Origin of the sequence: Duganella callida (assembly GCF_004614165.1) — a bacterium.
GTDB lineage: Bacteria > Pseudomonadota > Gammaproteobacteria > Burkholderiales > Burkholderiaceae_D > Rugamonas > Rugamonas callida.
Genome location: NZ_SPVG01000030.1, coordinates 1 through 57,671, shown reverse-complemented (window position 1 = coordinate 57,671; position 57,671 = coordinate 1). Strand labels below are relative to the sequence as shown.

The following is a 57,671-nucleotide window of genomic DNA, read 5'->3' as shown; positions in this document are numbered from 1 at the left end:
ACATGGTGCGGGAACAGCTCAAGCGCGAACCACTGCCGCTGCCGCAGCTGATCATTTCCGACCGTGTGCCGGCCTACACCCCGACCGGCAAATACGAGCCTGAATGGCTGGAGAAAATCGAACCGTCCGACTTCATGCTGGAAGGCTACCAGCACCATGCGCCCATCACCGCGCCGATGGCCGTATGACCACGCGTCTGGACTTTGTGCCAGGCACGCTGTGCGACGAACGCATGTGGAGCCGTCTGCTGCCCTTGCTGGACGGGAGCTTCGAATTCAACCACGTTCCGCTGTACAAGGCGCACACGCGCGAACAGATGCTGGAACTGATCGGCGCCCACAGCGCGCCGCGGGCCAACCTGGTCGGCTTCTCGCTCGGCGCCTACCTGTCGGTGGAATATGCGCTGGCCTATCCGGAACGCGTGAAGTCGCTGACCATCATCGGCAGCGCCGGCAAAAAGCTGGGCGACAAGGAAAAGGCCACGCGCGAGCGCATCATTCCGCAACTGGAAAAAAACCACTACACCGGCATGACGCAGATGCGCCTGCGCGAAATCGTCGCGCCCGAACATCTGGACGATGCCGGTATCATCGACGTGATCCAGCGGATGGCCGTGGACCTGGGCAAGGAAGTGCTGCTGGCGCAGTTCCGCAGCACCATCGAGCGCCCCGACCTGATGGCGCGCGTGCACGCCTTGCGCTGCCCGGTACTGATCATCGGCGCGGAACAGGACAAGCTGGTCCCGGCGGACGACGTCCGTGAACTGGCCGCCAACTGCCCGGACGCCGAACTGCACCTGCTCGAAACGGGCACCGGTCACATGATGCCGCTGGAAGCGCCGCAGGCGCTGGCAACTCATCTGCGGGGATTCTTCCACCACGCCGGGCGTTGAGCGTCAGGCTGTCACGTTCATCGTCTCGGCCATTTCCTCGTGGCCGCTGCCGCAGAAGTTATCGCACAGGAAGCCGAATCTGCCTTCGGCCTCCGGCTTCTGCCTGACCTGCACCGGCTTGTCCATGACCAGATCGGCAAGCAGGTTCAGTTCCGGCACGCTGAACCCATGCGGGAAATCCACCGCCGTCAGCTCTCAGCTCGATCACGTTGGGCGAAAACCGGAATTTGCGTGCCTCGATCCTGATCACGCGTTCTTTGCCCCTGGCGTAGATACGCCGCCCGACATCAATCCCCAGGGCCTGCTGGACTTTTCGCGGCGCCTGCACGCCGCCGACAGCGATTTTCAACGATAATACCGGCTCAATCCAGTTTCAGTATCACCATGAGCCATCTGACCATCATCGTTGCCACCGACGCCAACCGCGGCATCGGCATCCACAACACCCTGCCGTGGAAACTGCCGGAGGACATGGCGCACTTCAAGCGCCTGACCACCGGCCATCCCATCATCATGGGCCGCAAGACCTTCGATTCCATCGGCCGCCCGCTGCCCAACCGCCGCAACATCGTCATCACCCGCAACGCCGGCTGGCGCCACGACGGCGTCGAAGCCGTCAACTCCATCGAGGCCGCGCTGGCGCTGGTCGAAGACGCTGACGCCTTCGTCATCGGCGGCGCCGAGATCTACCGGCAGGCGATGCCGCTGGCGAGCCGGTTGATCATCACGCAAATCGCCCATACATTCGACTGTGATGCGTTCTTCCCCGAACCCGATGCCGGCGTCTGGCAGGAAACCGCGCGCGAAGCGCACGTCTCGCCCTCCGGTTTGCACTACGCTTTTGTCACCCTGCGCCGCAAGGCCTGAGTTTTATTAAGGATACCCATGTCTGGTCAAGGCTTTCACGTACACGGACCGCACGATCACGCGGTCGAACACGCTGCACACGGCAGCGACGGCTTCTCCAACAACATCGCCGTGATGACGGCCATCCTGGCCACCGTCGGCGCGGCGTTCGGCTACCTCGGCGGCGCCACGCAGAACGATGCCGCGCTGTTCAAGAACAACGCCGCCATCGACAAGACCGAGGCGGCCAACCGTTGGAACTATTACCAGGCCAAGTCCGCCAAGCAGAACCTGGCCGAGCTGGCAATCACCCTGCCCGGCGTCGATCCCAAGCGCTACGAGACCGAGGTCGCCCGCTACAAGCAGGAGAAGGAAGACATCAAGAAAGATGCCGAGAAGTGGGAAGAGTCCTCCAAAGAATGGAACCACAAATCGGATGAGGCCATGCACAAGCACCACCAATGGGCGCTGGCCACCACCGCCGAGCAGATCGCCATCTCGCTGGCCGCGATCACCCTGCTGACGCGCAAGAAATGGATGATGGGCCTGGCCTACGGCGTGGCCGGTGTCGGCATCGCCCTGGGTGTCATGGCCTGGCTGGGCGGCCACTGAGCGGCCATTGCGCAACATTGACCGGAAAACATGATGCCGGCTGTCACGCTGGCGTCATGCCGGCAGTGCATTCTGTTACGATAATTTTTTCCCGCAGCGGCCCTATTTCTGCGAGAATCCCGCTTTATTTTTTTGGCGGCCGCAGGGTCGCGCCCTAGCCCGCCCCTCCATATCCGGTCAGGGGCGGCTGCTTTTTTGGAGACATGCATGAAATTTCGTTTCCCCATCGTCATCATTGACGAGGATTTCCGTTCCGAGAACACGTCCGGCCTGGGTATTCGCGCCCTGGCCGATGCGATGGAAAAAGAAGGCATGGAAGTGGTGGGCGTGACCAGCTACGGCGATCTGGCCCAGTTCGCCCAGCAGCAATCACGCGCGTCGGCCTTCGTGCTGTCGATCGACGACGAGGAATTCGGCACCGGCTCGGTGGAAGACACCGACACCGCGCTGAAATCGCTGCGCGCCTTTGTCGAGGAAATCCGCTACAAGAACGCCGACATCCCGATCTACCTGTATGGCGAAACACGCACTTCGCGCCACATTCCCAACGACATCCTGCGCGAGCTGCACGGCTTCATCCACATGTTCGAGGACACCCCGGAATTTGTCGCGCGCCACATCATCCGTGAAGCCAAGTCCTATCTGGACGGCCTGGCGCCGCCGTTCTTCCGCGCGCTGGTCGAGTACGCCAATGACGGTTCCTATTCCTGGCACTGCCCAGGTCACTCGGGCGGCGTGGCGTTTCTGAAATCGCCGATCGGCCAGATGTTCCACCAATTCTTTGGCGAGAACATGCTGCGCGCCGACGTCTGCAATGCGGTGGAAGAACTGGGCCAGTTGCTGGACCACACCGGCCCGGTCGCCAAGTCCGAGCGCAATGCCGCGCGCATCTTCAACGCCGACCATTGCTACTTCGTCACCAACGGCACCTCGACTTCGAACAAGATGGTCTGGCACTCGACCGTGGCACCGGGCGACATCGTGGTGGTCGACCGCAACTGCCACAAGTCGATCCTGCACTCGATCATCATGTGCGGCGCCATCCCCGTGTTCCTGATGCCGACCCGCAATCACCTGGGCATCATCGGGCCGATCCCGCTGGAAGAGTTCTCGCCAGAAAGCATCATGCGCAAGATCGAGGCCAACCCGTTCGCCCGCGACGCGGTGAACAAGAAGCCGCGTATCCTGACCATCACCCAGTCGACCTATGACGGCGTGGTGTACAACGTGGAAACCCTGCGCGAACTGCTTGACGGCAAGATCGACACCCTGCACTTCGACGAAGCCTGGCTGCCCCACGCCACCTTCCACGATTTCTACAAGAACATGCACGCGATCGGCAAGGACCGGCCGCGCGCCAAGGAATCGATGATCTTCTCGACCCAGTCGACCCACAAGCTGCTGGCCGGCCTGTCGCAGGCCTCGCAGGTGCTGGTGCGCGAGTCGGAAACCGTCAAGCTGGACCAGGACGCCTTCAACGAGGCGTACCTGATGCACACCTCGACCTCGCCGCAATACTCGATCATCGCCTCCTGCGACGTCGCCGCCGCCATGATGGAAGCGCCGGGCGGCGCCGCGCTGGTGGAGGAATCGATCCTGGAAGCGCTGGACTTCCGCCGCGCCATGAAGAAGATCGACCAGGAATGGGGCAAGGACTGGTGGTTCAAGGTCTGGGGTCCGGAAGAGTTCGCCGAAGAAGGCATCGGCTCGCGCGAAGACTGGATCATCAAGGCGGAAGACGACTGGCACGGCTTCGGCAAGCTGGCGCCGGGCTTCAACATGTTGGACCCGATCAAGGCCACCATCGTCAATCCGGGCCTGTCGCTGGACGGCCAGTTCGACGAGACCGGCATTCCGGCCTCGATCGTGACCAAGTACCTGGCCGAGCACGGCGTCATCATTGAAAAGTGCGGCCTGTACTCGTTCTTCATCATGTTTACCATCGGCATCACCAAGGGCCGCTGGAACACGCTGCTGACCGCTCTGCAGCAATTCAAGGACGATTACGACAAGAACCAGCCGATGTGGCGCATCCTGCCGGAATTCGCGGCCGCCAACCCGGTCTACGAAAAAGTCGGCCTGCGCGACCTGTGTCAGCAGATCCACGACTTCTACAAGGCCTACGATGTGGCGCGCCTGACCACCGAAATGTATCTGTCGGACATGGTGCCGGCCATGAAGCCGTCGGAAGCGTTCGCCAAGATGGCGCACCGCGAAATCGAACGCGTCGCCATCGACGAGCTGGAAGGCCGCATCACCTCGATCCTGCTGACGCCGTATCCGCCCGGCATTCCGCTGCTGATCCCCGGCGAGCGCTTCAACCGGACCATCGTCGATTACCTGCGCTTCGCGCGCGACTTCAACGAGCGCTTCCCCGGCTTCGAGACCGACGTGCACGGGCTGGTCAAGCGCGAAGTCGATGGCAAGCGCGGCTATTTCGTCGATTGCGTCAAGCAATAAACTCGCCGTTCAAGCGCACCAGGGCAGCGCAAGCTGCCCTTTTTTTGTCATAAACATTGTGAATAACTCAAGGAAGACACAAGCTGAGCAACACAATGTCGCAATTTTAATTTGCGGCGACACAATTTCAACATGAACGCAACACCTTGTCAAAAATTAATATCCGTTTTCACCCTAATAAGTTCCCGTATTTTGTGGCGAACTCCGCCGATCTCCGTCAAAAAAAATTCCCCAAAGTTAACATTGCAGCGCGGAATTGAAATCGCCTTTTTATTTCCCAAAAAAATTATTTTACAATCGGCTCGTGTCAAATAATTCCGTTGGGAAACTAAATGAAACTAGGAAATCTCCGGTACGCCCTGCCGCTGACCTCGCTGCTTATATTGTCCGCCTGCGGCGGTGGCGATGGCCAAAACCTGTCTTCATCGAACGATGCCAATACTTTCGTCGCCACCGCTGGCCTGGTGGTGCAAGGCGGCGCGGGCGCCAGTTCCAGCCGCGTTGTCCAGGGTGGCGCCGCGGCCGCCCCCACGGCCGCTGTGGCCGCCAGCCCGATCTCTCCGGCCGAGGCATCCCGCTTCCTGGCCCAGGCAACGTTCGGCCCTACCGAGAAATCCATCAATGACGTCGCCGCCAGCGGCCAGGCGGCCTGGATTGAGGCGCAATTCGCGCTGCCACGTACCAGCCACCTGGCGACCATGAATGCGCTGGCCCCCAGCTTGGGCGGCGTCGCCAACCTGACCACCAATAATTTTCTGGAAAGCTGGTGGAAGCAGGCCGTCACTGGCGACGATCAGTTGCGTCAGCGTGTGGCCTACGCGCTGTCGCAAATTTTCGTGATCTCGACCCAGCAGGTTGCCATCTATAATTTCCCGCGCGGCGTCGCAAATTACTACGACCTGCTGGAGAAAAACGCCTTCGGCAACTTCCGCGATCTGCTGCAGGACGTGGCCACCAGCCCGATGATGGGCCTGTACCTGTCGCACCTGCGCAACCAGAAGGAATCGGCGACCCGCATGCCGGACGAAAACTTCGCGCGCGAAATCATGCAGCTGATGACCATCGGCTTGTATGAACAAAAACAGGACGGCACGCTGCTGCTGCAAAATGGCAAACCGGTGGAAACCTACAGCCACGCCGACGTCATGGGCCTGGCGAAAGTCTTTACCGGCTGGTGCTGGGGTGGTCCGGACGCGTCCGAAGCGCGTTTTTATGGCACGCTCAAAGACGCCAACCGTGAAACCATGCCGATGCAAGTGTACTCGGCTTTCCACTCGACCTCGGAAAAGCGCTTCCTCGGCAAAACCATCGGCAGCGGCACCACGGCCGAAGCCGATATGAAAGTGGCACTGGACACGCTGTTCAATAACCGCAACACCGGCCCCTTCATTGCCCGCCGCCTGATCGAACGCCTGGTCACCAGCAATCCTTCGCCGGCCTACGTGTCGCGCGTGGCGCTGACCTTTGCCGACAACGGCCAGGGCGTGCGCGGCGACATGAAGGCGGTGATCCGCGCCATCTTCCTGGCGCCGGAAGCCCGCTACGCCAACGCGCCGGGCGTGACCGCCTCGCCCAAGGTACGTGAACCGGTGATCCGCCTGACCAACTGGATGCGCGCCTTCAACGTCACCTCGAAGTCGGGCCGTTTCCTGATGTTCAACACCGATAATCCGGTCCAGCAGCTGGCGCAGACGCCGATGAACTCGCCGTCGGTGTTCAATTTCTACCGTCCGGGCTACGTACCGCCGAACTCCGATCTGGCCGCCAAGAACCTGAGCGCGCCGGAACTGCAGATCGCCACCGAGCCCTCGGTGATCGGCTACGTCAACTTCATGCGCTACGCCATCAACTCGGGCACCGGCGGCGCCAGCGGCGTACCGGACCTCGTGCCCAACTACACGGCCGAGCGGGCGCTGGTCTCCCAGCCGGAGGCGCTGGTCGACCGCGTCAAGCTGCTGCTGCTGAACGGCAATATGTCCAGCTCGCTGCGCAACCAGATCCTCAGTGCCGTCAAGTCGGTGCAAGACCCGGCGGTGGCGACCAACGCCGCCGACGCGACCGTGTCGCGCGATTCGCGGGTTTCCCTGGCCATTTTCCTGGCGATGGCTTCGCCTGAATACGTCGTACAGAAATAAGGAGTTAAAAATGAGCAAAGAGCAATTCTCCCGCCGCCGTTTCCTCAGTTCCATGCTGGCCGCCGCCGGCGCCAGCGCCGCGCCGTTTGCGCTGAACCTGGCCGCCATGGGTACGGCCGCGGCACAGACCGCCGGCGACTATAAAGCCATCGTCTGCTTGTTCATGGTCGGCGGTAACGACCCGTTTAACACCGTGGTGGCCACCGACCCGGCGTCGTGGTCGGAATATACCCGTCTGCGTGGCGGCAACGACAACGGCAACCTGGCGCTGCCGGCGCCGGGCCAGAGCCGCGGCCTGCTGTCGATCACGCCGAATACCGCCCAGACGGGCCGCAGCTTTGCACTGCACCCGTCGCTGGCGCCGCTGAAAACCCTGTTCGACGGCGGCCGCGCCGCCATCGTCGCCAACGTCGGCACGCTGGTGCAGCCGACCACGCTGGCGCAGTACAACGCGGGCTCGGTGGCGCTGCCGCCCAAGCTGTTCTCGCACAATGACCAGCAATCGGTCTGGCAGTCGGGCGGTCCCGAAGGCACGGCGTCGGGCTGGGGCGGTCGCATGGGCGACCTGGTGGCATCCGGCAACGGCAATGCGACCTTTACCAGCATTTCCACCGCCGGCAATACGGTATTCCTGTCGGGCCGCAGCGTGCGCCAGTTCCAGGTTCATCCCAACGGCAATCCGCCGGTGGAGGTGCTGACCGGCTCGCTGTTTCACACCACCCCGGCCGGCAACTCCTTGCAATCCATCATCACGGCGTCCAGCAACGACCCGATGGAAAAAGAGTACGCGGCCATCATGCAGCGCGCGATTGCCAGCCAGTCGGTGCTGGCCAGTTCGCTGCCGGCGGCCGGCGCGAACGGCGTGCCCGACCCCAGCGCCTTCGTCAGCCCGGTGACTGGCCAATCCAGCGTCAACCCGCTGGCGAAACAGTTGCAAATGGTGGCGCGGTTGATCGCCGGTCGCGGTGGCATGGGCGCGAAACGCCAGGTATTTTATGTCAACATGGCCGGTTTCGATACGCACAGCACCCAGCTGGACGACCACGCCGAACTGCTGGCCAAGGTGGCGCACGCCATCGCCTACTTTGACAACATGATGGCCAGCCTGCAGGGCACCGACATGCGCAAACAAGTCACCCTGTTCACCGCTTCCGACTTCGGCCGCACCTTCGCCAGCAATGGCGACGGCACCGATCACGGCTGGGGCTCGCACCACTTCGTGGTCGGCGGCGCGGTCAAGGGCAAAGATATTTACGGCGTCTTCCCTCCCAGCGGTGAGGGCCACGCGCTGGACGTCGGCTCGGGCGCCCTGCTGCCGACCGTCTCGGTGGACCAGTATGGCGCCACGCTGGCCAGCTGGTTCGGCCTGTCCGCAGCCCAGATCGCCGATGTGTTTCCGAACATCGGCAACTTCAGCACCCGCAACCTGGGCTTCATGAACGCCGCCTGAGCCTAAGCGGACACCGCCACCACCAGCGTCGCCACATAGCCGTCCGTGGTGTTGCCGCTGATGGTGGCCATCTGCAGCGCGTAGCCGTCGCTGAACACGTTATCCGTCGCAAAGCTGATCGACGCCAGGTTGCGCACGCTGGCGCTGTAGCCGGTGGTGGCGTAGACCTCGGTACTGGTCGCCACCGGGAAAGTGAACTGCGACGTCTTGATGCGGCTCGATGCGGTGGTCGCCTTGGCCAGCGACGGGTACACCTCGAAGTGCACGTGCGGCACGCGGCCCGAGTAGCAGCCCGGATAGATCGAGGTGAAGGTGATGTTGCCGCCGCTGTCGGTTTCCTGCACCCCGCGCAGGTAGTTCTGGCCAGTCACGCCGCTCGAATACAGCGAATAATTGCCGTCGCGGTCGCAGTGCCACAGGTAGACCGCGGCGTTGGCCAGCGGCGCGCAGTTGTTGTTGGCGTTGACGATCTGCAGCTTGATGGTCAGCGGTACGCCGGCCGCCGCAGCGCTGGCGCTGCCGAAGCTGCTGCGGATGTCGCTGCGCACCACGCCCGACTGGGTCAGCACATTGACCACGCCACTGTTGTTGCTGTTGGTGGCGTCGGCCGGATAAGGGCCGCCGGTCTCCTCCGGAATCACCGAACAGGAACCGGTGGTGGTGGTGCCCGTGCCGGAGCTGCCGGTGGTGCTGGTGCCCGTGCTGCCGGTCGTGGTCGTGGTGGTGGTGGTCGAGGTCTGCGTGGTGGCGGCGCTGCCGCCCGCGTCCGAGCCGCCGCCACATCCCAGCATCGGCAACGCCGAGGCGCCGGCCAGCAGCCAGCGCAGGGTCTGGCGGCGGTCGTGGTTCAGATTGAGCATCGCGGCCAGATCGTCGGCCAGGCTGTGATGGTGATCGTCGTGCATATCCATATCTTTTCCGGTGAGTGAAGCCGCCGCGCAGGACGCGCGGCGACGGGTACTGCGCTTAAACCGTGGTGTCGACCAGGTTGCCGCTGGCGCCGTGGTGGCCGACCTTGCTGGACAGCGCCTGCAGGAAAGCCTCCAGCCTGGAGGCGATGGCTGTGCCGCCGCTGTTGTCGGTGCTGTCGGCGGCATCGGTGCTGCCGGCGGCATCGGTGCTGACGCCCAGCTTGTCCAGCAGATTTGCAAAGCTGCTTTCCAGCTGGCTGACTGCGTCATCGCTGTCATTGGAGCCGCTGGCGCTGCTCGTGCTGTCCGAACTCAGCTTGGAAATCAGGCTTTGCAGGTCGGCATCCAGACGGCCCTGGCCGCCTTGACCGCCGGCCTGCTGCTCGCTGTACGGTGGCGGCGGTTCGCTACTGCTGTTTTGTGCATGCAGCGCTCCCATCAGACTCTGCAGAAAGCTGCCCAGCGCGGCGGCGGCATCGGCGCCGTCGGCGCTGTCGCTGGCGTCGGTGCTGGCGGTCGTGCTGGCCGAGCTGTCCGAGGTGCTGGCTGTGCTGCCGCTGTCGCTGACGCCGATCGCCTTCAATGCCGCGGCGATGGCGTCGGCGAAACCGCCGCCTGCCCCGTCCGGCGGCGGTGGCGGCGGACGCACGCCGTCGGTACTGTTGCTGCTGCTGGCGTTGACGCTGCTCAGGCGGCTCAGGAAGCTGAGCTGGCTGCTGGAACTCAAGGCACTAATCGACATACATTTCTCCGCTGGTGGGTTGAAGGAATCACGGACGCGGCGGGTGATGCGGCTGCTCCGCCGTCAACTGCGTGCGCTGCTCCGGCGTCAGCACGGCCAGCAGTTTCTGCTGAGTCCGTACGTGGTGTAGCGCGAGGTTGGCCTCGGCGGTGGCGGCCTCCTTGGCCAACGCGGCGGCCTTGGCGTCGTCGTACTTGTCGGCGCCGGCCATCTCGCGCAGTGCCTGGCGCGCCTTGGCGGCCGCCTTGCCCTGCTCGCGCAGATATGGTTGCTCCGCATGCAAGATCGCGAAGATCTTGTCATCCTGCGCTTCGGTCAGTGCGATGCCGTGGAGGAATGGCGGACGGCCGGGACCGACGCCGGGCATGGGACCGGGGCCGAACCCGGGGCCGTGCTCCGGGCCACCGGCCCCGGCACCTGCGCGCTCGCCGGGGCCGTGTCCAGGGCCGCCGGATGGTGGACCGGCGTCAGCGCCATCGTCGGCGAATCGGCCGGGGCCGCGCGGACCGTGCTGGTCCTGGGCGGCAGGCATGGGTCCGGCCATCTCTTCATCGGCACGGGCGGCGCCGCCCACCGTACACAGTGGCAGCGCCATGACGGCGGCCAGCACGATGTTGCGTACGCTAGCTGTTGGTGTCTTCATGCAAATAATCCTTGTTCTTGGTGGAGAGCCACCATTCTCGATGTCGCCCCTGTTAAGCGCGGTAAGCGCAACGTAAATCGGCGTAAAAATGTCAGTCTGACATTCAATTACCTTCAGGAAAATCTTTGTAAATCGGGGTAAAACCGGGCATGGCCACGGTTTCGGGCTGGTATCATGGACGACCTCCATCCAACCAAGCGCGCTGCAATGAAGAGCAAAGTACTGCTGATAGACGACGACATCGAACTCGTCGGCATGTTCAAGGAATATCTGGAACAGGAAGGATTCGACGTCAAAGCCGTGCACGACGGCGAGGCCGGCACCGCCGAGGCCAACACCGGCCTGTACGCCATCGCCATCCTCGACGTGATGATGCCGCGCATGAACGGCCTGGAAACCCTGCGCCGCATCCGCACCCACAGCCAGTTGCCGATCCTGATGCTGACCGGGCGCGGCGACGATACCGACCGCATCGTCGGCCTGGAGCTGGGCGCCGACGATTACGTGGCCAAGCCGTGCACGCCGCGCGAGCTGACCGCGCGTATCCGCGCCATCCTGCGCCGCGCGCAGAGCGCCCCGGCCGACAGCGGCACCTCGAGCGCGATCACGGTCGGCCAGCTGACCATGTATCCGGAACAGCGCCGCGCCACCTGGGCCGGCGACAAGCTGGAACTGACCAGCACCGAGTTCAACCTGCTGGAAGTATTGGCCCGCAACGCCGGCAAGCCAGTCAGCAAGAACACGCTGTCCGAGCAAGGGCTGGGCCGGCCGCTTGCCCGCTTCGACCGCAACATCGACGTCCACCTCAGCAGCCTGCGCCACAAGCTCGGCACCATCGCCGACGGCCGCTCCTGCCTGCAGACCGTCTACCGGCTGGGATATCAGCTGATCAAGGAGTAAGGTCTTGGGTCGTCTGTTCTGGAAGTTTTTCCTGTCCATCCTGCTGGCGCAGTTCGCGGCCACGGTGGGGATCGGCGGCGCTATCTGGCTGAAGAACCGCAATCAGCAGGTGTCGCCGCTGGACAATCTGGACACCAGCCCGCCGGCCGAAATGGCCATCAACGCCGCCGCCGCGACGCTCGAATTCGGCGGCGTCAAGGCGCTGCAGCGCATGCTGGAGAACATGGAGCGGCACCGCGTGTACGCGGTCGACGAGCAGGAACACGAGTTGCTGGGCCGGGTGGTGAGCACGCGCACGCTGCAGGAATCGCGCATCCGTCTGAAGGAAGACGGCAAGCGCCGCGTGGTGCGCCAGGTGCGCGGCGACGACGGCAAACGCTACCTGTTGTTCCTGCCTTCGGGCGAGCGCCTGCGCGGCATGGACGGCGACAACCGCCCGCTGCTGGCCAACCTGGGCGGCGGCGCGCAGATCGCCATCAAGGCCGCGTCCGAAATCGAGGAGCGCGTCGAACGGCGCGAACGCGAACGCAACCGTCCGCCCGGCTTCCATGGCCCCGGCCAAGAGCCTGCGGCGGCGCCGGGCATGCCGTCGGACCAGTCAGGCCAGCCGGGCCAACCATTCGGCACCGGCACGCGCGGCGGTCCGCCAACTTTCCAACCCAACGGTTTCGGCGGCCCCGGCCCCGAGGGCATGCCGGGCGACGGCCGCGGCATGGGCGGTGGGCCGTGGGGGCCGCGCTTCCAGCCACTCGGCCCATGGGTGCCGATCGCGGCCGCCACCGTCGCCAGCCTGTTGTTCTCGGTGCTGCTGGCCTGGTATTTCTCGCGTCCGATCCGCGCGCTGCGCCAGGCATTCGACGCCGCCGCCGACGGCGACCTGTCGCCGCGCTTCGCCAACGCCAGCATCCTCAGCGGCAATGAACTCAACGACCTGGGGCGCGATTTCGACCGCATGACCGCGCGCCTGCGCAGCCTGATCGACGGCCAGACGCGGCTGCTGCACGATGTTTCGCACGAACTGCGCTCGCCGCTGGCGCGGTTGCAGGCGGCAATCGGCCTGGCGCACCAGCAGCCGGACAAATGGGCCGCGTCGATGGAACGCATCGAGCGCGAAAGCGTGCGCATGGACAAGCTGGTGGGTGAACTGCTGACGCTGGCCCGGCTGGAGGCCGGCGCCATCACCGCCACGCAGGAAGAGATCAGCATGGCCGACCTGCTCGACCAGATCGCCGACGACGCCGCCTACGAAGCCGCCAGCCAGAACCGCAGCGTGCTGCTGGACGGCGAAGCGGACGTGAAAGTGATCGGCCAGCCGGATTTGCTGGGCCGGGCCATCGAAAACGTGGTGCGCAACGCCATCAAGCACAGCCCCGAGGGCGGCACGGTGCAATTGCAGGCGCGCAGCCTGCCGGACACCGGGCAGCTGAGCATTCGCGTGCTGGACCACGGTCCCGGCGTGGCGCCGGCCGATCTGGAAACCATCTTCCAGCCCTTCTTCCGTTCGATCAACGCCAGCGCCGAAGGTCACGGCCTGGGTTTGGCCATCGCCCGCCACGTGGTGGAGGCGCATGGCGGCAGCATCAAGGCCAGCAACCGTCCCGGTGGTGGCCTGTGCGTGGACATGGTGTTGCCGGTCAAGGCCTGACCGGCGCCGCGATTACGCTTTCGGCAGGGTCACGCCGTGCTGGCCCTGGTATTTGCCGTTGCGGTCCTTGTAGGACACGTCGCAGACTTCGTCGCTCTCGAAGAACAGCACCTGGGCGCAGCCCTCGCCGGCGTAGATCTTGGCCGGCAGCGGCGTGGTGTTGGAAAACTCCAGCGTCACATAACCTTCCCATTCCGGCTCGAACGGCGTGACATTGACAATGATGCCGCAGCGCGCGTAGGTCGACTTGCCCAGGCAAACCGTCAGCACGCTGCGCGGAATGCGGAAATATTCCATGGTGCGCGCCAGCGCGAACGAATTCGGCGGGATGATGCAGACATCGCTCTTCACGTCGACGAAGGAATTGGAATCGAAATTCTTCGGGTCGACGATGGTGCTGTTGATGTTGGTGAAGACCTTGAACTCGTCGGCGCAGCGGATATCGTAACCGTACGACGAGGTACCGTAGGAAATCACCTTGCGGCCATCTTCCTGGCGTATCTGGTCGGGGAAGAACGGCTCGATCATTCCGTGTTCTTCCGCCATACGGCGTATCCATTTGTCGCTTTTTATCGTCATCGCAAGGCCATCCTCAAGGTTTACAATGCCCGCGATTTTACGCTAAAGCCTCGTTTTTAAGAACCTTTTTACCGGCTTGACCGTCGAGCAGGTCGGCGATCATCCGCGTGGTCGCCTGGGCGGCGGCGGCCGGATTCTCCATCGGGAACAGATGGCCGCCGGGGATGATGCGGAAATGCGGCCCGACCAGCGCCTTGGTGTGTGCATGGCCGGACTGGCTGGTTTCCCACGAATTGTCGCCGCCGATGAAGCCGATCGGCCGCGGATAGCCATTGCGCAGCAGCTTGGGCAGGTGATGCGGCAACGTCGCGTAGACCGCCGTTTCGATTTCACGCGTGTAGCGCAGCTGAACGCCCTCGGCATGCGGTTTCAGGCCGCAATCGATGTAATCGGCCAGCACGCCCGGCGCCCAGGCCGCGAACAAATCCTTGGCGGCGAAATGCGTGTACGCCGCGTGGGCGCTGGGCCAGACGTTACGACGGCGGATGGAGAACTTGGCGGGCGGCACCTTGTAGGCGCGGCCGAAGCGCTTGATCAGATGCCAGGCCAGCGCGCGCCAGCCGCCCACCACGGGCGCATCCAGCATCACCACGCAGCGCACCAGGTCGGGACGCTGCTGCGCCACCATCAGGCTCAGCATGCCGCCCAGCGAGTGGCCGACCAGGATCACCGGCTCGGTATAGCGCGCGCTCAGCTCGGCAATATATTCGTCGACCAGCGCAGGCCAGCAGTCGGTGACCGGATAACGCGGATTGTGGGCGTGCATGTCGAGCGCCTGGATCTCGAAATTCTCGCCCAGCAGCGCGAAAAACTGCCGGTAGACCCCGGCCGGATAGCTGTTGGCGTGGGCGAAATGCAGCTTGGGCTTGCTCACTGGCAGTCTCCCCTGTGATTATTTTCGCCCCATTGTAATGGCAGTAGCCGCGCACGGCTGGTGGAAACGCTCTAATTTCGCCAATAGCGTGCCTGGGCGCGACGGTAGCTGGTGATGCGGACCGTGTCGGCGAACTCGACTGTGATGGCGCCGTCCTGGTCGGTGCGGTAGCGCTGGATGTGCAGCGCGCCGTAGCGCGCATACACTTCCGGCTTGGGATGATGATAGCGGTTGCGGTGGCCGACCTGAAACAGCGCCGCCCGCGGTCCGACCGCCTGCAGAAACGCCGGCGTGGAACTGGTGCCGCTGCCGTGATGGGGCGCCAGCAGCACGTCCGCGCGCAACCGCGCCGGATCGCGCGCCAGCAGCGCCGCCTCCTGCCCGGCCTCGATATCGCCGGGCAGCAGCATGGCCCGGCCGCCGGCGCTGATCTTCAGCGTGCAGCCGCGCGCGTTGGGCTTGAGGGTGGCGTCGGCATAGCTGGCGGCGGCCGGATGCAGGATCTCGAACGTCACGCCGTCCCAGTCCCAGCGCTGACCGGCGGCGCAGGCGACATGCTGGCGCGCGGCCCGCACGATGGCGTGGCCGGCCGGCAGCGAGGACAGCACCCAGCCGGCGGGCACGCTGTCCAGCACCGCCAGCGCGCCGCCCGCATGATCGGTATCGCTGTGCGAAACGATCATGCCATCCAGCGCACGGATGCCGCGGCCGCGCAGATACGGCACGATCACGCGGTTGCCTGCATTCGACTCGGCGCTGTAGGCAGGGCCGGTGTCGTACAGCAGGCGGTGGTTGCTGGTCTCGATCAGCAGCGCCATGCCCTGCCCCACATCGAAAGCGGTGACGGTCATGCGACCCGGCGGCGGGTGGGACGGTTCGGCGGCCAGCAGCGGTATCCACGCCGCCAGGCCCAGCCAGCGCACCGGCCAACCGCGCGGCGCCAGCAGCCAGAGCGTGCCGGCCATCGCCCAGCAGAACAGCCAGAACGGCGGCACCGGCGCACTCCAGACGGCATAACGCAGGACGCTGAACCACTGCAGGCAGGCCGCCAGCCACGCCACCAGCAGGTGCGCCGCGCCCAGCGCCAGCACCGCCAGCGGCTGCGGCAGCAGGCTGCCGGCCAACGCCAGTGGCGTCACCACCAGGCTGACGAGCGGAATTGCGACGGCATTCGCCAGCGGACTGACCACCGACACCTGGCCGAACAGCAGCATCGTCAGCGGTACCAGACCGCAGGTGACGACATATTGCGTCTGCGCGCCGACACGCAAGGCCTGCCCCAGTTTCCGCCACGACGACAGCGCCGTCGGCGCCACACCGGGCGCCGGACGGGCGGGACGTGCGGCCGTCCGCCCCACCGTCGCGTACAGGATCAGCGCCACCGCCCCGAACGACAACCAGAACCCCGGCCACAGCACGGCCCAGGGATCGAGCAGCAGCACCGCGCCCAGCGCAGTGCACAACACATGCGATACGCTGGTCAGGCGGTTGCACCACAGCGCGGCGGCGACCACCGCCAGCATGTACAAGGTGCGTTGTGCGGGTACGCCGAAGCCGGCCAGCAGCACATAAAACAGCGCCACGGCGGCGCCGGCCAGCGCCGCCACCTTCTGCGCCGGCAGCAGCAGGGGCAGTTGCGCGCGCGTGAAGAAGGACTTGCGCCACAACGTGAAAGCGGCCCACGCAAACAGTCCCGCCACCATCGTGATATGCAGGCCGGAGATGGAAATCAGATGACCGATGCCGGTGCGGTTGAACACCTGCCAGTCGGCCTGATCGATGCCGCGCTGATCGCCGACCACCAGCGCCACGATCACGCCGGCATAGGGTTGATCCGGCAGCGCCGCCAGTATTCTGGCCCGCAGCGCCGCGCGGCCGCGCTCCACCAGGTTGCCGAAGCCGACAACAAACCTGTCGACCCGCCGGTTGTCGCGCGCGGCGCGCACATAACCGGTGGCGCGCAGATCCTGCTCCAGCAGCCAGGCTTCGTAATCGAAGCAGTATGGATTCGCATTGCCGTGCGGGCGCTGCAGACGCACCGTCAACTGCCAGCGCTCCCCCGGCTGGATATCCGGCACCTCGCCGACCTGATCGCGATAGCCCGAATACCATGCCAGCGCAATCCTGGGCGGCACCCGCGCGCCGGCGGCCTGCTCGACCGCGAAATTAAAGCGCACACCTTGCGAAAACCGGTAAGGCAGACTCGCGACGACGCCCACCAGGCGGATATCGCGGCCCTCGTCAGCGGCCGCAAGCTCTGGCGCCAACGCGACGTGCGCCAGCCAGGCGGCCCAGAAAAAGCCGCCGATCACGCCCGCCGCCAGCGCGCAGCCGTCACGCCACCAGCCCGGCAGCCGCCGCGACAGTGCCAGCACCACTGGCGCCACTGCGGCGGCGAAGCACCAGCGCAGCTCCGGCAACGCCGCCTGCATCTGCAGGAACGCCGCGCCCGCAGCAAAGCCCAAGATCGCCATCCGCATCGCATCGCCTCCTTCCGCGATACTATGCACACAGCCACGGCGGCGTACCGGACGATCCCGCCGTCGTTTGATACAGATCAGCCAGCGGTGCAATCAGGTGGGCAGGCGCGGCAAGGCCGCGTGGGCGTTGGCGGTGGTGGCGTTTTCTATCTGATCGATGCCGATGCCGCGCAGTTCGGCCAGCACGGCGCCGATGCGCGGAATCTGGTCGGGGCTGTTGCGGCCGGGATGGATCCAGGCCGGCGCGATGTCGGGGGCGTCGGTCTCCAGTACGATCGCGTCCAGCGGCAGTTCGGCCGCCAGCCGGCGTATCTGTAGCGCGCGCGTGAAGGTCATGGCGCCGCCGAATCCGAGCTTGAATCCGAGGTCGATGTAGCCGCGCGCCTGCTGCTCGCTGCCGTTGAAGGCGTGGGCGATGCCGCCCGCCGGCCGGATCTGGCGCACGTGCTTGAGCACCACGTCCTGCGAGCGGCGCACGTGCATCAGCACCGGCAGCTCGAAGTCGCGGGCGATCTTCAGCTGTTCGCGGAAGTAGTAAATCTGCTTCTCGCGCATTGCCGCTTCGGTCAGCATGGGGATGAAGAAATCCAGGCCGATCTCGCCCAGCGCCACGAAGCGCTTGTCCTTCAAGGCGGCTTGCACCTGCTCGCGCAGCAAGCGCAAATCGTCTTCGACCGCGTGCGGTACGTAGATGGGATGGATGCCCAGCGCGTAGCAGGCATTGTCCACGGAGGCGGCCAGGTCGGCGACGATGCCGAAGTTGGCCCGCTCAACGGCCGGGATCACGATCATGCCCACGCCCTCCGCGCGCGCCAGCGCGGCCTGCGCCGCCGATTCGGCGCCGAATTCGTGCGCGTCGAGATGGCAGTGGGTGTCGATCCACATGGCCTATACCGTGGCCGGTTGCGGGTCCGGTTGCAGGCCCTGGTCGGTCATGCGCAGCACGCGGTCGCAGCGGCGCGCCAGTTCGATGTCGTGGGTGACGATGACGAACGCGGTGCCCAGGGTGCGCGACAACTCCAGCATCAGGTCGAAGATCTGCTGCGCGGTGGCGTGATCGAGGTTGCCGGTCGGCTCGTCGGCCAGCACGCACGCCGGCTGCGTGACCAGCGCGCGCGCCAGCGCCACGCGCTGCCGTTCGCCGCCCGACAGTTCGCCCGGCACGTGCGTCACGCGTTTGGCCAGGTTGACGCGCGCCAGGATCTGCTGCGCCGCCGATTCGGCTTCGGCGCGCTTCACGCGGCGTATCATCAACGGCATGGCGACGTTGTCGAGCGCACTGAATTCCGGCAGCAGGTGGTGGAACTGGTAGACGAAGCCCAGCGAGGTGTTGCGCAGGTCGCCGCGCGCGGTCTCGCTCAGGCTGGCGAAGTCCTTGCCCTGCAGGGTGACGCTGCCCTTGGTCGGCGTATCGAGCCCGCCCAGCAGATGCAGCAGCGTCGATTTGCCCGAGCCGGAGGCGCCGACGATGGCCACGCGCTCGCCGCGCCGCACATCGAGGTCGATCCCGGCCAGCACCTGTACCGAATACGAACCCTGGGTGAAGGTCTTGCCCAGGTTACGGCAGGATAAAACGACCGGTTCATTCATAGCGCAGCGCCTCCGCGGGTTTTACCCGTGCCGCCCACCAGCTCGGGTACAGGGTGGCGACGAAGGCCAGCACCACGGCCACGCCGCCGATCTTGAAGACGTCCGGCCAACGCATGTCGGACGGTACGGTGCTGATGTAGTAGATATCCTTGGACAAGAACTGCACTCCCAATAAATGCTCGATAAATGGAACGATGACGTCGATGTTCAGCGCCACCAGCACGCCGCCGGCCACGCCCAGCGCGGTGCCGAGGATGCCGACCAGCGCGCCCTGGATCACGAAGATTTTCATGACCGAGCGCGGCGAGGCGCCCAGCGTACGCAGGATGGCGATGTCGGCCTGTTTGTCGGTCACCGTCATCACCAGCGTCGACACCAGGTTGAACGCCGCCACGGCAATGATCAGCGTCAGGATGATGAACATCATGCGCTTCTCGGTCTGCACTGCGGCGAACCAGTTGGCGTTCAGCTTGGACCAGTCGCGCACGAACAACTGGCCCGGCATCGACGCCTTCAATTCTTCGGCCACCTGCGGCGCGCGGTGCATGTCCTGCAGGCGCAAACGCAGGCCGGCCGGCGCATCGATGCGCAGCAGCTTTTCGGCATCGGTCAGATGCACGAACGCCAACGAGGAATCGAATTCGTTGTGCCCCGCCTCGAAGATGCCGACCACGGTGAAGCTGCGTACGCGCGGCAGCACGCCGGCCGGTGTCGGCTGGCCCTGGGCCAGCGCCAGCGTCACCTTTTCGCCCAGGTTCACGCGCAGCGCGCGCGCCAGTTCGATGCCCAGTACGATATTGTACGCGCCCGGCTGCAGCGCATTGAAGCTGCCGCGTTTGGTCTGTTTGATGACGTCGGACACCTGCGGTTCGACGTCGGGCAGCACGCCGCGCACCACCGCCGGCCGCAGCACGTCGTCGCGCACCAGCATGCCCTGGGTTTCGGCAAACGGCGCGGTGCCGATGACGGCCGGATTCTTGCGCGCCGCGGCGGCTTCGGCCTGCCAGTCCGGCATGGCGCCGCGCGTGTCGAAGATTTCGACATGGGCCAGCACCGACAGCATGCGGTCGGTCACTTCCTTCTGAAAGCCGTTCATCACCGACAGCACCACGATCAGCGCCGCCACGCCCAGGCCGATGCCGGCCATGGAGATCAGCGAGATAAACGATATAAAACTATTCCGCCCGCTGCGTTTGCCGGCGCGCGTGTAGCGCAGGCCGACCCGCCATTCGAACGGCAAATTCTGCAGAATGCTCATGGACTCCGGGATGGTTCACTTGGACAGCCCGAAGTGTGCCACACAATTAGGATTTCATGGGTGAAACACCGAACCAAAAACGGCGCCCCGGGCAGCAAACTGCTGGCCGGGGCGCCTCTGTCCACCAAAAACGGACTTAAACCGCGCTTAAAAACGCATCAAGCCTCGAATTTCTCGCTGCGCGACTTGCGGCGCGCGGTCAGACCCAGCAGGCCCAGACCGACGGCCAGCATGGCCCAGGTGTCGGCTTCCGGCACGGCGGCGACCGCCGTCACGCTCAGCAGCTGCTGCGATGCCTGGCCATTGGCTACACCGTTGAAGCTGGTGTAGTTGTACAGGTTCTTCAACGGACCGTACTGGTCGACCGCCTTCAGCATGTCTTCCGCCTGGGTCACGGCGAAGGTGTCGCCATTGTCGCCGTAGAGGCCCAGGGCGTCGCCGCTGAAGCTTTGCAGGCCGGTATTGTACTTGCCGTCATCGGCCACGATGTCCCACAGCGCCAGCTGGAACGCCAGACGCGACTGCGTGTCGGTGTCGGCGTTGCCGGTGCTCAGGTTTTTGTACTGGCTTTCGAACAGGGCCTTCACCTTGTAATCGCGGTCGCTGTACGTGCTGGTGTTCAGCGCGGCCAGGCTGGCGCTGCCCTGGGCGAAGCTGCTTTGGCTGTAGACGGTGCCGCTCAATTGCGCCACCGTCGGCTGGATGCAGAAGGCCAGGATGTCGGCGCCCAGCGTGGTGCCGGTCAGGTCGTACACTTCCACGCCCATCACGCCAACGCCAGGCGCGATCGGGTTCAGCATGCTGCCTTCGCCGTCCAGCACCATGCCGGCGGCGGCATTGCTGTAATTGATGGCGGCGTGGCCGGTGCTGGCGAATGCCAGGGTGGCGGCAATGGTGGCGGCTTTCAGTGCGGTTTTGATTTGCATGATGTTTTCTCTTCTCGATAAATTAGATTAAGCGTGTGCTACCGGGCTCTGGCCCACCAGTTGGACTGCGCCGTCCTGCATCAGGTCGGCGATGGTCGGCGTGGTGATGCCGGCCGCCGCCGCATCCGACGCGGCGACGTTAAAGTACACGTCGGTCATGTCGGCGTTCTTGCCGTTGCTCAGCGTGACGCTGCTGCGCTCCAGGTGCAGGTTGTTGTTCTCGTCCAGGAACGGCAGTTCCGTGGACGCCACCTTCAGGCTGACGATGCCGGCCTGTTTCAGCGTGATCAGTTCGCCCGCGTCGGTGTTGCCGTTGCTGTTAGCGTCCTGCCAGATCAGCAGGCTGGCGAAGTCGGCGTCGCTGGCATCGACCAGACCGTCATGGTTGCTGTCGAAGCTCGACAGCTTGGCAAAGCCGGAACCCTTGCTGGCGCCGCCGAACAGTTCGCTGATGTCGTCGATCTGGCCGTTGCCGTTCTTGTCGATGGCCAGGAAGCCGTCGCCTTTCGACAGCCAGCCCGACTGGATCGCCTTGCCGGTGCCCAGCAGGTCGAAGCTGCCGGTCATGTCCTGGCGGGCGATGGTGTGGATGCCGTCGCCGTTCAGGTCGATCGCGATCGGGGTGATCGACGCGTCCCAGCTCATGTCGTTCTTGCCCGAGGTCAGTATGATGGTGTCGGTCTTGGTGACGTTGACCAGCGATTTGCCGTCGCCCTGTACGTCCGAATCGATCTGGTCGTTGCTGCCGTAGTTCTTCACGCCCCACTTCCAGGTGTTCATGTTGTAGGTCGCCTTGTCCGAGGCGAAATAGGCTTTCACGTCGGTCTTGTCGAACTGCAGGTAGTAGCTGCCCGGAGTCAGATCGCCGAACTTGTAGTTGCCGTTGGCGTCGGTCTTGATGGTCGAACCCAGCTGCTTGCCGGTCACCGCGTCGAACAGCGACACGCTGATGCCGGCGATACCCTCTTCGCCCGTGTCCTGCACGCCGTTGTGGTTGGCGTCGCGCCAGACCTTGTCGCCGATGCTGGCCTTGCGGTAGATGCCGGCGTCCTCGGTGGTGATGTTCTGGCCCACGCCCAGGGTGATGGCGCCGGTCTTGCCGCTGCTACCGCTCACCGTGGTGATGTCGGAATCGTTGCTGTCGTTGCCCTGGCCGGACTTGGTGAAGTACCAGCCGCTGCTGGTCAGCACTTCCACCTTGTAGCTGCCGGCCGCCAGGTCGTCGAACAGGTACTGGCCGCCGTCGTGGGTGACGGTGGTGCCCAGCACCTTGCCGGTATTGGCGTCGTACAGCTTGACGGTGACGCCGTCCACGCCCTTCTCGCCGCTGTCCTGGATGCCGTTGTAGTTCAGGTCTTCCCACACCTTGTCGCCGATGCTGCCGGTTTTCACCAGGCCGGCGTCATGGGTCTTGTCCACCTGGCCGGAGCTCAGCGTGAACTGGGCAGTCAGGCCGTTGGCGTCGACATCGGAATCGACGGCGCTGTTGCTGCCCTGGTTCTGCTTGGTGAACAGGTAGCCGTCCGGCGCATCGAACTTGACCGAATATTTGCCCGGCGCCAGGTCGGTGAACGAATACACGCCGCTGGCGTCGGTCACATCGGTGGCGATCGCCATGCCCTTTTCGTTGAGCAGCGTGACCTTGACGCCCTTGGCGCCCAGTTCATTGTTCTGCTGGATGCCGTCGCCGTTGCTGTCATACCAGACCTTGTCGCCGATTTCGCCTTTCTGATACAGGCCCGCGTCCATATGGCTGACGGTCTGGCCGGCGGTCACGGTGACGCTGCCCAGGTTGCCCTTGGCGTCCGCATTGCTGTCGACCGCGCTGTTGCTGCCGGCGCCCTGGGTGGTGGTCAGGTAGCCGCTCGGTGCCTTGATGTCGACCGAGTACGTGCCGGCTTCGACCGAGAACTTGTAGTTGCCGTTGCTGTCGGTGGTGGTGGTCTTGACCACGTTGCCGCCGGCGTCGCGCAGTTCGACCGTGACGCCGGCCTTGCCCGCTTCGCCATCGTCCTGGATGCCGTTGCCGTTCTTGTCGATCCAGACGCGGTCGCCGATGGTGGCGGCCGCCACCACGCCGGCGTCCACACTCTTGTCCACCTGGCCCGAGGTCAGGGTGATCGTGTGCGACACGCCGTTGGCGTTGACATCCGAATCGACGGCATCGTTGCTGCCCTGGTTGGCGGCGGTGAAGGCCATGCCTTCCGGCAGCGAGGACTTGTCGAACACCACGGTATAGGTGCCCGGCTTGAGATTGCTGAACTGATAGTTGCCGTTGGCGTCGGTGATGACGCTGGCGCCGACCTGCTTGCCGTCCGCATCTAGCAGCGTGACTTTCACGCCGCAGACGCCGCACTCGTCCTTGTCCTGGATGCCGTTCTTGTTGCTGTCCAGCCAGACCTTGTCGCCGATGGCGCCCAGTTTGTACAGGCCGGCATCGATGGTGGTGTTGGTTTCGCCGGCTTTGAGCGTGATGGTGCCGCTCTGGCCCTTGTCGCTGAAATCGCTGTCGATGGTGCTGTCGGTGCCGGCGTTCTGCTTGGTGAAGTAGTAGTCCTTCGGCGCGGTGACCGAGACCGTGTAGCTGCCCGGATCGGCGGTGAAGGTGTACTTGCCGGCCGCGTCCGTGGTGGTGGTCTGCACCACCTTGCCGTTGCTGTCCTTCAGCGACACGCTGACGTTGGCGATGCCGGCTTCGCCCGCATCCTGTACGCCGTTGCCGTTCTTGTCTTCGAACACCACGTCGCCCAGCTTGGCCGGCAGCGCGACGATGCCCGCGTCCAGCGTCTTGACCACGGCGCCCGAGGTCAGCGTGACTTGTGCAGTCTTGCCGGTGGTGACGTCCGCATTCGAATCCAGCGCGGCGTCGGCGCCCTGGCCGGCCTTGGTGAAGACGTAGTTGGCCGGCAGGCTGTCCTTGTCGAACTGCACGCTGTAGGTGCCCGGCTTCAGGTTGGTGAAGCTGTAGTTGCCGTTGGTGTCGGTGGTGGCGACGTCGCCGGTCGGCTTGCCGCTGGCGTCCAGCAGGATCACCTTGACGTTGGCCACGCCGGTCTCGCCAGCATCCTGGATGCCGTTCTTGTTGCTGTCCAACCAGACCTTGTCGCCGAGGGTGGCGGCTTTGTAGAAGCCGGCGTCCACATTGCCGTTGGTCTGGCCGGCGCTCAGGGTAATCAGGTCGCTCTGACCGTCGGCATTGATGTCGCTGTCGACGCCGTCCGCGCCGGCGTGCTGGCCGGTGGCGGTCATGCCGGTCGGCGCGGTCACCGAAATCGAATACTTGCCAGGATCGATGGTGAAGCTGTACTTGCCGTCGGCGCCGGTGGTGGTGGTCTGCACCACTTTACCGCTCTCATCCTTCAAATCGACCTTGACGCCGACGATGCCGGCTTCGCCCGCATCCTGCACGCCATTGCCGTTGCTGTCTTCCCACACGCGGTCGCCCACGGTGGCCTGCTGCACCACCAGGCCGGCGCGCACGGTCAGGTCCTGGCCGGAGGTCAGCGTGACCTGGCTGGTCTTGCCGCTGCCGGTGTCGGCGTCGGAACCGCCGCTGCCGGGACCGCCCTGGGTGGCGGTGGTGAAGTTGTAGCCGACCGGCAAGCTGCTCTTGTCGAACTGCACGCTGTATTTGCCCGGCGCCAGGTTGCTGAACTGGTAGTGGCCATCGGCATCGGTGGTGGCGGCGGCGCCGACCGGCTTGCCGTCGGCATCCAGCAGGGTCACCCTGACGCCGGCGGCGCCGGTTTCGCCATTGTCCAGGCGGCCGTCACGGTCGGCGTCGAACCACACGACCTGGCTCAGCGAGGCCGGGCGGTAGACGCCGGCATCGATATCCTGGTTATTCTGGCCCGCGCTCAGCTTGACGCTGACATCGCCGCTGGCGTTGACATCGCTGTCCAGCGCGCCATTGCCGCCCTTGCCGGCGCCGGTGAACACATAGCCCGCGGGCGCGGCCACCGACACGGTATAGGTGCCCGGATCGACGGTGAAGCCGTACTGGCCGCCGTCATGGGTGACGGTGGTGGCGATGACGTTGCCGGCGGCGTCCTTGAGCGACACGGTGGCGCCATCGACGCCCTGCTCGCCCGCATCCTGCACGCCGTTGCCGTTGCTGTCTTCCCACACACGGTTGCCGACGCTGGCCTGGTTGACGACGATGCCGGCGTCCAGATCCATGTTGCTGTCCCCCGAATTCAGGGTGACGGCGCCGCTCTTGCCGTCGGCGTTGGCGCTGCTGCCGTGGCCGCTGGTGGTGAAATAGTAGTCGGCCGGCAGCGTAGCCTTGTCGAATTGCACGCTGTAAACGCCCGGCTTCAGGTTGGTGAAGCTGTAGTTGCCGTTGGCGTCGGTGGTGGCGGTGGCGCCGGTCGGATTGCCGCTGGCGTCCAGCAGCACGACCTTGACGCCGGCCACACCGGCTTCGCCGCTGTCCTGCACGCCGTTGCGGTTGCTGTCGAACCAGACCTTGTCGCCCAGCGAGACTGGCCGGTAGAAGCCGGCGTCAACATCGGTTTTGACCTGGCCGGCGGCCAGATTCATGGCGGCGCTGTTGCCGCCCGCATCGACATCGCTGTCGAGCGCGGTATTGGCCCCCTGGCCGGCGGCCACGGCCACATAGCCTTTCGGCGCGCTGACCGAGACCGAATAGGTGCCCGGATCGACGGTAAAGCTGTACTGGCCCCCGTCATGGGTGGTGGTGGTGCCGACCACTTTGCCGCTGCCGTCCTTCAGCGAGACGGTCACGCCATCCATGCCCTGCTCGCCGGCGTCCTGCACGCCGTTGCCGTTGCTGTCTTCCCACACGCGGTCGCCCACGGTGGCCTGCTTGATGACGATGCCGGCATCCAGGTCCATATTGCTGTCGCCCGAATTCAGGGTGAGCTGGCCGCTCTTGCCGTCGGCGTTGGCGCTGCTGCCCTGGCCGCTGGTGGTGAAGTAGTAATCGGCCGGCAAGGTGGCCTTGTCGAACTGCACGCTGTAGGTGCCCGGCTTCAGATTGGTGAAGCTGTAATTGCCGTTGGCGTCGGTGGTGGCGGTGGCGCCGGTCGGGTTGCCGCTGGCATCCAGCAGCACGACCTTGACGCCGGCCACGCCGGCTTCGCCCGCATCCTGCACGCCGTCGCGGTTGCTGTCGAACCAGACTTTGTCGCCCAGCGAGACTGGACGGTAGAAGCCGGCATCGACGTCGGTCTTCACCTGGCCCGGAGTCAGCGTGATGTTGGCGCTGTTGCCGCCGGCGTCGACGTCGCTGTCGGCAGCGCCATTGCCGCCCTGGCCCGCGGTCACAGCCACATAGCCTTTCGGCGCGCTGACCGACACCGAATAAGTGCCGGGATCGACGGTGAAGCCGTACTGGCCGCCGTCATGGGTAGTGGTGCTGGCAACCACTTTGCCGCTGCTGTCCTTCAGCGAGACCGTCACGCCATCCATGCCCTGTTCGCCGGCGTCCTGCACGCCGTTGCCATTGCTGTCTTCCCACACGCGATCGCCCACGCTGGCCTGCTGGATGACGATGCCGGCATCCAGGTGCTGGGTGCTGCCGCCCGACGTCAGTGTGACCTGGCCGGTGGCGCCGGTATCGACGTTGGCGTCGGAATCTTTGGCGGCATCGCCGCCCTGGCCCTGGGAGGTGAACAGATAGCCCGCCGGCAGCGTGGTCTTGTCGAACTGCACGCTGTAGGTGCCCGGCTTGAGGTTGCTGAACTGGTAGTGGCCGCTGGCATCGGTGGAGGCGCCGGCGACCGCGTTACCGTTGGCGTCCAGCAGCGTGACCTTGACGCCGGCCACGCCCGCTTCACCCGCGTCCTGCACGCCGTTGCGGTTCGTGTCGTACCAGACGGTATCGCCCAGCGACACGGGACGGTACAGGCCGGCATCAGCCTTGTTGTTGGTCTCGCCTGGCGTCAGCGCAATCGGCGCAGTGCTGCCGTTGGCGTCGATATCGCTGTCGGCCGCGCTATTGCCGCCCTGGCCCTGCTGGGTCGAGACGTAGCCGGCCGGCGCTTTGACGGTCACCGAATAGGTGCCGGCGTTGACGTCGAAGTGATATTGTCCCGAGGCATCCGTGGTGGTGGTGGCGACCACGGCGCCACTGGCGTCCTTCAGCTGCACGGTGACGTTGGCCAGGCCAGCTTCGCCCGCATCCTGCACGCCGTTGCCGTTGCTGTCTTCCCAGACGAAATCGCCGATGTGCGCCGGCGGCACCTTGAAGGTCAGGTAGTTCGGGCTGACGCTGGTGTCGGCCGCGCCGGTGCCGACCAGGCCGCCGGTGTCGCGCACCTTGAAGCCGACATCGAAGCTGCCCGACGTGGTCTGGTTCGGCTCGAAGGCCAGCTTGCCGGCGGCGATGTCGTCGGCCGAAATTTCCGTGCCCACGGCCACAGCGGCGCCGTTCAGGGTCAGCTTGCCGGCGCTCGGCAGCGAGGTGATGATCACCGACTTGAAGCCGTCATGTTCGACCGGGTCGACAAAGCCGAAATCGCTCTGCGCCAGCACCACCGGCGCGCCATTGCTCAGGCTGAAGGTCTTGTCGGCCGCCGACGGCGCATCGTTGACCGGATCGACGATCACGGTCAGGCTCAGCGTGATGGAATTGGTGGACGTGCCCTGGTCCAGCACGAACTCGAAGGTGGCGAACTTGCCATTGTAATCCTTGGCCCAGTCGCCCGGATGGACGTAAATCGTGTCCGCATCGACCTTGCCGAACAGCGGCGTGTTCTTGGTGGCGATGGTGCCATCGGGCAGCACCACCGACATAGTGCTGATTTTCAGGACATTGGCGCTGTTATAGCCGGCTGCGGCGAGGATATCGCGGATTTCAAAATTACCATTAGTATCTTCATCGATATGAATACTGGTAGCAAGGTTGATCGAGCTCATGTAGGGCCTTAATTTCGTTCTTGGGATGGGTCCAGCACGGCTGCTACGGGGGACTGGGTAGGCAGGTGTCGGTTGCTGCGGGTCATCACGAGAAAAGGGTGATGCCGTTGAAACATGTTTGTTGCCGCAATTATAGCAAGAATTTTCTTGGATTCATTGAAAATTTTACAGGTTTGTGGTTTTTAGGTAATTATTGTTGCGATAAAGAATTCTTCTGCTGATGCCGGCGATGACCTACAATCTCGGCATGACTGAAATCACCCTCGCTTTACCGTTTTCCCTGCCGCCGCCGGAAATGGCCACCGACTTGTTGCGTGTGATGCAAACCCCGGCCCTGGCCACGTTGCTGGCCCGCAGCGATCTTCAATATTACCCTTTTGATAACGATAGCCGGGTGCTGCCGCACGAAGCCTGGCTGGCGTGGAAATTGGGCCTGAGCACGCACCCCGCGCAGGGCGCGCCGATCGCCACTGCCGTCATGCGCGGCTGCGGCCTGGAGGCACAGGCGGCGCAAGGCCACTGGTTCATCCTGCAGCCGGCGCACATCCAGATTTCGCGCACTCACATGCTGCTGACGGACATGCGCTCCCTGCAGCTGAGCGAACAGGAATCGCGCGCGCTGTACGATCTCGCGCGTCCGTATTTCGACGACATCGGCCTGCCGCTGCTGCACGGCGCACCAGGCCTGTGGTTCATGCGGGCCGACGCCTGGAACGATCTGAACACAGCCTCCCCCGACGCCACCACCACCCAGAGCCTGAACGACTGGTTGCCGGAAGGCCCGCACGCGCGCGATTTCCGCAAGCTGCAAAATGAAATCCAGATGTTATGGCACGAACACCCGCTGATCGAGGCGCGTCAGGCGCGCGGACTGACGGCGGTGAATTCGCTGTGGCTGTGGGGCGGCGCCGGCCCGGTCCCGTCAGCGACGAACGGCCGCGTCGCCATCGCCGGCGGCCCGGCCTGGATGCAGCCCCTGGCAGCGCCGGGGCAGGCCGACGCGGCGCAACTGATCGCCTCGCCCGGCCCCGCCATGGTGGCCGACCTGATTCCGTCGGCCCAGACCGGCGACTGGGCCGACTGGCTGGCCCATATGCAGCGCATCGACCAGCAATGGCTGGCGCCGCTGCTGGCGGCGCTGAAGGATGGCCGCATCGGCGGCCTGACGCTGCTGCTCAGCCACCGCCACGGCTGCACCACGGTCCACGCCAGCCGGCTGGGGCAGCTGAAATTCTGGCGCAAGCCGAACCTGAATTCCCTGTTGAAGCAATCATGACCCGCATCGCCACCCGTCCCTGCCCGTTCCGCGAATCCGAAATGCTGCGCCAGAACGGCGTCCATCCCGTGCTGGCGCGCCTGTACGCGGCGCGCGGCCTGACCGACGTCAAGGAACTTGCCAGCGAACTGGCGGCCATGATTCCGCCGGCCGGCCTGCTGCACATCGACGCCGCCGCCGTGTTCCTGGCCGATTCCATCGCCGCCGGCAAGCGCATGGTGATCGTCGCCGACTACGACTGCGACGGCGCCACCGCCTGCGCCGTCGCCCTGCGCGGCCTGCGCGCCATGGGCGCCAACATCGATTTCATCGTGCCCAACCGCTTCGAGTACGGCTACGGCCTGACGCCAGAAATCGTCGCCCTGACCGCGCGCGAAAAGCAGCCGGACGTCATCATCACCGTCGACAACGGCATCGCCAGCATCGACGGCGTGGCCGAGGCCAACCGCCGCGGTATCGAGGTGGTGGTGACCGACCACCACCTGCCGGCCGCCACCCTGCCGGCCGCGCGCGTGATCGTCAATCCGAACCAGCCCGAATGCGGCTTCCCCAGCAAGCACATCGCCGGCGTCGGCGTGATGTTCTACGTGCTGCTGGCCCTGCGCGCCGAGCTGCGCAAGCGCGGCGTGTTCGACGCCCAGAACCAGCCCAAGCTGGACAGCCTGCTCGACCTGGTGGCGCTGGGCACGGTGGCCGACGTGGTCAAGCTGGACGCCAACAACCGCATCCTGGTGGCGCAGGGCCTGAAGCGCATGCGCGCCGGCCGCATGCACGCCGGCGTGGCGGCGCTGTACCGCGTCGCCGGCCGCGATCCACGCAACGCCAATCCGTTCGACCTGGGCTTTGCGCTCGGCCCGCGCCTGAACGCGGCCGGCCGGCTGGAAGACATGTCGCTGGGGATCGAGTGCCTGATCACCGACGACATGGACCGCGCCTGGGAACTGGCGCAGCAGCTCAACGACATCAACCTCAAGCGCCGCGAGATCGAAGCCGACATGCAGGACACGGCCATGCTGCACCTGGACGACTTCGAGCCGGCCAGCCGCAGCACCATCTGCGTCTTCGACGACGGCTGGCACCAGGGTGTGATCGGCATCGTCGCCTCGCGCCTGAAGGAAAAATTCTACCGCCCGACCATCACCTTCGCGCCCGGCAGCGACGGCTGGATCAAGGGCTCGGGCCGCTCCATCCCGGGCTTCCACCTGCGCGACGCGCTGGACCTGGTGTATAAAAAAGCGCCGTCGCTGATCGACAAGTTCGGCGGCCACGCCATGGCCGCGGGCCTGACCATCCGCGCCGAAGCGTTCGACGCGTTTGCCGCCGCATTCGAGGAAGTCGGCCGCGCCTGGCTCAGCGAACAACAGCTGGAACGCGTGATCGAAACCGACGGCCCGCTGGAAGACGCCTATTACACCACCACCTTCATCGAACTGATGGACGGCCAGGTCTGGGGCCAGGGCTTCGCGCCGCCGGTGTTCTGCGACGAATTCCGCGTGGTCAGCCAGCGCATCCTCAAGGAGCGCCACCTCAAGCTGCTGCTGGAAAAAAACGGCGCGCGCTACGACGCCATCTGGTTCGGCCACATCGACGCGCTGGGCGAGCGCGCCAAGGTGGCGTTCCGCCTGGACGCGAATGAATATAATGGCGTCACCAAAGTTCAACTGCTGGTGGAGCACGCCGAACCAGCTTAATCGATGAAACGACTATTTGCGCTGACTGCCTTGCTCACCTCCCTCGCCGCCACCGCCGACAACAGTCAGCTGCCCGGGCATTACGTGCTGAGCGGCGTGCCGGACGTGGCATCGGAGGTGGTGCTGAACGCCGACGGCCGCTTCACATGGCGGATCGCCGCCAACGGCATGTTCGAACAAAGCGCCAGCGGCAGCTGGTCGGCCGATGGCGCGCACGTCACCCTGACCAATACGCATCAGGGCGTGCCCAGGTTCCGCCTGTTCACGGAGCAGGAATATCGTTATGTGCATCCGGCGCAGGATGGCGCCTGGACCGCCGTGCTCAGCCTGCCTTCGTTGGGGCCGATACCGGACGCGGAAGTGCAGTTCGTCGCCGCCAGCGGCAAGACCATGAGCGCCGTCAGTCCGCACAACGGCTACACCGTGGTCAAGATGCCGGCGGGCGAGCAATGGCGGCGCGTGGGGCTGCGCATGAAGGGCTCGACCGCGCCGATCCAGTGGCTGGACGTGCCGTCCGCGCAGGCGGCCCAACGCCTGGCCGGCTTTACCGTGACCAATCCCGACACCGTGCTGCCCTCGCCGTTCGACACCCTGGTGCTGACCCGACGCGGCAACGAGCTCCTGATGGGGCCGGAACAAGGCGGCAAAGGCGTCTACCGCAAGCAGTAAGGTTCACTTGCGACAATCGCAGACCTCGCTGCCGCCGTCGAATACAATGCGCCAGATGTGTGGCGCTTCCAGCCGCCAGACCGAATTGAAGCGGGCGATCAGCTTGCCGTCCGGCGCATAGACGGGGCCGGAGGTCTTGGCCAGAGTGCCCGAGGCCAGCACCTCCACCTGGTCCGGCTCCCACGAAAACGGCGGTTCCGGCTTGGTGAAATACGGCGCCCAGGCATCCGCCACCGCCTTCTTGCCCCGTTGCGCCCGGTTCCCGGCCTCGAAAATCGCTTCTTCGGACAGAAAGCCGACAAACGCCGCATGGTCACGCGCCTTCATGGTCGCGGCAAAAGCGCGCTCGACGTTGGCCACTTCCTCCTGCATGCCGCTGAACACCGGCGCGGCCCGAGCGCCCGCCGCCAGCATCGCCGCCAGCGGCAAAGCCATCCATTTCATCGTCATTCTCCTGTTTTTTAGACAAGCCGATATTAATCCAGTTGATCGCTATTTGCTATTTCTCCGAAATTGGAGTATAAATAGTCCATTACCGGAGGATCTATGCTCAACTATGCCTACCCCCGCAGCCGCTTCGAACCGACCGTACTGGTGGATCTGAATGCCAAGGCCGAGCGCGAACGCCTGTCCAAATCGGCCCTCAAGGGCTTTTTCAACCTGGTCGCCGCCTGGAAAGTGCGCGACGAGGACGCCCGCCAGCTGCTGGGCGGCCTGTCCAACAGCGCCTACTACGATTGGAAAAAGCATCCGGAGCGTACGCTGGAAGTGGATTGCATCACCCGTATTTCCTACCTGCTGGGGATATATAAAGCCCTGCACATCATCTACGGCGACAAGCTCGCCGACGAATGGGTCAGCCTGCCGAACAACAACCAGATTTTCGAAGGCCGCACGCCGCTGGCCTACATGCTGGGCGGCGGCCTGCTGGCCATGCAGACCGTGCGCCAGCTACTGGACGCGCGCCGTGGAGGGCTGTAAGTGCCGCTCAGCCTGATTCCGCCCCTGACCACGCTGCGCCAGTTCGACACCTGCCGTCTGCTGCCCTCCCGTTTCGCCGACGTCGAAGATTCCGTGCTGGCGCCGCTGGCCGACAGCGACCAGCACCTGCGCGACCTGTTCGACCTTGACAATGCCACCAACGCGCGCCTGCGCACGCAGACCGGCGGCGCAGCCGGCATCAACGTCGATGAGCTGATCTTCGGCGTGCCCAACTTCCGCATCGTCAACGCCGCCTTCACCTACGCCCATCCGCAGGGCAGCCGCTTCAACGACGGCCGGCGCGGCGCCTGGTATTGCGCGTTCGACGTCGAGACCGCGCTGGCCGAGGTCAGTTTTCACAAAGCGGTCGAATACGCGGAAATCAACCGCTTCGACGACAGCGTGCAATACCAGTGCATGCTGGCCGACTTCACCGCCAGCTTCCACGACATCCGCAACCAGCCGCGCTACGAAGCCTGCCTGGCGCCGGACAGCTACATCGAGTCGCAGACGCTGGCCGAACGCCTGCTGGACGGCGGCTCGCTGGGCATCATCTACCCCAGCGTGCGGCGCGCCGGCGGCACCAACCTGGCCTGTTTCCGGCCGGCGGTGGTGGCCAACGTGCGCAAGGGCGCGGCCTACCGCTTGACCTGGCAAGGCAGTCCCGTACCCAACATCGAAGTGATTTGACATGCAAACCAAACCAGAAAAAGATCTCGAACTGCGCGACAAAGTGAACCGCGAAACCGCGCGCCTGCCATGGACCGACCTGCTCAAGCACTTCGCTCAGGGGAATGTGGTGTGGGTGGCCAACTCGCTGGACCTGGTCGACGTCGCCGTGCGCATCTCGCACGACGACAAGGACAGCATCAGCCTGTGGATGAACTCCGGCCTGATCGCCAAGGTCAACGACCAACAGGCGCAGGGCTGGCTGGATGCGGGGGCAGAGCTATGGGCCTGCGTGGTCAGCCCCTTCATCCTGGTCCAGGAACAAAAAGCCCTGAACTGAACAGGTAGCCGCAGCCTGAGTCGGCCGGATCGCGCGCGAGGATGCGGTCGTAGAGGCCGAGGTTCTCCCGCATGGTGCGCTCCACGTCTTCTTCCAGCAGCAGGCCGGCCGCCACCTGGCGCCCGGCCGCGGCTTTGACGGCGGCGGCGTAGGCGTCGCGGTTGGCATAGCGCGCTTCCAGGCTCGGGCGCGGGTCGCCGGCCGCCACGCGCTCCGCCTCGGTGCGCGCGAAAGGGACGAAGCTGCCGTCGAAACGCGAGGTGGCCCAGGCAAAGCCGGTGTCCGCCGCGCGCAGGTTCCAGCCGGTGTGGGTGCCCAGCGGCGCCTGCAGCTCGACCAACCGCACGCCGCCCTTGTCGTTGCCGTCCGCGTCGGGCACCGGCACACGGGTTTCGAAATCATCACCGTGCTTGGGCGGCACGATGTCGGCAATGCCTTGCGCGGTGTAGCGGCGACCGAAGTCCAGGCGCGGCTCGCGCAGGTTCTGCTGCGGCGGCGTCAGGCCGAAACCTTGAGGGAAGATGGCGCGGTAGTCGGCGACTGTGGTCAGGGTGCCGTCGGCGAAGTTCGGGTAAGCGCTGGCCGGCGGCTGTTTGCCTTTGCTGGTCCAGTCGTCCAGTGCGACGATCAGCGCACGCATCGGCAGGTAATGGTCGCTGGTCGAGACGCAGGCGGTGAACGGCGCCCGCGTTTTCGAACGTCCGACGTAGTGCTGCGCGCCCATGAAGCCGTAGATGCGCACATTGTCGGCCGGCGCCACGTCGCTGGCGCCATCCGGCGTGGTGGCGATCAGCGAGGCGCCACGGTTCCAGAATTCGGTCGAGGTGTTCGCATAGAACAGCTTGGGAAGATTGCCCTGTTTGTCGCGCGCCTTGTCCAGCGTGGAGGCGGTCTTGCCGGTCGCCGGGTCGCGCGTCGGCATGCTGGTGAACGGGAAGGCGTCGGCCGGATAGTCGTGTTCTTCCATCATGGACGGATGACGCGTGGGCTGTGCGAAGCGGCTGTTGAAACCCGCCGAGCCGCCGGCGCCCGGCACCTGCAGATAGGCGCCGCTGAATACCAGCTTGCCGCCTTCGTCGACATTCAGGCCGTCGTGCATCATGCGGCCGATCAGGCGGCCGGACTGGCTGATACCGAACATCAGGACATTACGCGGCACAGGCGCGCCCTCGAACGGATGGTCGCGCAGATACGACAGCAGGTCGCGGATGCCGGCCAGGCCGGCTCCGGTGACATACGGGTCCTTGGCGACGTAGGTCAGCTCGTAAATCGTATCGGGCTTGAAGCCGCCTTCCAGCTGCACGCGGCCAGGACCGCCCTTCAGCTCAGGTTCGACGAAATGCCAGGCGCTGCGCGCTATTGGACGGCGTGCATCGTCCGGCTTGGCGCGCTCGGTCAGCTGCGCGTGCGGATCGTTGGGCGTGGCCGGTTCGTAGGTCAGGCCGCGCATGCCGGCATAGGTGACGATGTCGGTCGGCGCGTTCACCGTGAATTCATTCTGCACCCTGCCCTTGACGCCTTTGGCCACCGGCGGCGTAAACACCAGCGGCCGCGGCGCCGCGCCCGATACCGGCGGCGCGGAAGGCGCCACGTCCCAGGTCCACGCCGAGAACAGCAGCGAGAAGCCATGGCGCATCAGGAAACCGTCGCCGGCATCGGCGGCGGTGGTCGGATCGTTCAGCGCGGGACTGCGGCCGTTGACCTGGCCGAGGATGGCGATGTTGCCGCGGTTGTTCACATCGTAGAGCAGTGTCGTGGGCTGCGCACCGGCGGGACGCAGCAGCACGAACTCGCTGGAAAACAGCACGCGCCCGCGCTTGTCGCGCGGCGCATGCTTCAAATCGACGATGCTGGCATTGGCGGCCGCCTTCGGGTCCAGCGCGAAGTAAGCGACAGCGCGTATCTTTTCGTACGCGCCGTAGTCGCCGAAGCTGACGCCCGGCGCAAACGGCACACGTTCAACCACCTGAATGCGTTCGACAGCGGCATGCGCCACGCCCGCCATTGCCGCCGCCACCACCGTCACCGCCGCCAACCTGCGTTTCATGCCGCGCTCCCCGATCTGCAAAGCGCCTATGCTAGCAAGCTGTCCGGCGGACGTCTACCCAAGTAGTTTAATTGCTGAGCAAGAGGCTGGCGATCACGCCGGTGGCGATCCCCACCAGCACATAGTCGCTGCCGGTCTGCACCCAGTGATAACCGCGCGGCGGCGCGCTCAGATGATGAGCGCGCCAGTTCTCCACCACGTACTGGCGCCCGCGGTATTCCGGCGGCAGGCGGCCGCCCTTGTACATGTCGTGGCGCGGGCCGGCGCCACGATGATCGGGACCGCGACGGTCGTCGTGGCGATAGTCGGCGCGATCATTGCGGCGATCCGGGCCATAATCCATACGACGGTCGTCGTGACGGTTATCGCGGTGCTCGCGGTCCGGACCGCGACGGTCATTGTCGTGGCGGTCCTGCGCCGAAGCTGCGCCAGTCGCCGCAATGGTGGCTGCCAGAATGGCGCCGATGATGGGTTTAGCGTTCATTACCAGCTCCTTCAAATGTGCTTCGATGAAGGCAGCTTACGCCCCGTCGGCAAATGGTTCCGTTCGCCAACGAACATTATTCAGGTCGGGGTGTCGACGTCGTCCCAGTCGCGGTCCTCGAAGCGCACCAGCCAGTTGAGCGCATAGTGGCGTTCCTGCAGCACGCCGTCGTTCAACCCCGCCGGCACCGGCATCTTTTTCAGGATGGCCTGACGGCTGACCCAGTGCAGACGGTAGTGCAGATCCAGCGCATCGAGGATCTCCGCCGCCGAGCGGGCCACCGGCTGCTTGCGCAGGCCGTCGGTGCCGCGCTCGATCACGGTGCGCGAGATCGCGGCGACGTCGCAGATCGCGTCCGGGAACGGCAGCGTCTCCTGCAGACCGAGTGCCCACTGCAGCACCAGGATGCACTCGTAGCGCCACAGGAACTGGGTGATATCCTCGTCGCAGGGCCGCTCCAGCGACAGGAAGGCCCGCTCGGCATCGGTCAGATTGGCGAACGCCGGCGGGAAGCGCTTCTGCAGATCGGCCACCGCGATCGGCGTATCGCTGTTCAGCGACTCGGCGCGGATGGCGACGACGAACAGCGCCAGCATGCGGCGCAGGATATCTTCAGGCGAGCGCAAACGCAGCTCCGGCTCGGACACCAGCGGCGGCAGATCACCCGGCACGCTGATCTTGCGCGCGGCCAGCAGCTCGTCGGTGCGCGCCTTGCGCTGCCAGGCTTGCGGCGGATACGGCACCACGGCCTGCGCATCGGCGCCCTCGTCGCCTTCGGACGGCAACAATACGCGGCCTTGCGGATCGCGTACCGTGCCGTCCGCCAGGAAGAAGATGGCGTTGGCCGCTTCGGCCCAGGCGTGAAACGCCTGCATCTGCGTCGGCTCGACGGCCAGGTTGATGTGCTGCTGCACGCGCTGCAGATGACGGATGGTGTGATAGCGCGTGCGCGTCATCCTGCCCTGTCCCTTCTCGGCCAGATGGTGCATCAAGCCGTTGAGATGCGCCGACAGTTCGGCGTCATCCAGGCCACGGCGGCCATTCAGCACATGCGCAAAGGCCGGCTTGGGAATGTCGGCCAGCGTGCAGTAGGCGTCGATCGGGATATGGTTGCTGGTATCGGCGGAGGCTTCCGGCGCCGTGGAGGAAAACAATTGCTTCAGACGGTTTAACATAAACTATTTATTCAATTAACGCATATCCAGCGCGCGCCGGCGGCGTGGCGGTGGAAAAGCACGGTCCAGCGCCGCCAGGTCATCAGCCGAGAGCTGAAGCTCGGCGGCAGCGCGATTAGCGCGCAAGTGTACAGGATCGGCGGCCTTCGGTATCGCAATCAGCCCATCCTGATGCAGCACCCAGGCCAGCGCCACCTGCGCCGGCGTGACGCCATGGGCCTCCGCCACCGACTCAAGCCCCGGATTACCGAGCAGTGCCGCCTGCTCGCGGCCGGCGGTTTCGAGCGGCGAATAGGCCATCACCGGCATGTTACGCTGGCGGCACCAGGGCAGCAGATCGAACTCGATGCCGCGCTTCATCAGGTTGTACAGCACCTGATTGGTGGCGGGGGCGCCGTGGGTGACCGCATCTTCCATGCTTTCCAGGTCGAAGTTACTCACGCCGTAGGCCTTGATTTTACCGGCTTTCTTCAGCGCCTCGAACCCGTCGAAGGTCTCGCCCAGCGGATGATGGCCCTGCCAGTGCAGCAGATACAGGTCGATGCAATCGATATTCAAGCGCCGCAGACTGCGCTCGCAAGCCTGCTGCACGCCGGCGAAACTGGCGTTATGCGGATACACTTTGCTGACGACAAAAGCCGCGTCGCGCTGTCCGGCAATCGCCTCGCCGACAACCTGTTCGGCGCCGCCCTCGCCGTACATCTCGGCGGTATCGATCAGCGTCATGCCCAGATCGAGCCCCAGCTGCAGCGCCCGCACCTCCTCGCGCCGGCGCGACGCCTTTTCGCCCATGTTCCAGGTACCCTGCCCCAGTGCCGGCACCGTCACCCCCGACGGAAAACTCACGATTCTCATGCCATCCTCCAATAAGGTCGGGGTCAGAGCCGACATTCGGACACGAGCGCGGCCGCAGTGCGGCGGCGCCGTTTGATCTGGCTCATGCCGCCGCCAGCAGCGCGCACTAGCATAGGCAAATGAGCCGTCCACTCCGTTTAGAATTCCCTGGCGCACTTTACCATGTTACCTCTCGCGGCGACCGCCAGGGGGCGATCTACATCGACTACAGCGACCGGCTGACCCGGTAGTCGATACTCGAGCAGGTCTGCCTCGGCGCCGAACGGCCTGCGGCACGCCTACACGATGGAGGCCATCGCCGCGCACTTCGGCATTTCCGCCAAGACCGTCAGCCGCGCCATCAAAAAGCAGCGGATGCGATGAAATGTCCGAATGTCGGCTCTGACCCCGACTCTAGTGGCCGCCGCCGAGGTAGGCGGCGATGACTTTGGGGTTGGTTTTCAGGCTGTCGGCGGGGCCGTGGACGGAGATGTTGCCGTTTTCGAGGACGTAACCGTAGTCGGCGACGTTCAGCGCGGCGGCGGCGAACTGTTCGACCAGCAGCATCGTCACGCCTTCCGATTTCAGGCGCTGGATGATGCGGAAGACTTCTTCCACCAGGATCGGCGCCAGCCCCATCGAGGGCTCGTCCAGCAGCACCACTTCCGGATTCAGCATGACGGCGCGCGCCATCGCCAGCATCTGCTGTTCGCCGCCCGACAGGGTGCCGGCCAGCTGCTGCTGGCGTTCTTTCAGGCGCGGGAACAGTTCCAGCGCCTTTTCCAGGTCGCGCTTGATGTCGCCCTTGGTCCGCGCGCGGGTGTAGCGCGGGAAGGCGCCCAGCAGCAGGTTGTCGGTCACGCTCATGGAGGCGAATACGCGCCGGCCTTCGGGCGAGTGCGCCAGTCCGGCGCGGGCGATCTTGTGCGAGTCGTGCCCGGTGATGTCCTTGCCGTCAAGGGTAACGGTGCCGCCTTTTGGCTTCAGCATGCCGGAGATGGCGCGCATGGTGGTGGTCTTGCCGGCGCCGTTGGAGCCGATCAGGGTCACCAGTTTGCCTTTCGGGACTTCCAGCGAGATGCCGTGCAGGACTTCGACTTTGCCGTAGGCCGCGTGCAGGTTGGAGATTGCTAGCATGTGTGGTCCTCGTCAGTGCGCCATCGGCGCTTTGGTGCCGCCATGTTCTTCACCGCCGCCGCCCAGGTAGGCTTCGATCACGCGCGGGTCGCATTGCACGGTGGCGGGCGCGCCTTCACAGATTTTCTGGCCGAAGTCCAGTACGGTGACGGTGTCGGACAGCGCCATCACCACATCCATGTGGTGCTCGATCAGGATGATGGTGATGCCGTGGTCGCGGATCTTGCGGATGATGGCCATCAGTTCCTTGATGTCCGGCGCGGTCAGGCCGGCCGCCGGTTCGTCCAGCAGCAGCAGGCGCGGACTCAGTCCCAGCGCGCGGCCGATCTCCAGCAGCCGCTGTTTGCCGTACGGGAGGTTGCGTGCCTCCTCGTTGGCCATGGCCGACAGGCCGACAAATTCGAGGATGCTGGCCGCACGCTCGCGGGCGGCGCGTTCTTCGCGCTTGTAGCGCGGCGTGTGCAGCATCACATCGAGCATGGTGGATTTGAAAGTGTTGTGCAGACCGACCAGCACGTTCTCGGTCGCGGTCATCTCGCCGAACAGCTGGACGTTCTGGAAAGTGCGGGCCACGCCGCCCAGCGCGATTTGCGACGGCGTACTGCCCGAAATTACCACGCCGCCAAACGACACCTTGCCCGCCGTCGGACGGTAGATGCCGGTGAGGACGTTCATCATGGTGCTTTTGCCGGAGCCGTTGGGTCCGATCAGGCCATGCACGGCGCCCTGCATCACGTTCAGGTTGACCTGATTCAGCGCTTTCAGGCCGCCGAACTGCATCAGTATCTGCTCGGCGTTCAGCAGGATGCTGCCGGCAGCGCCGCCCTGCGCGCGGGGGAACGGTTCGGCGCCGCTGCCGTCCGCCAGCGATTTGGTGTGGCTCGGTGCGCGCCCGAACAGGCTTTGCACGTAGCCGACGATACCGTCCTGCAGATAGTAGACCACGAACAGCGTCATCAAACCAAAAATGGTCAGGCGCCAGTCGACGATGTTCTCCAGTTTGAAGGAGAACGCCGCCATGCCGATGGTGGCGATCAGCGGCACCAGCACGCCGCGCAGGGTCGAACGCTTGCGCGCCACGGCCAGCGCCGCCCCGATCACGCCCAGCACCGCCGCCGCCACGGCGATCTTGCGGAACAATTCGATGTCGGCCAGGAGGCTGGGGAGCATCACCACGATCAGTGCGCCGATCAAGGCGCCCGAGCGCGTCTTGCGCCCGCCCATGATCACGGCCAGAAGGAACAGGATGGTCAGTTCGAAGTTATAGGTGTTCGGCGAGATGTACTCTTCCGAATATGCATACAGGCTGCCGGCCAAGCCGGCAAAGCCGGCGCTGATGATGAAGGCATATACCTTGTAGCGGTATACCGACACGCCCATGCAGTCGGAGGCGATCGGGCTGTCGCGCAACGCTTCGAACGCGCGGCCCAGATTCGACTTCAGGATGCGGTGCACCACCACCAGCGAAATCACCATCAGCACCGCCACCATGTAGTAGTACTGGACTTCGCTCAGCTTCTGGCCGAAGACCAGCGGCTTGGCGATCTTGATGCCCATCGGCCCTTCGGTGAGGAAGGTCATTTCGTTGATCAGGATCTGGATGATGGTGCCGAAGGCTAGCGTCACCATCGCCAGGTAGGGCCCCGTCACCCGCAAGGCCGGCAGCGCCAGCACGGCGCCGAACAGCGCCGCGCCGGCCACGCTGGCCGGTATCGCCAGCCAGAACGGCAGGCTCAGTTTGAACACCACCACGCCGGTCACATACGAGCCGATGCCGAACAGGCCCGCATGGCCCAGCGATACCTGGCCCGTGTAGCCGACCACGATGTCCAGCCCGAACAACAGGATGGCGTAAATCAGGATGGTTTCGAACAGGTGGATGTAGTACGGATTCGGTATCAGCACCGGATACAGCGCCAGCGCCGCCAGGCCCGCCGCACTCGCCGCAACGATCGTCTTCTTCATGGGTCAAACCTTCTTGATGGCGGCTTTGCCGAACAGGCCGGACGGCTTCACCGCCAATACCAGCAGGAGCAGCACCAGTCCCGGCACGTCCTTGTAGCCGGTGGAGATGTAGTAGCCGGCAGTGGTCTCGGCGATGCCGAGTATCAGCCCGCCGACAATGGCACCGACGCCCGACGTCAGGCCGCCGATGATCGCCACCGCGAACGCCTTCAGCCCCAGCGAGGCGCCCATGGTGGCGCCGGTCAGCGTCAGCGGCGCCACCAGCACGCCGGCGAACGCCGCCACCGCCGACGACAGCGCGTAGGAAAAGGTGATCACCATGCCGGTGTTAATCCCCATCAGTCCCGCCGCGTCGCGGTCGTTGGCTGTGGCCACCACCGCCTTGCCATAAATGGATTTGCGGTTGAAGATCTCCACCGCCGCCATGATGGCCAGCGCGCCGACCACCACCGCCACCTGCATCGGCTGCACGTTGGCGCCCAGGATCTGGATCGGCGCGGAATCCAGCGGCGACGGGAAGGTCAGGTCGTCCTTGCCCCAGATGTTCTCGGCCACGTTCTTGAAAATGATGGCCAGTGCGATGGTGGACATGATCCAGCCGAACTCGGACTTGATCCTGATCGCCGGCCGCACGCCTATCCATTCCACCAGCATGCCTTGCAGCGCGCCGAAGACGATCACCACAGGAATCATCAGCAGATAGCCCATGTAAGGCCCGCCGTGGATAGTCCCCACCAGGCTCAGGCCCACCAGTGCGCCCAGCATCAGCGCCTCGCCCTGGCCGAAGTTCAGGGTGCCGGACGTGGCGAACGTCAGTTGATAGCCGAATGCGATCACCGCATAGATCATGCCCAGCGCGATACCGCTGAACACCAGTTGCAACAGGATTTCCATCTTCGCTCCTTTGCGAAGGAGAACAAGAAAATGGCCAGGCTTGCGTCAACAAGTCTGGCCAATGCGGCTGGGGAGTCGGCCTTACTTGGCCGCGACGACTTTACCGTCCTTCACTTCACCGAAGACGGTGATCTCCGGCGTGATGGCTTCGTGGTCGTCCTTGCTGTACGGCTTGTTGTAAGTGGTGACCACGCCTTCAACCTTCTCGTTGAGGTTCTCCAGCGCCGCCTTCACTTTCGGGCCGTCGGTGCTGCCGGCCTGCTTGATGGCGGCAGCCAGCAGGTAGATCGAGTCGTAACCCTGGGCTGCCGATACCGGCGATGGCATCCGGCCTTGCGGCGGGTTGTACGCCTTGACGTAGGCGTCGATGAAGGCCTTGCGCTTGGGCGTGCTGGCATCCTGGATGAAGGTCTGCGGCATGCGGGTGCCGTTGCCGTTCTTGCCGGCGTTGTCGATGAAGTTGGCCATGGACAGGGTCCAGCTGCCGATCATCGGCACTTTCCAGCCCAGTTTTTCCATGCCGTTGGCGATCTGCGCCAGCTCGGGGCCGATGCCGTAGGTGAGCACCACGTCGGCGCCGGCCTGCTTGGCCTTCAGCAGTTGGGCCGTCATGTCGACGTCCTTGATGTTGTACTTCTCGACCGCCACCGCCTTCATGTTACGCGCGGCCAGCACCTTCTCCAGGTCTTCGCGGCCCAGCTGACCGTAGTTGGTGGAGTCGGCCAGAATGGCGACCTTCTTGAATTTGCGGTTGTCGACCGCCTCCTTGATGATCATCTGCGACTGGATCTGGTCGCTGGCGGAGGTGCGGAAGATATAGTTCTCCGGCTGATCGGCGAACTGCTTGGTGATAATGGAGCCGGTGGCGACGTTGTTCATCACCGGGATCTTGGCGTCCTGGTAAAAGCGCTGCGAGGCCAGCGCCACACCGGTGTTGATGTAGCCGACGGTGGCCACCACCTTTTCCTTGTTGATCAGTTCCTGTGCGATCTGCACGCCGCGTTCGTTTTTGGCTTCGTCGTCGCGTTCAACCAGTTGAATCGGCCGCCCCAGCACGCCGCCCTTGGCATTGATTTCGGCGACGGCCAGCTTGACGCCATCGCGCATCGACACGCCCATGGGCGCGGAGCCGCCGGTGAAGGGACCGGACACGCCGATCTTGATGGGGTCAGCCGCCTGGGAGGCAGCCGCGAAACCGAATGCCAGACCTGCAACGAGCAATTTCAACTTGAAATTCATGTGTCATCTCCTGTTTATACAACGTTTTTTATGTAGTCGTACGCTGGAAAATCGCCCCATCGGAAAACCATTGTAGGTTAGTAGAACGTCATCAGCAACAGATAGATGTGCGGCATCGCAGCAAGCTCAGCGCCCTGCCGGCTGTAAGCATGCCGTAAGAATTACATGCCCGGATAAGTCTGTTTCAGGGCGCGGTTGGCGAAGCGCATCTGCGTTTCGGCCAGAGACTCGTTACGCTCGAAGCCCATTGAGCCGTCGCGCAGGCCGATGGCCATCGCCATCACGGCCTCGGGGTATTCGAGATCGGCGGCTTTTTCGATCCAGCGGCGGGCGATCTGCTCATCGCGCTTCACACCTTCACCGCTCAGATACAGCTTGGCCAATGCATACATCGCGGCCGGCGTCTGGCGATCGGCGGCGAATTGCAGCCAGCGGGCTGCGGCCTTGAGATCGCGCGCGACGGCCATGCCGTTCTGGTACATCATGCCGAGGTAATAGGCCGCTTGCGCGTCGCCTTTGCGCGCCGCGCCACTGAACAGCTGGAACGCGCGCGGAAGATTGGCGGGCCGGCCTTCGACACCGCGCAGGCACAGGCGGCCTTCCTCCACCGGGCCAGCCCAGGCGGCGGCACCGAGCATCAGGCCGGCTGCCAGCACTGCGCCTGTGCAGAAAATGCGTGCCCTCCTCATTTGCTCAAATCGATGGCATACAGGGCAAAGCCCTTGCCGCCGCCATCGTCCTCGTTGAGTTGCGTGACGCCGCTCAGGCCCGCATCGCGCGCCAGTTCCGTCATGTTGGGAGCGGAGTGGAATACGACCTGTCCTTCGACACGCACCGGTGCAAAGCGCCAGCTGCGGGCGGCGCCGTTGCGCGCACGCGTCAACCGACCGGCCTTGCGGACGTATGCAATCAGCACGTCGCGGCTGGCGTCCGGCGAGGCGATCACGGTTTTGCTGCCATCCAGGCCGGGGAAATTGCCGCCGCCGCTGGCGCGGTAGTTGTTGGTCGCGACCAGGAATTCCTGCGATGGCGACAACGCCGCACCTTTGTAGTGCAAATCGACGATGCGCTGGCCGGCCGGCTGGGTGACATCGATGCGGTAGTTCAGGTCCGCATCGGTGGGCGCGTCGAAATTAAAGCCGTAAAAGGCGCTGTCGACCAGCTCCTGCCGCGCGCTGCTGGCCGGATCGATGCGGTTGAACCGCTCGGCCGCCTTCTCCAGCCACGCCTTCAGCTGGGCACCGCTGACCTTCACCGCATGCAGCTCGTTCGGATACAGATACAGATCGGCGGCATTGTTCAGCGCCAGCGGACCTGGCTTGACGTCGGTGTAGTCGGCCGGGCCGGCGGCGCCGGATTTGAACGGCGCCGTCACCGACAGCACCGGCAGATTGGCGTATTGCGGCAGGTTGGCCTTGACGTAATCCCGCACGTAAGCCGTCTGCGCCTGGTTGACCGGCTCCAGTGCGCTGACGTCGCCGACGTCGGCAAAATAGGTGGTCATGCGGAAGTCGCTGCTGCCGACCGGCGTCTGCACGTAGCGGATGGTCGCCGCGTGTTCGGCCGCGATCAGGGACGCAAACGCCGGATCGGCGGCGACGTAGCCGCCGTCGGACTGCTTGCTGCTGCGCGCTTCCACCGTGGTGCGCGCTTTGTCGATGCGCCAGTGCTGGCCGTCGTACTTGAGACGCAGGCCGATGACGCCGAGGTTTTTGCCCCACAGGTTGGCCATCACGGCCGGCACGCCGCGCACGGCGCCGCGAGTCTTGTCCACCCGGGGCAGATTGAAATTCGGGTTGCTGCTGGCCGGATTCGGGAACACCAGGTGCTGGTGGCCCATCAGCAGCACGTCCACGCCCGGCACTTCGGCAAGGTAGTAATTGCCGTCCTCCATGCCCGGATCGTAAGGTTCGCCCGACAGGCCGCCATGCGACACGGCGACGATGAGGTCGGCGCCCTCGGCGCGCATCCGCGGAATGTATTTCTGCGCCGTCTCGCGCACGCCTTCCGCGTACACCTTCCCTTGCAGCCAGCGCTTGTCCCAGGACAGGATACCCGGTGGCGTAAAGCCGATGATGCCGATCCTGATGGTGGCGTTCAGCGGCTTGCCATCGGGGCCGGTGGCGCCGATCTGGCGCGTCAGGATGTGGTATGGCGCAAACAGCGGCTGCTTCGTTTTGGCGCTGTAGATATTTGCCAGCACGATGGGGAAATCGGGGCCGGCGCAGCGCGGTGCGTCGGCAGGCACGCCGTCCACATCGAAATGGCTGCCGGTGACCTGACTCAGGTACGCCAGTCCGTAATTGAATTCGTGATTGCCGACGCTGGCGCCATCCACCTTCAATTGATTCATGGCCTTGTAAATGGCCAGCGTTTCGCCGCAAGCCACCGGCCTGACCAGCGCCTGATAATCGGCCAGCGCCGTGCCTTGCAGGGCATCGCCATTATCGAACAGCAGATTGTTGGGATACTCGGCCCGCGCCTGTTTGATCAGGGTCGCGGTGCGCTCGATACCGATCGACGGATCGTCCTTCAGTTTGTAGTAGTCGAAACTCAGCACGTTTGCGTGCAGGTCGGTGGTTTCCAGCAGCGCCAGCGTGGCCTCGGCGCCGGACGGCGTCGCGCCGCCGCCCGCGAGGGTCGAACAGCCGATCAGCAGAAAGGGCAAGGCAAGGCAGGCGTAACGCATGGTCAGGTTGGGCATAGTCGCAGGCCGCGATATTTTATCCGCTTTTGTGGCAAAAATGGCAGTATTTCTGCTTCGGCGCACGGCTTGTGGCTTTGCGCTGGGAGAGCGGCACTGGCTGGAGTATAATTCAGGGTTTGATTTCAGCCTGAGAAAAGAAGAAGACCCCATGGAAGCCGAACGCATCAACGCCCTCACCGCCCTCCTCGCCGACCTGACCTCGCGCGAGGCTGAACTTCGGAGGTATCTTTGACTTCGATAAGAAGTCGGAGAAACTCGAGCAGGTAAATGGCGAACTGGAAGATCCAGCCGTCTGGAACGACCCGAAAAAAGCCCAGGACCTGGGCAAGGAAAAGAAATCGCTGGAAGCGATCGTCTTCTCCCTGACCAAGGCCGACGCCGACCTGAAGGATATGGCCGATCTGATCGAGATGGCCAAGGAAGAAGGCGATGACGACACGCTGGAAGCGCTGATCGTCGATGCGGAGGAAGTCCGCAAAGTCATCGAAGGCATGGAATTCCGCCGGATGTTCAGCAATCCGATGGACCCGAACAACTGCTTCATCGACATCCAGGCCGGCGCCGGCGGCACCGAGGCCCAGGACTGGGCCTCCATGCTGCTGCGCCAGTACCTGCGCTATTGCGAGCGCAAGGGCTTCAAGGTCGAGGTGATGGAAGAATCCGAGGGCGAGGTCGCCGGCATCAAGACCGCGACCCTGAAGGTGGAAGGCGAATACGCCTACGGCTATCTGCGCACCGAGACCGGCGTGCACCGCCTGGTGCGCAAGTCGCCGTTCGACTCGGCCGGTGGCCGTCATACCTCGTTCGTGTCGCTGTTCGTGTATCCGGAAGTGGATGACTCGATCGACATCGAGATCAACCCGGCCGACCTGCGCATCGATACCTACCGCGCATCGGGCGCCGGTGGTCAGCACATCAACAAGACCGACTCCGCGGTGCGTCTGACCCACGGCCCTTCCGGTATCGTGGTGCAGTGCCAGAACGACCGCTCGCAGCACCGCAACAAGGCCGAGGCGATGGAAATGCTGAAGGCGAAGCTGTATGAACTGGAACTGCGCAAGCGCATGAGCGAGCAGCAGAAGCTGGAAGATTCCAAGACCGACGTCGGCTGGGGCCACCAGATCCGCTCGTACGTACTGGACCAGTCGCGCATCAAGGACTTGCGTACCAACTTCGAGACCGGCAATACCAAGGGCGTGCTGGACGGCGACCTGGACGACTTCATCTCGGCTTCGCTCAAACAAGGCGTCTAACTCATGACAGTCAATTCGCAGCGTGCATTCATCTTCGACATGGACGGCACCATCGTCGACAACATGTCCTTCCACGTGAAATCGTGGCTGGAGTTTTTCCAGCGCCGCGGCCACGTGCTGGACGCGGACGAATTCTTCCGCTCGACGGCCGGCCGCCAGGGCCATGAAATCATGAGCACCTACTTCGGCAAGACGCTGACCAAGGAGGAAAGCGCCGCGCTGGACTTCGAGAAGGAGTCGCTGTACCGCGAGCTGTACGCGCCGCACCTGGCGCCGACCGCCGGCTTCGTCGACTTCATCGCGCGCGCCAAGGCGGCCGGCGTCAAGCTGGCCGTGGCCACCGCCGCGCCGGTCGAGAACATCGACTTCACGCTGGACGGTCTGGATCTGCGCAAGGAATTCAACGCCATCGCCGGCGCCGCCGACGTCGCGCGCGGCAAGCCGGCGCCGGACGTGTTCCTGCTGGCCGCCGAACGCGCCGGCGCCCTGCCGGAGAACAGCATCGTGTTCGAAGACGCACCGCTGGGCGTGGAGGCAGCGCGCCGCGCCGGCATGCGCGCCGTGGTGCTGACCACCACGCTGCCGGCCGAAGCCTTCGCGGAATTCGACAACGTGATCGCCGTCGTCGGCGATTTCAGCCAGCTGAACGTCGAAGACCTGTTTTCGGCCGCCATCAATTAAATCATCACCTCAACCAGAATCAAAAAGACCATGACTACGGATCGTCAAGAACAAGTGGAAAGCGCCGCACCGGCCGCTGATGAAAACAAAATCATCGCCGAGCGCCGTGCCAAGCTGGCCGCCATCCGCGAACAAGGCGTCGCCTTCCCGAACGACTTCAGGCCCGAACACAAGGCCGCCGACCTGCACGCGCAGTACGGCGGGAAATCGCGCGAAGAACTGGAAGCCAACCCGATCACCGTCAAGCTGGCGGGCCGCATGATGCTGAAGCGCGAAGCCGGCAAGAAGGCCGCTTTCGCCACGCTGCAGGACTCCTCGGGCGCCAAGGCCGACGGCCGCATCCAGATCTACGCCACCCTGGACCTGACCGGCGAGGCGGCCATGGCCGCCCTGCACCACTACGACCTGGGCGACATCCTGGGCGTGGCCGGCACCCTGTTCAAGACCAAGACCGACGAACTGACCATCAAGGTCACCGAACTGCGCCTGATCACCAAGTCGCTGCGCCCGCTGCCGGACAAGTTCCACGGCCTGGCCGACCAGGAGACCAAGTACCGCCAGCGCTACGTCGATCTGATCATGAACGAAGAGACGCGCCGCACCTTCAAGGCGCGTACCGCGGCGATGTCGTCGATCCGCCGCTTCATGGAAAAGCACGAATTCATGGAAGTGGAAACGCCGATGCTGCACCCGATCCCGGGCGGCGCGGCGGCCAAGCCGTTCATCACCCACCACAACGCGCTGGACATGCAGATGTTCCTGCGTATCGCGCCCGAGCTGTACCTGAAGCGTCTGGTGGTCGGCGGCTTCGACCGCGTGTTCGAGATCAACCGCAACTTCCGCAACGAAGGCGTGTCGGTCCGTCACAATCCCGAATTCACCATGATGGAGTTCTACGCGGCCTACACCGATTACGAATGGATCATGAACTTCACCGAGTCGGTGATCCGCCAGGCCGCGATCGATGCCAAGGGCACCGCGGTGCTGACCTACGGCGGCCGTGAGCTGGACCTGTCCAAGCCGTTCCATCGCCTGACCATCGTCGGCGCCATCAACAAGTTCGCGCCGCACTACACCGAAGCGCAGCTGAACGATATGGAGTTCATCAAGGCCGAGCTGCTGAAGTTCGGCGTCAAGCCGCACGCGCATTCGGGCCTGGGCGCGCTGCAACTGGCGCTGTTCGAAGAGACCGCCGAAGCGCAGCTGTGGGAGCCGACCTTCATCATCGATTATCCGGTGGAAGTGTCGCCGCTGGCGCGCGCCTCGGATACCCGCGCAGGCATCACCGAGCGCTTCGAGCTGTTCATGGTCGGCCGCGAAATCGCCAACGGCTTCTCGGAGCTGAACGATGCGGAAGACCAGTCGGCGCGCTTCCTGGCGCAAGTGGAAGCCAAGGATGCCGGCGATGAGGAAGCGATGTTCTACGACGCCGACTACATCCGCGCGCTGGAATACGGCATGCCACCGGCCGGCGGCTGCGGCATCGGCATCGACCGTCTGATGATGCTGCTGACCGATTCGCCGAACATCCGCGACGTGCTGCTGTTCCCGCACCTGCGCCGCGAAGACTGAGCGTCGCCCCTCCCCGACGAAAAAGCCGCCCCGCGCCCCGCGGGGCGGCTTTTTTTGCTTAGGCCTGCCGTTGACGGCGGCGGGCGACGGCGCCCACCAGCGCCAGACCGCCCAGCAGCATGCCCCACTCTGCCGGCTCGGGCACCGCGCTGATGTTGATGGTGCCAGGGTTACTGATCAGCAGCGAATATTTGCCCCAATCGTAGTCAAAGCGGCCGGCCACCACCAGCACGTAAGTCTGATTCTCTTCCATATGCGAGGATATGGCCTGGGCACCACCACGATCGGTTTCGACCATGAACAGGTTCTTGTCCGATTGTTTCGGATCGAACGCGCCCTGGTACATGAGCAGCACGCAATCGAACTCGCACACCACCAGCCCGCTCTGGCGGAACGTGGGATCGGCGCTGACCGAGATCTGATACGCATCGTAATGCACGTTCAGACCCCAGATGTCGCTCAGGGGGCTGTCGAAACTGTTGGCGAAGGTGGTATCGCCATCGATCACCTTGATGTCGGCGCGGGCCGACTGGGTGGCGCCCAGCAGCAGAACGCCAGCCGCCAGGCCCAGGCGCAGCGCCTTGCCCCACGACGCGCGGCGACGGCTGAGGGCCAGCAGGGCCAGGCCGCCGCCCAGCATCAGCCAGGTCGAAGGTTCAGGCACGGCGCTGACGGTGAACGCGGCATCGGCGCCGACCACACCGGCAAATGCGCCAAACTCGCTATGGCTGTCGCCCACCACCACCATGCTGTAATGGCCGGCATCCAGATGGCCGTTCAACATGGCGCTGGTGTAGCCGGAATAGGAGTCGCTGCCACCCATGAAGTTCTTCAGCGGATCGGCTGCATCGAAGCTGCCACCGTAGATGAACATGCCGCAATCGAACTGGCACACGACCGCGAAGCTGATCATGCTGGCCGTGTCTTTCAGGTCGATGTCATACACGCGATACGACACCGGCCCGCGCCAGTCTTCGAAGATGGTGCCGTACTGGTCGGGACGCTGGTAGGTCGGCGCGCCGGTCGTGTCGCCGCGGAAGGAAATCACCTCGGCCTGCGCGGCCTGGGTGGCGCCGGCCAACATCGCCAGCGCCAGCGCGCCACGCAGCAGCGGCTTGTACCCCGCGGCGCGGCGCTTGCGCGCCAGCCGCACGCCCAGCAGCATCAGGCCCGCCAGCAGCAGCGCCCAGGTGGACGGCTCGGGCACGGCACTGACACTGACGTTGATGTTATCGAGCGCGAACTGGGCCTCGTTGAACGCCGGCTGGTCCAGCGAATTGACGCAGGCGCCGTCGATGAACAGACAAGCACTGAAGGCTACCTGGCTGAACTGCACGCCGCTGAAGGCGTTCAGCGCCGCGCTGCTGAACAGGAAGTGACCGCCGGCGTCCTGCCCGGCGAAATCGAGCGACAGGGCCACGCTGCCGCCGCCGCTGCGGGTGCCGCTGACCAGCAGCTGGCCGCTGAGCGGCTCAGTCATCGGCGACGGCGCCAGGAAGGCGAAGTCCAGGCCGGACAGGCTGAACGCCTTGCCGTCGGCGCGGCTCAGCTGCAGGCCGCCATCGTTCAGGCCCGCGTAGAACTTGCCGCTGCCGCCGCCCGGACACGCGCTCACCTCGCAAGTGCCCGGATCGAACGGATCGAGCACCGCGCCGACGCCGCTATGCAAGCCGTTGGCCGCCGTGTACGGGCCTTCCAGCGCGGTGAACAGGTAGCCGCTGTCGAGCAGCGTCTGACCGCCGATCAGCGCCGTCGCCGACAGCTGCTCGAAGTCCAGCACTTCCGCGTGCAGCGGCGCCGCAACGGCGGCAGCGGCCAGGCCGCAGGCGGCCAGCCAGCGCTTCATGGTCATTATGGGTTTCATCATTTTTCTTCACTCCTGTGTCATTTACGATTGTTTGAAACGCGGCGGCCGTAAGCAAACGACGGCAATGGATCGGTGGTATCCACTTCCAGCATGGTCGAACCTTCCACCGCGCCGGCGTTGAGGAAGTTCACCATGCCCAGGTAGCGCTTGCCGCTGTCCAGGCCGGACCAGCCATAGCTGACCGAGGCCGCTTTGCCCGCATATACGACGCCAGGCAGATTGACCTTGAGGTTGTTCGCCGCGGCGTCCGGGGTCACGACCCAGCTCGACAGCTTGTAGTGGGCGCTGCCGCCGGGAACCGAGTAACCCGCCACGCACAGCCGGTATTCGCCGGGCGTTGGCTTGACCATGGTGATCATCTCGTCCGAGCCGACCTGCTCGCTCATCTGGATCACCTGGCCGTCCGCATTGGCCAGGTACAGATCCAGGTCGGTCTGGCCATCGCCGCCGGTATCGGCGTTGTACAGCGCAAAGCGGGCGATCAGGGTGCCGTTCGGGATACTGACCGTGGTGATATTCAGCCCATCGGCCGGATACGGGCAGGTGATGAAGCCCGGATCGGTCATCTGCGCGATGTCACTCTCGCTCTGCTCGGGGGCTTGCAGCGCACTCTTGACCAGGCCGACCTGGCCGGTGAAGCCGGTACGCAGCGTCGCCACCTTGGCGCCATCGGTCGCCTCGCTGTAGATCTGGGCGGAGGTATCCAGGGCCACCGCGCGCGCCGTCAGCGGACTGCGCACCTTGTGCGTGCCGTCGCTCCAGGTCAGCGAACCGTACTGCCAAGCGTGCATCGGTGCGTCGGTGCGGGTCAGCTTGACGGTGTAATCGCCCTTGGCGCCCGGCCCGAGGACCAGCGAGGCCGGCTGCACATCGACCTTGAAGCCGGGCAGGCTGGCGGTTGCGGTGTAGGTGGCGGCGGTCTTGCCGACGTTGGTCACGGTGCGGTGCAGGGTCTGGTTGCCCATCACCGCCGCCACGCTCAGCGAAGGCAGGTTCAGGTCATATGCCGCCAGCGGCGTCACACCGGTGCAGTCGAAGTGGGTGTTCAACGTCTGCCCGCACAGGAAGCGGCGATAGTCCTCGGCGCCCAGGTCGTAGATCAGGCCCGGATCGGCGGCCGGGGTCGGCGCAACCTGTCCGGCACCCTGCCCCCACGGCAGCTTGCCGGTATCGAGCGCGCTGGAATCCCAGGCCAACGGCGCGGTGCGGCCATCGCTCTGGGTGTCGAAGGCGGTGGTCATCAACGCCGATTTGATGGCGGCCGGGCTCCATTCCGGGTGGCGCTGCTTGAGCACCGCGGCAATGCCGGAAATGTGCGGCGTCGCCATCGAGGTGCCGGTCAGGAACGCCCATGCGGGCGGCGCCAGCTTGCCGCCCGTGTAGGGCGCCTGGAATTCCTCGACCGTGGCCATGTTCGGCAGATAGCCGGCCAGGATGTCGCTGCCCGGCGCCGAGATGTCCGGCTTGAGGATGTTGGCGTCCGCCACGTTCGGCCCGCGCGAGGACGAACCGGCGACGATCGGCGCGGCCGCCGGATTGGTGTCGTAGGTCGGCCGGACGTCGCCCAGCGCGCCGGTCGCCTTGCCGGCCGCCGCCTGGGCCATGTAGCTCTTCAGCGTCTTGGCGTCGGCCAGGTTGATGTGAACCGTCGACAGGTTGTAGTACTGCGACGGCAGCGTGGTCGCGCCGCCTTCCACGTTGACGATCACCACGCCAACCGCGCCGGCCGCCATGGCGCTGGCCACCTTGTTGACCAGCACGTTGCCGCCGCGGTCGCATACCAGGATCTTGCCCTTGACCTTGGCCGGATCGAAAGGCATGCCGACGTTGTCGTCGGGGCCGTAACACTGAGCGACGTGGATGTCGTCCGGGCGGGTGCCGCGCTTGCCGGCGTCCTTGGCCAGGATCAGCGGCGCGCTGGGGGTGTTGGCGTTATTGGACACGCCGGTCAGCTTGACGCCATTGCCCAGCGTGATCGAGCCCAGATAGCTGCGGTTATGGGTGGAGTTGGCCACCGTCGTCAGCCAGGGGCTGATATGCGTGACCGGCGCCTGCGCCGGGTTGTCCGGCCCGGCGTTGCCGCCGGCCGCCGAGACGAACACGCCGGCGTTGGCGGCGGCCAGGAAGGCTTGCTCGGTCGGCTCGTCGAAACTGCCGCCGCCGGCGGTGCTGCCGATCGAGAAACTGATCACGTTGACGCCATCGAGCACTGCCTGCTCGATCGCCGCCACGCTGCTGTCGGTCGGGCAGGAGTTTTCGTAGCCGCCGTTGCCGTAGTCGGCGGTCCAGCAGACCTTGTAAATCGCCAGCCGCGCGCGCGGCGCCATGCCGATCACCTTGCCCATCGGGACGCCGCCGACATTGGCCGCGACGTTGGCGTCGCCGGCTGCGGTGGTGGCGGTGTGCGTGCCGTGGCCGTCGCTGTCGCGCACTGAGATGTACTCGTAAGGCGAAATGCCGCTGCTCGGCGGGAAGATGCGCGCGCCGATCAACTTGTTGTTGCAATTCGACGGGCTGAAGCCCTGGCCTGGCTCGCAGACGCCCTTCCAGCTGGCCGGCGGCGGGCCATAGGCCAGCGTGCCGCCTTCAAACACCGGCGCACCGCTGTCGTCCACGCGGTCGGCAAAGCCGGGATTCTCCGGCCACACACCGGTATCCAGCATGGCGATCACGGTGTCCTCGCCGGCCGCGCCCTGCCCGCCCACCTGGTCCCACAGCCCGCCGGGCTGGTTCAGGCCGAGGAAGGTCGGTGTGTAGCTGGTGGAGGTGCGCATGTTGACGTTGGCGCTGAGGCGCGCCACGGCGCTGTTCTTCTTCAGCGCGCGCGCCTCGTCGTCGGTCAGCATGGCGGAAAAGCCGTTGAACACGATTTTGTATTCGTGCTTGATCTGGTCAGCGCTGAGGGTGTTCAGCACTGCGCTGCGCTGCTGGTCCAGGTAATTGGTATATGCCTGAACGTGGGCGGCGTCCAGTTGCAGACGCTGCCCGGCCGCCGGTTTGGTGGCCTTCAGTCCCGCAACCCCGCCGGTGTACGACGCCGCCGGTTTGTCCACCAGCTGCACGATGTAAGAATGGCGAACCGGTTCGGCGTGCGCCATCCCGGCCATGATCATCAACGCCAGCCCGACCGAGGTTGTTAATTGCCTACGCATCATAAATTCCTCACTACAGAAATAAGAGAAAATAACTGAAAATCCCCACCGCCTAATAAATAAATGTTAGCGCTATCTCCTTCCATGGTTAATTGAAATAAAGAAATAGGTATCCCATGAGCGAGTGCCGCAGCGCGCGACACACCCAGCCTTAAAGCCTTGATTTTGAAATTTTTATTTCTTTAAATGAATGGAATTACTCATGTGGAAATATTCGTATGATTTACATTTGAATAATGTAATACGCACCAATTAAGTAACACAATTGAAATATTTGATAGCGATATCAGTAATGTCGTTTTTTAAAAACAAACATACTTTATTTAAACTTAAAGTATCGTCGCGAGGTATAACTTTGGAGGGAGGACCAGACGCAATCAGTGAACTTCGACGCGATTGCGGCCAAGTTGCTTGGCTCGGTACAGCGCCTGGTCGGCCGCGCGCAGCAGCGCATCCGGCGCTTCGCCGGCCAGCGGCATCCAGGAGGCGACGCCCAGGCTGACGGTAAGCGTGCCGCCCGGCGCGCGGGCATGCGGCAGTTCCAGCGCGGCGACGGCGCGGCAGACGCCATCGGCGATGGCCAGCGCCTGGTCGGCGTCGGTCGCCGGCGCCACGAAGGCAAATTCCTCGCCGCCGTAGCGCGCCACCAGGTCGCCGCCACGCTGCAGCTGCGCCTTGAAGGTGGCGGCCACCACGCGCAGGCATTCGTCGCCCTGCTGATGGCCATAGTGGTCGTTGTACTGCTTGAAGTAATCGATATCCAGCAGGCCGATCGCCAGCATGTGATGCTGGCGCGCCGCGCGCGCCCATTCCGCCGACAGCACCTCGTCGAAGCGGCGGCGGTTGGCGATGGCGGTCAAGCCATCCGTCATGCTCAGCGCGGCCAGGTGTTCGTTGGCGACCTTCAGTTCGCGCGTGCGCTGGTTGACGCGCGACTCCAGCAGTCGCTCGGATTCCTGCAGGCCGGCGATCAGGTCGGACTGGGCGGCGAATGCCGCGCGCTGCGCCTTTTCCTTTTCGCGCCGCATGACGTAGACGCGGTCCGCCAGCGCAAACGCCAGCATCAGCATCTCGATGCACGAGCCGATCTGGCTGCCGTAATTGGTGATGGTATTGTGCGGCAGGATGGCCAGCGCGGCCAGCGAGCTGGAAGCGTTCCCGAGGAAGAACAGCAGGTAGGCGGCGGTGAAGAAATACGCCGGACGCTGCCGCTTGAAGGCGCAGACGATGCCGATCACCATGATCAGCGGCGCCGACACCGCCCACAGCGTGGTGATCGGGCCGGCCGTCTGCACATAGAAGAACAGCGTCGCCAGCGGCGCGCAGAAGAAGAACAGCTGTAATCCCACCAGCACCCGGTCGAGTCGCGGGATCACCATGCGGGTATTGATCATGCGGCGCATGAAGGTGGTCAGCATGCCGGCCGACAGCGAGAAGCCCAGCGACGCCGCCGTATTCGGCCAACTGCCGGAGACGCCCGGCCACAGCCACTCCTGCGCCAGACCGTTCTGGCCGGACAGCGCCATCACCGCGAAGAACACGAAGCCGACGTACATCAGGTACAGCCGGTCGCGCAGCGTCAGGAACAGGACGAAATTAAACAGCATCATCGCACCGGCGGCGCCAAAATAGGCGCCCTGCACCAGATAGTCGTGCCGCTGATAGGCAGCGTAGGCGGCCGGCTCCCACAGCGTCAGCGGAATCAGCTTGGCGCCCTCGGACCAGACGCGGACATAAATGGTCTGCCGCGCGTGCGGCTCCAGCCTGACCGGATAGACGTAATAACGGTTGGGATACGGCCGCGTCGCGTACGGGTGCGCGCTGCCGCTGCGCTGGACGTGGTAGCGCCCGTCGACATCAGGCTGATAGAAGCGGATGTCGCTGAGCCGCGCGTTGCTGATTTCGACCAGGCGTTCCAGCGGCCGGTCGCCGGGATTGCGCAGCACGACGCGCAGCCAGAAGGCGGAACGCGTGTAGCCGAAACTGAGTGCCTCATCGGCCTTGCCGGCGTTGCGGAACTCGGCGTCGCGGGCGCGCGCGCCGTCGAAATCCAGGCCGCCGCCCTCATCCTCCAGCACCGACAGATAGGCAGTCAGCGATTGCGCACCGTGCGGCAATGCGGCGGCATCGACTGCCGCGACGTCCATCGCCCACGCCGGTCCGCACAGCCAACACAGCCAGCATATAAAAATACGACCGATATTCATACCACCTTGACAACTGTGCATCGCACCGCAAACATGCCGCTATTGTACGCGAGCGCGGACTTCACACCGCTTAACACCAACTGTTAAAGATTAACTGGCGAAAGCCGGGCCGATCAATAAAGATGAAGGCTCTCTTTGAAAGGAGCAGTTCATGAAAATCGATCAGTCAGTCGTTCTGGTAACCGGCGCCAACCGCGGCCTCGGTCTTGCTTTTGCCCGCGCCCTGGTGGCGCGCGGCGCCCGCAAAGTCTATGCCGGCATGCGCGATCCCGCCGGTTTCAACGAACCCGGCATGGTCGCCGTCAAGCTCGACCTGCACGATCCTGCCAGCATCGCCGCCGCAGCCGAACGGTGCGGCGACGTCAACTTCCTGCTGAATAACGCCGGTATCGCCCGCTACGAAAAATCGGTGCTCGATCCGGCCGGCCTGGCCGACGCCCAGGCCATGTTCGATACCAATTACTTCGGCACCGTGCGCGTCACCCAGGCGTTCGCCCCTGCCCTGCTGCGCAACGGCGATGGCGCCATCCTGAATGTGCTGTCGGTGGCGTCCTGGATCGCCAAGCCGCTGCTGGCGGCCTACGCTGCCTCCAAATCCGCCGAGTGGAGCTTCACCAATGCGCTGCGGGTCGAGCTCAAGGACTCCAAAGTGCTGGTGAGCGGCATGCACGTCGGCTTCATCGACACCGACCTGACCAAGGATCTGCAGGTTGCCAAGCTGACCGCGGAGTCGGTGGTGGCCACGGCGCTGGACGGCATCGAAGCCGGCCTGCCGGAAATCGTCATCGACGACGTCTCGAAAGCCGTCAAGGCCAGCCTGAGCGCCGCAAACGCGGTGTACCTGGCGCCACCCGATATCAAATAAGGCAGGCTAGCGCGGCCCGCGCCGCGCCGGCGATTTGCCGTCGGCGCGGCCAGGCTCGATGGTATAGCGTCTAAGGATGCGCGCGACGGCGCCATCGGCCAGCATGGCGCGGTAGGCGGCGCGCCAGGCGCGGCGCCACCG

At 64.6% G+C, this 57,671-nt stretch carries 47 protein-coding genes and 1 pseudogene (1 of these 48 running past the window's edge); 21 read left to right on the top strand and 27 right to left on the bottom strand.

What is annotated here, in order from left to right:
• Positions 1-188: the final stretch of a thymidylate synthase gene (locus E4L98_RS03425; protein ID WP_135200172.1), read on the top strand. It extends 784 nt beyond the left edge of the window; the window shows 188 of its 972 coding nt (coding positions 785-972); its start codon lies off the left edge, out of view; its stop codon occupies positions 186-188.
• Positions 185-892, top strand: coding sequence for an alpha/beta fold hydrolase (locus E4L98_RS03420; RefSeq protein ID WP_135200171.1), 708 nt, complete (start codon positions 185-187; stop codon positions 890-892). Before E4L98_RS03425 ends, E4L98_RS03420 begins: the two co-directional genes overlap by 4 nt.
• A 3-nt stretch (positions 893-895) precedes the next feature.
• Here E4L98_RS03420 and E4L98_RS03415 read toward each other — a convergent pair whose 3' ends face one another.
• Entirely contained in the window at positions 896-1,075 is a 180-nt protein-coding gene (locus tag E4L98_RS03415) for a cupredoxin domain-containing protein (RefSeq protein ID WP_135200170.1), read from the bottom strand.
• A gap of 201 nt (positions 1,076-1,276) precedes the next feature.
• Between E4L98_RS03415 and E4L98_RS03410 the strand changes: the two genes are divergently transcribed.
• The 5 genes from E4L98_RS03410 to E4L98_RS03390 all read left to right on the top strand — a co-directional run bounded on the left by E4L98_RS03410 (position 1,277) and on the right by E4L98_RS03390 (position 8,395).
• Positions 1,277-1,759: a dihydrofolate reductase gene (locus E4L98_RS03410; protein WP_135200169.1), complete on the top strand. Its 483-nt coding sequence runs from the start codon at positions 1,277-1,279 to the stop codon at positions 1,757-1,759.
• A gap of 18 nt (positions 1,760-1,777) precedes the next feature.
• Complete coding sequence (locus E4L98_RS03405) at positions 1,778-2,350, top strand: DUF4337 domain-containing protein (protein ID WP_135200168.1); 573 nt, start codon at positions 1,778-1,780, stop codon at positions 2,348-2,350.
• Positions 2,351-2,557: 207 nt separating this feature from the next.
• The gene (locus tag E4L98_RS03400; protein WP_135200167.1) at positions 2,558-4,810 is read left to right on the top strand and encodes an arginine/lysine/ornithine decarboxylase; all 2,253 of its coding nucleotides are present in this window, start codon (positions 2,558-2,560) and stop codon (positions 4,808-4,810) included.
• A gap of 332 nt (positions 4,811-5,142) precedes the next feature.
• Positions 5,143-6,945 carry a DUF1800 domain-containing protein gene (locus tag E4L98_RS03395; protein ID WP_135200166.1) on the top strand — a complete coding sequence of 601 codons (1,803 nt, stop codon included), beginning with the start codon at positions 5,143-5,145 and terminating at the stop codon, positions 6,943-6,945.
• A 10-nt stretch (positions 6,946-6,955) separates the two neighbouring features.
• On the top strand, positions 6,956-8,395 hold the full coding sequence (locus tag E4L98_RS03390) for a DUF1501 domain-containing protein (protein ID WP_135200165.1): 1,440 nt from the start codon (positions 6,956-6,958) through the stop codon (positions 8,393-8,395).
• 2 nt (positions 8,396-8,397) lie between these two features.
• Here the strand turns inward: E4L98_RS03390 and E4L98_RS03385 are convergent, their stop codons facing one another.
• From E4L98_RS03385 to E4L98_RS03375, 3 genes are read right to left on the bottom strand one after another with little or no spacing between them, the layout of a single operon-like run.
• Entirely contained in the window at positions 8,398-9,306 is a 909-nt protein-coding gene (locus tag E4L98_RS03385; RefSeq protein WP_135200164.1) for a dioxygenase family protein, read from the bottom strand.
• A 55-nt stretch (positions 9,307-9,361) separates the two neighbouring features.
• Positions 9,362-10,048, bottom strand: coding sequence for a hypothetical protein (locus tag E4L98_RS03380; RefSeq protein ID WP_135200163.1), 687 nt, complete (start codon positions 10,046-10,048; stop codon positions 9,362-9,364).
• A gap of 28 nt (positions 10,049-10,076) precedes the next feature.
• Positions 10,077-10,691 (bottom strand): Spy/CpxP family protein refolding chaperone, encoded by a 615-nt coding sequence (locus E4L98_RS03375; protein ID WP_135200162.1) that lies wholly within the window; start codon positions 10,689-10,691, stop codon positions 10,077-10,079.
• 207 nt (positions 10,692-10,898) lie between these two features.
• Here E4L98_RS03375 and E4L98_RS03370 point away from each other — a divergent pair, with 207 nt between their 5' ends.
• Together E4L98_RS03370 and E4L98_RS31250 are read left to right on the top strand one after the other, a co-directional pair.
• The gene (locus tag E4L98_RS03370; protein ID WP_135200161.1) at positions 10,899-11,591 is read left to right on the top strand and encodes a response regulator transcription factor; all 693 of its coding nucleotides are present in this window, start codon (positions 10,899-10,901) and stop codon (positions 11,589-11,591) included.
• Positions 11,592-11,595: 4 nt separating this feature from the next.
• A complete protein-coding gene (locus E4L98_RS31250) occupies positions 11,596-13,236 on the top strand; it encodes a sensor histidine kinase (protein WP_135200160.1) in 1,641 nt (546 codons plus the stop codon).
• 12 nt (positions 13,237-13,248) lie between these two features.
• On the opposite strand, the gene dcd is transcribed toward E4L98_RS31250, so the two are convergent.
• The 8 genes from dcd to E4L98_RS03325 form a co-directional block, all read right to left on the bottom strand.
• Positions 13,249-13,815, bottom strand: a complete 567-nt coding sequence (dcd, locus tag E4L98_RS03360) for a dCTP deaminase (protein ID WP_135200159.1) — start codon at positions 13,813-13,815, stop codon at positions 13,249-13,251.
• A gap of 37 nt (positions 13,816-13,852) precedes the next feature.
• On the bottom strand, positions 13,853-14,689 hold the full coding sequence (locus E4L98_RS03355; protein ID WP_135200158.1) for an alpha/beta fold hydrolase: 837 nt from the start codon (positions 14,687-14,689) through the stop codon (positions 13,853-13,855).
• Positions 14,690-14,760: 71 nt separating this feature from the next.
• Entirely contained in the window at positions 14,761-17,169 is a 2,409-nt protein-coding gene (locus E4L98_RS03350; RefSeq protein WP_135200157.1) for a DNA internalization-related competence protein ComEC/Rec2, read from the bottom strand.
• A gap of 93 nt (positions 17,170-17,262) precedes the next feature.
• Positions 17,263-18,054, bottom strand: coding sequence for a TatD family hydrolase (locus E4L98_RS03345; RefSeq protein WP_135200156.1), 792 nt, complete (start codon positions 18,052-18,054; stop codon positions 17,263-17,265).
• Positions 18,055-18,057: 3 nt separating this feature from the next.
• Complete coding sequence (gene lolD, locus E4L98_RS03340) at positions 18,058-18,759, bottom strand: lipoprotein-releasing ABC transporter ATP-binding protein LolD (protein WP_135200155.1); 702 nt, start codon at positions 18,757-18,759, stop codon at positions 18,058-18,060.
• Positions 18,752-20,017, bottom strand: coding sequence for a lipoprotein-releasing ABC transporter permease subunit (locus tag E4L98_RS03335; RefSeq protein WP_135200154.1), 1,266 nt, complete (start codon positions 20,015-20,017; stop codon positions 18,752-18,754). Before E4L98_RS03335 ends, lolD begins: the two co-directional genes overlap by 8 nt.
• A 158-nt stretch (positions 20,018-20,175) precedes the next feature.
• Positions 20,176-20,943, bottom strand: a complete 768-nt coding sequence (locus tag E4L98_RS30500; protein ID WP_135200153.1) for a PEP-CTERM sorting domain-containing protein — start codon at positions 20,941-20,943, stop codon at positions 20,176-20,178.
• Between the two features lie 27 nt (positions 20,944-20,970).
• The gene (locus E4L98_RS03325; protein ID WP_135200152.1) at positions 20,971-27,825 is read right to left on the bottom strand and encodes an SdrD B-like domain-containing protein; all 6,855 of its coding nucleotides are present in this window, start codon (positions 27,823-27,825) and stop codon (positions 20,971-20,973) included.
• A 229-nt stretch (positions 27,826-28,054) separates the two neighbouring features.
• Between E4L98_RS03325 and E4L98_RS03320 the strand changes: the two genes are divergently transcribed.
• From E4L98_RS03320 to E4L98_RS03310, 3 genes are read left to right on the top strand one after another with little or no spacing between them, the layout of a single operon-like run.
• On the top strand, positions 28,055-29,101 hold the full coding sequence (locus E4L98_RS03320) for a hypothetical protein (protein WP_229257220.1): 1,047 nt from the start codon (positions 28,055-28,057) through the stop codon (positions 29,099-29,101).
• Entirely contained in the window at positions 29,098-30,792 is a 1,695-nt protein-coding gene (gene recJ / locus E4L98_RS03315) for a single-stranded-DNA-specific exonuclease RecJ (protein WP_135200151.1), read from the top strand. Before E4L98_RS03320 ends, recJ begins: the two co-directional genes overlap by 4 nt.
• Positions 30,793-30,795: 3 nt before the next feature.
• Complete coding sequence (locus E4L98_RS03310; protein WP_135200150.1) at positions 30,796-31,461, top strand: hypothetical protein; 666 nt, start codon at positions 30,796-30,798, stop codon at positions 31,459-31,461.
• Between the two features lie 3 nt (positions 31,462-31,464).
• Here E4L98_RS03310 and E4L98_RS03305 read toward each other — a convergent pair whose 3' ends face one another.
• Positions 31,465-31,905: a YybH family protein gene (locus tag E4L98_RS03305; protein ID WP_135200149.1), complete on the bottom strand. Its 441-nt coding sequence runs from the start codon at positions 31,903-31,905 to the stop codon at positions 31,465-31,467.
• A 102-nt stretch (positions 31,906-32,007) separates the two neighbouring features.
• On the opposite strand from E4L98_RS03305, the gene E4L98_RS03300 reads away from it, so the two are divergent.
• From E4L98_RS03300 to E4L98_RS03290, 3 genes are read left to right on the top strand one after another with little or no spacing between them, the layout of a single operon-like run.
• Positions 32,008-32,442 carry an antitoxin Xre/MbcA/ParS toxin-binding domain-containing protein gene (locus tag E4L98_RS03300; RefSeq protein ID WP_135200148.1) on the top strand — a complete coding sequence of 145 codons (435 nt, stop codon included), beginning with the start codon at positions 32,008-32,010 and terminating at the stop codon, positions 32,440-32,442.
• Entirely contained in the window at positions 32,443-33,132 is a 690-nt protein-coding gene (locus E4L98_RS03295; protein ID WP_135200147.1) for an RES family NAD+ phosphorylase, read from the top strand.
• 1 nt (position 33,133) lies between these two features.
• Positions 33,134-33,451: a DUF2288 domain-containing protein gene (locus E4L98_RS03290; RefSeq protein ID WP_135200146.1), complete on the top strand. Its 318-nt coding sequence runs from the start codon at positions 33,134-33,136 to the stop codon at positions 33,449-33,451.
• Here E4L98_RS03290 and E4L98_RS03285 read toward each other — a convergent pair.
• The 4 genes from E4L98_RS03285 to E4L98_RS03270 form a co-directional block, all read right to left on the bottom strand.
• Positions 33,417-35,498: an alpha/beta hydrolase domain-containing protein gene (locus E4L98_RS03285; RefSeq protein ID WP_135200145.1), complete on the bottom strand. Its 2,082-nt coding sequence runs from the start codon at positions 35,496-35,498 to the stop codon at positions 33,417-33,419. The two genes, E4L98_RS03290 and E4L98_RS03285, sit on opposite strands and share 35 nt — an antisense overlap.
• Before the next feature lie 67 nt (positions 35,499-35,565).
• Entirely contained in the window at positions 35,566-35,982 is a 417-nt protein-coding gene (locus E4L98_RS03280) for an RcnB family protein (protein WP_135200144.1), read from the bottom strand.
• 80 nt (positions 35,983-36,062) lie between these two features.
• Positions 36,063-37,157 carry a DUF4272 domain-containing protein gene (locus tag E4L98_RS03275; RefSeq protein WP_135200143.1) on the bottom strand — a complete coding sequence of 365 codons (1,095 nt, stop codon included), beginning with the start codon at positions 37,155-37,157 and terminating at the stop codon, positions 36,063-36,065.
• 15 nt (positions 37,158-37,172) lie between these two features.
• Positions 37,173-38,012 (bottom strand): aldo/keto reductase, encoded by an 840-nt coding sequence (locus E4L98_RS03270; RefSeq protein ID WP_135200142.1) that lies wholly within the window; start codon positions 38,010-38,012, stop codon positions 37,173-37,175.
• 267 nt (positions 38,013-38,279) lie between these two features.
• Here E4L98_RS03270 and E4L98_RS31245 point away from each other — a divergent pair, with 267 nt between their 5' ends.
• The gene (locus E4L98_RS31245) at positions 38,280-38,375 is read left to right on the top strand and encodes a transposase family protein (RefSeq protein WP_371857187.1); all 96 of its coding nucleotides are present in this window, start codon (positions 38,280-38,282) and stop codon (positions 38,373-38,375) included.
• A gap of 30 nt (positions 38,376-38,405) precedes the next feature.
• Here the strand turns inward: E4L98_RS31245 and E4L98_RS03260 are convergent, their stop codons facing one another.
• The 6 genes from E4L98_RS03260 to E4L98_RS03235 form a co-directional block, all read right to left on the bottom strand.
• Entirely contained in the window at positions 38,406-39,128 is a 723-nt protein-coding gene (locus tag E4L98_RS03260; RefSeq protein WP_135200141.1) for an ABC transporter ATP-binding protein, read from the bottom strand.
• Positions 39,129-39,140: 12 nt separating this feature from the next.
• The gene (locus tag E4L98_RS03255; protein ID WP_135200140.1) at positions 39,141-41,093 is read right to left on the bottom strand and encodes a branched-chain amino acid ABC transporter ATP-binding protein/permease; all 1,953 of its coding nucleotides are present in this window, start codon (positions 41,091-41,093) and stop codon (positions 39,141-39,143) included.
• A gap of 3 nt (positions 41,094-41,096) precedes the next feature.
• Positions 41,097-41,987, bottom strand: a complete 891-nt coding sequence (locus E4L98_RS03250) for a branched-chain amino acid ABC transporter permease (protein WP_135200139.1) — start codon at positions 41,985-41,987, stop codon at positions 41,097-41,099.
• Positions 41,988-42,068: 81 nt separating this feature from the next.
• A complete protein-coding gene (locus E4L98_RS03245) occupies positions 42,069-43,226 on the bottom strand; it encodes an ABC transporter substrate-binding protein (protein ID WP_135200138.1) in 1,158 nt (385 codons plus the stop codon).
• A gap of 161 nt (positions 43,227-43,387) precedes the next feature.
• Positions 43,388-43,882 (bottom strand): tetratricopeptide repeat protein, encoded by a 495-nt coding sequence (locus E4L98_RS03240; protein WP_229257219.1) that lies wholly within the window; start codon positions 43,880-43,882, stop codon positions 43,388-43,390.
• 29 nt (positions 43,883-43,911) lie between these two features.
• Positions 43,912-45,915 (bottom strand): bifunctional 2',3'-cyclic-nucleotide 2'-phosphodiesterase/3'-nucleotidase, encoded by a 2,004-nt coding sequence (locus E4L98_RS03235; protein WP_229257224.1) that lies wholly within the window; start codon positions 45,913-45,915, stop codon positions 43,912-43,914.
• On the opposite strand from E4L98_RS03235, the gene E4L98_RS29920 reads away from it, so the two are divergent.
• The 4 genes from E4L98_RS29920 to lysS all read left to right on the top strand — a co-directional run bounded on the left by E4L98_RS29920 (position 45,914) and on the right by lysS (position 49,439).
• Positions 45,914-46,165, top strand: coding sequence for a hypothetical protein (locus E4L98_RS29920; protein ID WP_167761268.1), 252 nt, complete (start codon positions 45,914-45,916; stop codon positions 46,163-46,165). The genes E4L98_RS03235 and E4L98_RS29920 overlap by 2 nt on opposite strands.
• Positions 46,082-47,186 (top strand): peptide chain release factor 2 gene (gene prfB / locus E4L98_RS03230; protein WP_135200135.1). Its coding sequence is split into 2 segments (ribosomal slippage): positions 46,082-46,162 and positions 46,164-47,186, totalling 1,104 coding nucleotides; the frame shifts between segments, so codons are not numbered across the junction. The genes E4L98_RS29920 and prfB overlap by 84 nt, the downstream gene beginning before the upstream one ends.
• A gap of 3 nt (positions 47,187-47,189) precedes the next feature.
• On the top strand, positions 47,190-47,867 hold the full coding sequence (locus E4L98_RS03225) for an HAD family hydrolase (protein WP_135200134.1): 678 nt from the start codon (positions 47,190-47,192) through the stop codon (positions 47,865-47,867).
• 30 nt (positions 47,868-47,897) lie between these two features.
• Positions 47,898-49,439 carry a lysine--tRNA ligase gene (gene lysS / locus E4L98_RS03220; RefSeq protein WP_135200133.1) on the top strand — a complete coding sequence of 514 codons (1,542 nt, stop codon included), beginning with the start codon at positions 47,898-47,900 and terminating at the stop codon, positions 49,437-49,439.
• Between the two features lie 58 nt (positions 49,440-49,497).
• Here the strand turns inward: lysS and E4L98_RS31240 are convergent, their stop codons facing one another.
• From E4L98_RS31240 to E4L98_RS03205, 4 genes and pseudogenes are all read right to left on the bottom strand, one after another.
• On the bottom strand, positions 49,498-50,187 hold the full coding sequence (locus tag E4L98_RS31240; RefSeq protein WP_371857186.1) for an FxDxF family PEP-CTERM protein: 690 nt from the start codon (positions 50,185-50,187) through the stop codon (positions 49,498-49,500).
• A 375-nt stretch (positions 50,188-50,562) separates the two neighbouring features.
• Positions 50,563-51,285, bottom strand: a pseudogene (locus E4L98_RS31235) (NF038120 family PEP-CTERM protein); the annotation flags it as partial.
• A gap of 38 nt (positions 51,286-51,323) precedes the next feature.
• A complete protein-coding gene (locus E4L98_RS03210; protein WP_229257218.1) occupies positions 51,324-54,458 on the bottom strand; it encodes a S8 family peptidase in 3,135 nt (1,044 codons plus the stop codon).
• 377 nt (positions 54,459-54,835) lie between these two features.
• Positions 54,836-56,605, bottom strand: a complete 1,770-nt coding sequence (locus tag E4L98_RS03205; RefSeq protein WP_229257217.1) for a diguanylate cyclase — start codon at positions 56,603-56,605, stop codon at positions 54,836-54,838.
• 211 nt (positions 56,606-56,816) lie between these two features.
• Here E4L98_RS03205 and E4L98_RS03200 point away from each other — a divergent pair, with 211 nt between their 5' ends.
• Positions 56,817-57,530, top strand: a complete 714-nt coding sequence (locus E4L98_RS03200) for an SDR family oxidoreductase (protein WP_135200129.1) — start codon at positions 56,817-56,819, stop codon at positions 57,528-57,530.
• Positions 57,531-57,671: the final 141 nt, after the last annotated feature.

What these genes read in the sequence shown, in the direction of transcription:
- E4L98_RS03420 (WP_135200171.1), top strand. Translation starts at nt 185, where the DNA reads ATGACCACGCGTCTGGACTTTGTGCCAGGCACGCTGTGCGACGAACGC.
- E4L98_RS03410 (WP_135200169.1), top strand. Translation starts at nt 1,277, where the DNA reads ATGAGCCATCTGACCATCATCGTTGCCACCGACGCCAACCGCGGCATC.
- E4L98_RS03405 (WP_135200168.1), top strand. Translation starts at nt 1,778, where the DNA reads ATGTCTGGTCAAGGCTTTCACGTACACGGACCGCACGATCACGCGGTC.
- E4L98_RS03400 (WP_135200167.1), top strand. Translation starts at nt 2,558, where the DNA reads ATGAAATTTCGTTTCCCCATCGTCATCATTGACGAGGATTTCCGTTCC.
- E4L98_RS03395 (WP_135200166.1), top strand. Translation starts at nt 5,143, where the DNA reads ATGAAACTAGGAAATCTCCGGTACGCCCTGCCGCTGACCTCGCTGCTT.
- E4L98_RS03390 (WP_135200165.1), top strand. Translation starts at nt 6,956, where the DNA reads ATGAGCAAAGAGCAATTCTCCCGCCGCCGTTTCCTCAGTTCCATGCTG.
- E4L98_RS03385 (WP_135200164.1), bottom strand. Translation starts at nt 9,306, where the DNA reads ATGGATATGCACGACGATCACCATCACAGCCTGGCCGACGATCTGGCC.
- E4L98_RS03380 (WP_135200163.1), bottom strand. Translation starts at nt 10,048, where the DNA reads ATGTCGATTAGTGCCTTGAGTTCCAGCAGCCAGCTCAGCTTCCTGAGC.
- E4L98_RS03375 (WP_135200162.1), bottom strand. Translation starts at nt 10,691, where the DNA reads ATGAAGACACCAACAGCTAGCGTACGCAACATCGTGCTGGCCGCCGTC.
- E4L98_RS03370 (WP_135200161.1), top strand. Translation starts at nt 10,899, where the DNA reads ATGAAGAGCAAAGTACTGCTGATAGACGACGACATCGAACTCGTCGGC.
- dcd (WP_135200159.1), bottom strand. Translation starts at nt 13,815, where the DNA reads ATGACGATAAAAAGCGACAAATGGATACGCCGTATGGCGGAAGAACAC.
- E4L98_RS03350 (WP_135200157.1), bottom strand. Translation starts at nt 17,169, where the DNA reads ATGCGGATGGCGATCTTGGGCTTTGCTGCGGGCGCGGCGTTCCTGCAG.
- E4L98_RS03345 (WP_135200156.1), bottom strand. Translation starts at nt 18,054, where the DNA reads ATGTGGATCGACACCCACTGCCATCTCGACGCGCACGAATTCGGCGCC.
- lolD (WP_135200155.1), bottom strand. Translation starts at nt 18,759, where the DNA reads ATGAATGAACCGGTCGTTTTATCCTGCCGTAACCTGGGCAAGACCTTC.
- E4L98_RS03335 (WP_135200154.1), bottom strand. Translation starts at nt 20,017, where the DNA reads ATGAGCATTCTGCAGAATTTGCCGTTCGAATGGCGGGTCGGCCTGCGC.
- E4L98_RS30500 (WP_135200153.1), bottom strand. Translation starts at nt 20,943, where the DNA reads ATGCAAATCAAAACCGCACTGAAAGCCGCCACCATTGCCGCCACCCTG.
- E4L98_RS03325 (WP_135200152.1), bottom strand. Translation starts at nt 27,825, where the DNA reads ATGAGCTCGATCAACCTTGCTACCAGTATTCATATCGATGAAGATACT.
- E4L98_RS03320 (WP_229257220.1), top strand. Translation starts at nt 28,055, where the DNA reads ATGACCTACAATCTCGGCATGACTGAAATCACCCTCGCTTTACCGTTT.
- recJ (WP_135200151.1), top strand. Translation starts at nt 29,098, where the DNA reads ATGACCCGCATCGCCACCCGTCCCTGCCCGTTCCGCGAATCCGAAATG.
- E4L98_RS03310 (WP_135200150.1), top strand. Translation starts at nt 30,796, where the DNA reads ATGAAACGACTATTTGCGCTGACTGCCTTGCTCACCTCCCTCGCCGCC.
- E4L98_RS03305 (WP_135200149.1), bottom strand. Translation starts at nt 31,905, where the DNA reads ATGAAATGGATGGCTTTGCCGCTGGCGGCGATGCTGGCGGCGGGCGCT.
- E4L98_RS03300 (WP_135200148.1), top strand. Translation starts at nt 32,008, where the DNA reads ATGCTCAACTATGCCTACCCCCGCAGCCGCTTCGAACCGACCGTACTG.
- E4L98_RS03290 (WP_135200146.1), top strand. Translation starts at nt 33,134, where the DNA reads ATGCAAACCAAACCAGAAAAAGATCTCGAACTGCGCGACAAAGTGAAC.
- E4L98_RS03285 (WP_135200145.1), bottom strand. Translation starts at nt 35,498, where the DNA reads ATGAAACGCAGGTTGGCGGCGGTGACGGTGGTGGCGGCGGCAATGGCG.
- E4L98_RS03280 (WP_135200144.1), bottom strand. Translation starts at nt 35,982, where the DNA reads ATGAACGCTAAACCCATCATCGGCGCCATTCTGGCAGCCACCATTGCG.
- E4L98_RS03275 (WP_135200143.1), bottom strand. Translation starts at nt 37,157, where the DNA reads ATGTTAAACCGTCTGAAGCAATTGTTTTCCTCCACGGCGCCGGAAGCC.
- E4L98_RS03270 (WP_135200142.1), bottom strand. Translation starts at nt 38,012, where the DNA reads ATGAGAATCGTGAGTTTTCCGTCGGGGGTGACGGTGCCGGCACTGGGG.
- E4L98_RS03260 (WP_135200141.1), bottom strand. Translation starts at nt 39,128, where the DNA reads ATGCTAGCAATCTCCAACCTGCACGCGGCCTACGGCAAAGTCGAAGTC.
- E4L98_RS03255 (WP_135200140.1), bottom strand. Translation starts at nt 41,093, where the DNA reads ATGAAGAAGACGATCGTTGCGGCGAGTGCGGCGGGCCTGGCGGCGCTG.
- E4L98_RS03250 (WP_135200139.1), bottom strand. Translation starts at nt 41,987, where the DNA reads ATGGAAATCCTGTTGCAACTGGTGTTCAGCGGTATCGCGCTGGGCATG.
- E4L98_RS03245 (WP_135200138.1), bottom strand. Translation starts at nt 43,226, where the DNA reads ATGAATTTCAAGTTGAAATTGCTCGTTGCAGGTCTGGCATTCGGTTTC.
- E4L98_RS29920 (WP_167761268.1), top strand. Translation starts at nt 45,914, where the DNA reads ATGGTCAGGTTGGGCATAGTCGCAGGCCGCGATATTTTATCCGCTTTT.
- E4L98_RS03235 (WP_229257224.1), bottom strand. Translation starts at nt 45,915, where the DNA reads ATGCGTTACGCCTGCCTTGCCTTGCCCTTTCTGCTGATCGGCTGTTCG.
- E4L98_RS03225 (WP_135200134.1), top strand. Translation starts at nt 47,190, where the DNA reads ATGACAGTCAATTCGCAGCGTGCATTCATCTTCGACATGGACGGCACC.
- lysS (WP_135200133.1), top strand. Translation starts at nt 47,898, where the DNA reads ATGACTACGGATCGTCAAGAACAAGTGGAAAGCGCCGCACCGGCCGCT.
- E4L98_RS31240 (WP_371857186.1), bottom strand. Translation starts at nt 50,187, where the DNA reads ATGGTGGTGGTGGGCGACAGCCATAGCGAGTTTGGCGCATTTGCCGGT.
- E4L98_RS03210 (WP_229257218.1), bottom strand. Translation starts at nt 54,458, where the DNA reads ATGCGTAGGCAATTAACAACCTCGGTCGGGCTGGCGTTGATGATCATG.
- E4L98_RS03205 (WP_229257217.1), bottom strand. Translation starts at nt 56,605, where the DNA reads ATGGACGTCGCGGCAGTCGATGCCGCCGCATTGCCGCACGGTGCGCAA.
- E4L98_RS03200 (WP_135200129.1), top strand. Translation starts at nt 56,817, where the DNA reads ATGAAAATCGATCAGTCAGTCGTTCTGGTAACCGGCGCCAACCGCGGC.